This window comes from Kitasatospora sp. NPDC004669, assembly GCF_040609455.1.
GTDB lineage: Bacteria > Actinomycetota > Actinomycetes > Streptomycetales > Streptomycetaceae > Kitasatospora.
Genome location: NZ_JBEXKB010000053.1, coordinates 1 through 55,360, shown reverse-complemented (window position 1 = coordinate 55,360; position 55,360 = coordinate 1). Strand labels below are relative to the sequence as shown.

Below are 55,360 nucleotides of genomic sequence, written 5' to 3'. Positions count from 1 at the left end.
GGCGACTGAAGCAGATCCGCCTGGCGTACACCATGACCAAGAAGGTCGACACCAAGATCGGCCTGATCATCGCCGGCGTCGGCCTGCTGACCTTCGGCGTGTTCCTCGCCATCGGCTTCGCGATCGACCACCCCATCTACCTGGGCATCCTGGGCTTCATCGTGGCCGTGCTGGCCATGGCGATCGTCTTCGGGCGCCGGGCCGAGCGCGCCGCGTTCGGGCAGATGGAGGGACAGCCGGGCGCCGTGGCCGCGGTGTTGAACAACATCCGGCGCGGCTGGAGCTCCAGCTCGACCCCGGTCGCGGTCACCCGTAACCAGGACGCGGTCTACCGCGCCGTGGGCCGGGCGGGCATCGCGCTGATCGGCGAGGGCAACCCGAACCGGGTGCGCCAGCTGCTGGCCTCCGAGAAGAAGAAGATGGCCCGGGTGGTCGGCGACGTGCCGGTGCACGACATCGTGGTGGGCAACGGCGAGGGCGAGATCCCGCTGAAGAAGCTGCAGATCCACCTGATGCGCCTGCCCCGCGCCATCACCCCCGCCCAGGTCACCGAGACCAACGACCGCCTGCGCGCGCTGGGCGACCTGCTCTCCAAGGCGCCGATCCCCAAGGGCCCGATGCCCAAGGGCGCCCGGATGCCCAAGGGCGGCCAGGCTCGCTGACCCCCTCCCCCGACGACACGAGAACGGCCCCGCTGATCCTCAGCGGGGCCGTTTCGGCGTTCGGCCGTCGTGCGGCGCTCGTCGGATCCGGACCTCGCCTCAGATCCGGACCTCGACCGTGCCGACAGCCTTGTCGTGCAGGCCCCGGGTGTCGCGGTCCCAGACCAGCGCCGGCACCACCAGGCAGAGCAGGACGGTGCGCAGCAGGATCTGGGGGATGGTCGCGCGGCTGCCGTCCAGGCGGACCACCCGGAGGCCGAACAGCCGCTTGCCGACGGTCGTGCCGGTCGTGGCGAGCAGGACGGCCGTGACCAGGAAGTAGAGCGGGAGGGTCCACAGGTTGGCCTCGGCCTGGTCGCCCTTGGCGATCAGGCCGTAGGAGACCAGAGCGACCAGCCAGCCGTCCACGAACAGGGAGCCGATCCGCCGGCCGGGGCCGGCGATCGATCCGGAGCCCTCCCGGGGCAGACCGAGGCGCTCGCCGCGGTAGCCGAAGTCGGCGCCCATCTTCTCGGCGGCCGCCTTAGGGCCGTCGATCCACGATCCCAACGCTTCTCTGGTGTCCACGAATCCACACTAACCGGGCTCACCCCGAGCGCCCGCACCGGCTCCCCTCCGGGCGGGGCGTCGTACCGGACTCGTCCACGACCGGGTGAATCCCGATCGCCGGGCTTACCAAGTGGTCCAGACCACTGCCACAAGGGGTTCCAGGTCGGCGGGGTGATTTGCCCCGTACCGTACGCCTTTGCCGCCCGTTCGGCGGTCGCGGTTAACATCTAGGAAACGAGCGGGTCACCGACTGGAAACGACCCATTCCTAGGGTGAGCCCAATTCGCACGCCGAGGAGGATGGATGTTCAACAACGCCGCCGAAGTGAAGCAGTTCATCCAGGACAACGACGTGAAGTTCGTCGACGTCCGCTTCTGCGACCTGCCAGGCGTACTGCAGCACTTCTCCGTACCTGCGGCGACCTTCGACCCGTCCGAGACCCTGATGTTCGACGGTTCGTCGATCCGCGGCTTCCAGGCCATCCACGAGTCCGACATGGCCCTGGTGCCGGATCTCGCCACCGCCCGACTCGACCCCTTCCGGGCCGAGAAGCACCTCAACATCAACTTCTTCATCCAGGACCCGGTCACCGGCGAGGCCTACAGCCGCGACCCCCGCAACGTCGCCAAGAAGGCCGAGGCCTACCTCGCCTCCTCCGGCATCGCCGACACCGCCTTCTTCGGGCCCGAGGCCGAGTTCTACGTCTTCGACTCGGTGCGGTTCGAGACCAGCGCCAACGCGTCCTTCTACCACATCGACTCGGAGGCCGGCGCCTGGAACACCGGCGCCGCCGAGGGCGACGTACGCGGCTACAAGGTCAAGTACAAGGGCGGCTACTTCCCCGTCCCGCCGGTGGACCACTTCGCCGACCTGCGCGCCGAGATGTCGCTGGAGCTGGCCAAGGCGGGCCTGGAGGTCGAGCGCCAGCACCACGAGGTCGGCACGGCCGGCCAGGCGGAGATCAACTACAAGTTCAACACCCTGCTGCACGCGGCCGACGACCTGATGCTGTTCAAGTACATCATCAAGAACGTCGCCTGGCGGAACGGCAAGACCGCCACCTTCATGCCGAAGCCGATCTTCGGCGACAACGGCTCGGGCATGCACGTCCACCAGTCGCTGTGGAGCGAGGGATCGCCGCTCTTCTACGACGAGCAGGGCTACGCCGGCCTGTCCGACACCGCCCGCTACTACATCGGCGGCCTGCTCCGGCACGCCCCCTCGCTGCTGGCCTTCACCAACCCGTCGGTGAACTCCTACCACCGCCTGGTGCCGGGCTTCGAGGCGCCGGTCAACCTGGTCTACTCGCAGCGCAACCGCTCGGCCGCGATCCGCATCCCGATCACCGGCTCCAACGCCAAGGCCAAGCGCATCGAGTTCCGCGCGCCGGACCCGTCCTCCAACCCGTACCTGGCCTTCTCCGCCATGCTGATGGCCGGCCTCGACGGCATCCGCAACAAGATCGAGCCGCTGGAGCCCGTCGACAAGGACCTCTACGAGCTCGCCCCCGAGGAGCACGCCAACGTCCCGCAGGTCCCCTCCTCCCTCCCGGCCGTCCTGGAGGCCCTGGAGGCCGACCACGAGTACCTCCTCGCGGGCAACGTCTTCACCCCGGACCTGATCGAGACCTGGATCGACTTCAAGCGCACCAACGAGATCGCCCCGATCGCCCTCCGCCCCCACCCGCACGAGTTCGAGCTGTACTACGACCTGTAAGAAGCACCCACCCGGCGGGGGCGCGGACACCATGTCCGCGCCCCCGTCGGCGTTTCCTCCGGAGGTGCGCGGCTCCGCAGGGCGGCATTGAGCCGCCGCACACCCACCACTCGCTGGACGACACCCGGGAGCAGGCGGTGCTGTGCGCGGACCTGTGCGAGTGGGCGGGCCCCGAGAGCGCTACCCCGCCGGGCCCGGTTCCGGGGTGAGGGCGAGGACGGCGAGGTCGTCGGCGAGCAGGCCGGCGTACCGGGACCGCGCCGAGGCCCTTGCCGCGGACGTCGCCGAGCAGCGCCCGGACGCCGAAGCGGGTGTCGCACACCTCGTACAGGTCGCCGCCGACCAGCACCTCGGCCTGGGCCGGGCGGTAGAGCCCGGCCACCCGCAGGCCGCCGGCCCGCTCGGGGACCGGTCGCAGTACGGTGCGCTGGAGGGTCTCGGCGACCGTCCGGGCCTGGAGCAGGTTGCGGTTCTGCCGGGTGCGCCGCCAGGACAGGGCGGTGCCCATCGCCCCGGAGAGCAGGGTGGCGATGTAGACCCAGACGTGGTGCTGCTCGTTGATGTGGCCCGCGTGCAGGGCCAGCAGCACTTGCAGCGCCAGCGAACCGCCCGTGGTGGCGGCGGTCAGCACCGGGCCGTAGCTGAACGCGGCCACCACGGGCAGGGCGGTCAGCAGGAAGCCGGCGGCGACCGCGTCCGGGACGACGGCCTCGGCGATCAGGTCGAGGACCAGCAGCAGGACCGGCAGCCAGAGCACCCAGCGCGGCACCCGCGGTTGCGCGGCCACGAGCTGCGGCTTGCGGGGTGCTGACACGGCGGGGACCTCCTGGCCGACCGGTCCGGCCGGTCCGGCCGGTCCGGCCGGTCCGAAACGGAGAGGCCCGGAATCACCGGTTCGTCCTCCATGCTCCCCCACGGACGGCCCGGTCACGGACGGCCCGGTCACGAACGGTCCCGGTCACGAACGGCCGAACGGCGCGGCTTCCGGGGCCGGGGGCCGACGGGGCCCGGAGGCGACCCCGGAAGCAGAGGGTCGGCGCAGGTCAGCGAACCGTCACCGGCAGGGTCTCGAAGCCGCGCAGCACCAGCCGGTCGCGTCGGGTCGGGACCCCGCCCCGGGCGAGCCGGGGGAAGCGGTCCAGCAGGGCGGGCATCGCGACCTCGGCCTCCAGCCTGGCCAGCTGGTAGCCCAGGCAGAAGTGCTGGCCGCCGCCGAAGCTCAGCGGCTGGCTCTCGGTACGGGTCGGGTCGAACACCTCGGGGCGGTCGTACCGGTCCGGGTCGTGGTGGGCCGCGCCGATCAGCAAGGTCACCGTGCTGCCGGGCGGGACGGGCAGGCCCTCGATGGACAGGCCCTCCTCCAGCGCGACCCGCGCGGTGGCCTGGACCGGGGAGTCGAAGCGCAGCACCTCGTCGGTGAAGCCGGCCGGGGTGATCACGCCGCTGCGCAGCCCGGCGGCCACCTCGGGGTGGCGGAACAGCAGGGCGAGGCCGTTGCCGAGCAGGTTGGTGGTGGTCTCGAACCCGGCCACCAGCAGCAGCACCAGGTTGGCCAGCAGCTCCTCGGCGGAGAGCCGCTCGCCGTCCTCGGCGGCGATCCGGGCCAGGTCGCTGACCAGGTCGTCCTGCGGTCGGGCCAGGCGCTCGGCGGCCAGCTCGGTGAAGTACCGGGACAACTCGTCGGCGGCCCGGTCGGCGTCGCCCAGCTCGTCCAGGTCCTGGATGATCTCCAGCGCGACGGTCAGGTCGGAGGCGAGGCCGCGGAACCGGTAGCGGTCCTGCTCGGGGACGCCGAGCAGCTCGCAGATCACCCCGACCGGCAGCCGGAAGGCGAAGGCGTCCATGAAGTCCACCGGCGAGCCGTCGGCGCCCCGCTCGGCCATCCCGTCCAGCAGCCGGTCGACCGCCGCCTCCACGGCCGGGCGCAGCGCGGCGACCCGGCGGGCGGTGAACACCGAGGCGATCAGCGAGCGGACCCGGGGCTGGTCGGGCGCGTTGCGCTGGAGGATCGAGCGGCCGAACAGGGCGAGCGAGGAGTGCCCGGCGAACTCCGGGGCCAGGCCGGCCATCATGTCGGCGGTCGCGACGCCGAAGGCGGGGGTGCGCAGCACCTTGTTGACGGCCGCGTAGCCGCTCACCAGGTACATCCCGTCCCCGGCCGGGACCACCGGGCCGAGCTCGTGCGCCCTCGCGTACAGCGGGTACGGGTCGGCCCTGACCTCCGTGGTCATCAGCTGCTCGACGATCGCCGCGCCGTCCATCCGGTGCTCCCCTCCGATGACGATGATTCCTGGTTCGTGAACCGGCGGCGGGCGCCGCGGAGTTCCCGGTGCAGGTGGTCCGGCCGCGGGCCTCGATAGGGTTGCCGGCATGGAGATCTGGATCAACCCGCGCTGCAGCAAGTGCCGGACGGCGCTCGGCGAGCTGAACGCCGCCGGGGTGGAGTACACCGTGCGGCGCTACCTGGAGGAACCGCCGACGGCGGCCGAGCTGGAGCAGGTGCTGGAGCGCCTGGGCCTGGAGCCGTGGGACATCACCCGCACCGACGAGCAGGTCGCGAAGGACCTGGGGATGAAGGAGTGGCCCCGGGAGGCGGGCGAGCGAACGCGCTGGATCGCGGCGATGGCCGAGCACCCCGTGCTGATCCAGCGCCCGATCATCACCGCGGACGACGGGCACGCCGTGGTGGCCCGGACTCCCGAGGCACTCAAGTCCGTTCTGCCGTAGCCCGGTCGACCACCGGGGCCGGTCAGTGGAGCTGGGTCGTCTGTACCGGCCGGCCCGGGTGCCAGTTGTGGACCAGCAGGCGGTCGCCCTCCAGGGCGGTGTGCACCACCTGCTGGAGGTCCAGTCGGAACAGGTGGAACGGGGTGGGCGGCGGCTCGGGCAGCTCGGCCGAGAAGGCGGCGATCTCGTCCTCGTCGGTGACCTCCACCGCACGGCCGGAGATCTTGGAGTCCCCGCCGGCCATGGTCTCGTCGCCCGGGTGGGCGTGCAGCGCGAAGCGGGCGTCCCGCTGCAGGTCGCGCGCCTTGACCGCCTGGTACATCGACCCCAGCCAGGCGTCGGCGCCGACGAAGTCGACCTCCGACCCGCTCACCCGGGGTGAACCGTCCTTGCGCAGCGTCGCCAGGACGTGGTGCTTGTTCGCGTCGAACCGGGCCCGTACCAGGGCCGCGAGTTCGGGTGCCTCGTGCTCGAAATCCTGCCAGGTAGCCATGGCGCCAGTGTGGCACCCGGCACCGACAACCGCCGGGCACGAACGGCCGGGCGCCGCAGGCGGTTCGGACCGGTCGTTGTCGGCGGCCGGTGCCACACTGGCGGGGTGACCACCACGACCGACTACATCGCGTTCCTGCGGGCCGTCAACGTCGGCGGCCGGACGGTGAGGATGGAGCGGCTGCGGGCGCTCTTCGCCGAACTGGGGCTGGGGAACGTCCGCTCGTACATCCAGAGCGGCAACGTCTTCTTCAGCACCGGCGAACCGGACCGCGCCGCGCTGGCCCGGCGGATCGAGGAGCACCTGGAGCAGGCCCTCGGCTACCCGGTGCCGGTGCTGCTGCGGACGGTCGACGAGGTGGCCGAGCTGCTCGCCGCCGAGCCGTTCCGGGGGGTCGAGGTGACGCCGGACATCCGGCTGGTGGTCGCCTTCCTCTCCGAACCGCTGCCGGCCGAACTCGCTCTCCCGCACCGCTCGGCGAAGGGCGACTACGAGGTGCTCGGCGCCGACCCGGGGGCCGCGTACATCGTGGTGCACCTGCAGGACGGCAAGTGGGTCACCAAGGACATGTTCGGCAAGGGCTACCGGGGGTCGGTCACCTCCCGGTTCCTGCACACCACGGAGAAGATCCTCGCGGCCGCCCGGAAGGCCTGACGGTCCGTCCGACATCCTGGAACCGCGCAGGTGGGGGCAGCGTCTGTCGCTCAGTGACGTACGAACCCTGCGCCGGACCACGGCGCGATCTGGACAGTCCGAGCCGGTCGATCCGACAATCAGGCCATGACGCAGCCTGAGCTTCCCACCGGCCAAGCCCGGCCCTCCGACGCCGAACGGGAAGCGGCGCTCGGGGTGCTGCGCGAGGGCGCGGGCAGCGGTCGGCTGTCGCACGACACCTTCCTCGGCCGGATGGAGATCGTCCTCCAGGCCACCAGCCACGCCGAATTGGACGCGGCGGTGGACGGGCTGCCCACCGGCGGGCCGGTGGAGCGCTTCGTGCTGCGGACGGTCGGCCGGGTCTCCGCCTTCGGCGACCGGCTGAACCGGGCCTGGCGCACCGAGCGGCTGCCCGGGCTGAGCCTGCCGCAGACCGGGGCGGGGCAGTTGACGATCGGACGCATCCCCGGCTCGGGGCTGCGGCTGCACGACGCCTCGGTCTCCCGGCACCACGCGGAGCTGCGGCACGAGAACGGCGGCTGGGTGCTGTACGACCTCGGCTCGACCAACGGCACGCACGTGAACGGGCGGCGGATAGCGGGCGGGGTGCCGGTCCGGCCGGGCGACCAGGTGCGGTTCGGCAACCTGGAGTTCCGGCTCGCCACGCGGTGAGGAGGCGTTCAGCCTGTCCGCTCGTCCGGCGGCCGGGATGTCGCGTGGGGCGTTCACGTCGCGGTCGTGGACGACCCCGCACACCGGGCGGGTCCACTCGCGGACCGCAAAGGGCTCGGGGCCCGGGCATACGCCCGAATCAGTCGATCACCGGCGGGCGGTAGCGCACCGGCGGGGGGTGACGGGCGGAACTGTCAGTGGCGGGTGCGAGGATGCGGGCATGACCCAGGAGACGGCTCTCCCCCAGGGCGCAAAGGGAGTTGGGCGTGCCGTCGGTATCGGCATATGCCGGAGGCCCATGCCACGCGCGTAGATCGACGGCCTGCGAAAGGAGCCGCGGGTCAGTCGACGACGCTCCCCAGGCCACCGCCGAGGCCCTCGCCGAAGATGCTGAGGTTCCCGTCGACCGACCCTGCGCCGACCGCTCCCCCGCCCAGGTCGCCCGCCGGCCCCCACAGCGGCGCCGTGCAGCGCTGGTAGGTCGCCTGCCAGTGCGGCCAGTTGCGGGCCACGTCGTCGTCGCACTCGGCCAGCAGCCGTTCCACCGTCGCCGGCTCCACCCCGTCCAGCAGCCAGGCCAGCGCGTCCGCCGTACCCGGGCCGTCCGCCGAACGCAGCAGGTCGAGCAGCTCGCCCAGGCCGCCGAGCCGGGAGTTGTCGGTGACCACCCGCTCCATCCGGGGCAGCAACTGCCGCTCCTCGATCCGCAGATGGGTCTCCAGCCGGGCCGCCAGGTCCTCCATGGCGTACGCGACCGGCCAGGCGCTGCCGGTGTCCCGGCTGGCGATCCGGACCAGCGTGGTGACCCGGGTGAAGGAGTGGTCGAGGTTGTGGTGGTCGGCCTCCAGCCAGTTGAGCAGCAGCCGCAGCTCGGGCGCGAAGCGTCGCACGATCGGCCAGATCCGGGCGTCCTGCTGCTCGTGGTGGCAGGTCAGCATCGCGGTCATGAAGGTCCAGTGCCGCAGCAGCGCCTCGCCCTTGTCATCCTCGTCGGGCTGGAGCAGTCGCAGCGCGTTGGGCAGCCGGGCGAGGTCCCGGCGCAGTGCGGCGTGCACCAGCCGCAGCCCGGCGAACCGGACGGTGACCGGCTCCTCGTCCGCGGCCCGGCCGTACGCGTCCGTCCGCCGGGAGTCGGCGGCGGACTCCGCCTGCGCGGGCACGGAGGGAGCGGGCTGGGGCAGCAGGTGGATCGGCATGGCACTCTCTTCACGACGTGTGGCAGGACGGATGGGGCGGCCCGTGAAGGCCGCCCCATCCAAGGTGCTCGCAGTCGATCAGAAGCGAATCAATGTCCGATTGACGCGCAGGTCACGGGCCTGCGCACGGGCCGAAGCCCTCCCGTCGCGTCACCCCGGGCTCAGTCCGAGGCGGGGCCCGCCAGGTTCTTGGTGAGCCACTGCAGGGTGTCCGGGATCATCTTCTTGAAGTCCGAGGTGAGGTGCTTGCCGCCGGGCTGCTCGTAGTACTCGATGGACACCGGCGGGACGGCCTTGGCCACCCAGCTCTTGACGACGTCCTTCTCGTAGCCGTTGGCGCCGCCCGCGGTGACGAACATCTTGACGTCGGCCTTGCCCTGGGTGATCAGCTGGTTCGGGCTGTTGGCGGCCTTCTCGGCGTCGTGGCCCTTCCACAGCCCGGAGTCCGGGATGTAGTAGCCGTCGATCGGCACCGCGGCCTTGTAGACGTCCGGGTGCTGCAGGGCGAGCTTGGCGCTGCAGAAGCCGCCGGTGGAGGCGCCCATCACGCCCCAGCTGTCGCGGCCCTTCAGGGTGCGGAAGTTGGCGCGGACCCAGTCCGGGATGTCCTCGCCCATCCAGGTACCCATCTTGGGCTGGCCCGGGATGTCGGAGCAGTCCAGCGCGTTCTTCTCGTCGCCGTTGAAGTTCTGCACCGGCATGATCATGATGAACGGGTGGGCCTTGCCCTCCTTGACCAGCTGCTCGTCGTCCTCCTGGATCGGCAGCTGGTTGTCGGTCCAGGTGTTGTAGCCGTTGCTCTGGCCGCCCGCGTAGAGGGTGAGCACCGGGAAGCCGGTCTTGGCGTACTTGGGGTCGTTGTACTCGGGCGGCAGCCAGACCCAGACCTGGCCGGTGACGCCGGACTTGGGGCCGGTCACCTTGGTCATCATGATCGGACCGGCGGCGGTGTCCCGGGCCTTGCTCATGCTGGGGGCCGGGCCGGTCGGCATCTGCACCTTCCCGTTGCCGGGGGTGGGCTGTTCGGCGATGGGCGCGGCCGAGGCGGTGGCGGCGGTCGAGCTGCTCGCGCTGGTCGCGGCCGGGGTGCCGTCCGCGGAGGTGCTCCCCTTCCCGCCGCCGGAACTCCCGCAGGCCGCCAGCGAGGCGGCCAGGGTGAGGACGGCGGCGCCGGTCAGGACGGCACGGGAACGGGACGACTGCCTAAGCACGGTGAGGACTCTCCGACCGATGTCACGCCCGGTCCCTCTGACCGGGCGGCGGCCCCCCGGTGGGGCCGGACAGGTCCGGGGGCGCGACACTGGCGCGACCCCCGGAGTGGTGGGCGCGCCGTCCCTTACGGAAGCGCACCTTCCTGCGATCTTATGACGTGGGCCGGGGCGGGCCGGTTGCGAGGTGGCCACCGGAAATCCAATGTTTGTTCGCGATCAGGTAAAGCCCTTCACCGCTCCCGTCGGTCGGCGGGGGCCGGACGACGGGGGCCACAGCGGCCGACCTGCCGGACCGTCCGGTTTTTGGGTGCTTTGACCAGTGACGGCCGCCCACACATCCGGAACGATCTCATCAGCACGCCCGGAGAGTGACCGCACCCGCACCAGTCCACCGAGGAGAGCACCATGTCCGAGCAGATCACCGTCGGCACCGCCACCGCCGCAGCGGTCGCGGCCCCCGGAGTCGCCGTCGTCACCGGGGCCGGGAGCGGAATCGGCCGGGCGGTCGCGGTCGAGCTGGCCGCGGCCGGCTGGCGGGTGGTGCTGGCCGGGCGCCGGGCCGAGCCGCTGCACGGGACGGCCACGCTCTGCGCCACCCCGGCCGAGGTGGTGCCGACCGACGTCACCGACCCGGCCGCGGTGGACGCGCTGTTCGCGACGTCCGCCGAGCGCCACGGCCGGGTGGACCTGCTGTTCAACAACGCCGGCACCTTCGGTCCGGCCGTCCCGGTGGAGGAGCTGGCGGTCGAGGACTGGCGGGCGGTGGTCGACCTCAACCTGACCGGTGCCTTCCTCTGCGCCCGGGCCGCGTTCCGGCAGATGAGGGCCCAGGACCCGCAGGGCGGCCGGATCATCAACAACGGCTCGATCTCCGCGCACGTCCCGCGCCCGCACTCGATCGCCTACACCGCGACCAAGCACGCGGTCACCGGCCTGACCAAGTCGCTCTCGCTGGAGGGCCGTCCGTACCGGATCGCCTGCGGGCAGATCGACATCGGCAACGCGGCGACCGACATGACGGCCGCGATGAGCGCGGGGGTGCGGCAGGCGGACGGACGGGTCGCGCCCGAGCCGACCATGGACGTGGCCGATGTGGCGCGCACCGTCCGGCACATGGCCGCGCTGCCGTTGGAGGCCAATGTGCAGTTCGCCACCGTCATGGCGACGGCGATGCCGTACATCGGGCGGGGTTGAGGACGTCGGTCGGCGCCCTCCCCCGTCGTCACCCGTGGTGCGAGTGACATCGACGCGCTCCCCGATCCACAAACCGGGGAGGGACCCCCGTCGGTCCGGGCCGACGGGGGCCCTCAGAGGGCCCGGGGCTACGACTGCCAGGTGTCGTTCAGCGTGACGTTCCCCGAGGCGGGCGCGGTCGCCGTCCGGTTGGCGCCGGACTCCCAGGTCACCGCGCCGCTCGCGTCCTTGCGGACGTACTTGTACTGGAAGGACGTGCCGCCCGGCAGCGAGAGCGCCAGCGACCAGACCGGGTAGCCGGCCGAGGAGAGCGGCAGCGCCTTGGCCGGGTCCCAGCCGCCGAGCGCCGGGACGTCGCCGACCACGTAGATGTTCTGACCGTACGAGGTGGTCGCGTTGACGTTGAACGAGGCGCCGGAGACGTTCGTCCCCGGCTGGACGTACAGCGCGACCGCGTCGCCCGCGCCGACCGTCGCGGTGAACTGCCCGTTGGCGCCCACCTGGTACGTCGGGCCGGTGCAGCCGCCGCCCGGCTGGGGGTCACCGTGCTGGACGTCGCAGTACGTCCCGGCCGGCAGCCCTGTCTGGAAGGTCTGGGTGATCGCGCCGCTCTCGTGGTTGATCGCGACGTAGCCCCGGTTGCCGCGGCCGAAGGCGATCGCGTTGTTGCCGTTGGACCACCAGTCGGTCACCCCGGTGCCCGCGACCGCGTTGCGGAAGCCCACCATGTTGGCGATCTGCCGCCAGGCGTGGGTGCAGTTCCAGCCGTCCTGGTAGCAGGCGTTCACGGTGCCGCCGTTCGGCGGGCCGTCGTCCTTGTTGGTGAAGCTGTAGCCCGAGTAGATGTTGGGCGAGCCGTAGGTGGAGGCCAGCAGGAAGACGTTGGCCAGGGTGTAGGTGTTGCCGTAGGTGTAGTTGAGGGTGGAGCCGTTGCGCTCGGTGTCCCAGTTGTCGATGAAGCTGCGGGCCTGGTTGCTCGGCAGGTAGCCCCAGGAGGCGCCCCAGCCGCTGAGGTTGGCGAGCTTGTCGCTGGTGAAGATGCGCTTGAGGTCGGTGCCGACCCGGAACTCGTCGACGTCGCCGTTGCCGGTGTACTCGGTGGGCTGGATCGGCTCACCGGCGCCGTAGATGACCTCCTGGACCCAGTAGGCGTTGGGGTTGGCCATCTTGGCCTTGATCGCGGCGAGGTCGGTGGCGGCGATGTGCTTGGCGGCGTCGATCCGGTAGCCGTCGACGCCGAGCGCGCCCAGGTCGTCCAGGTAGTGCGCGATGGCGGTCTGGACGTAGGCGCTGCCGGTGTCCAGGTCGGCCAGGTTGACCAGCTCGCAGTCCTGCACGTTGGTGCGGTCCTGGTAGTCGGTGATCGGCTGGCGGCAGGTGTGGAAGTCCTGGTCCTGGTAGGTGCCGGGGTAGTTGTACTTGGTGTACGCCGTACCGCCAGTGCCCGTCCCGGAACCGGCCGACATGTGGTTGACCACCGCGTCGGCGATCACCTTGACCCCGGCCGCGTGGCAGGTGTCGACCATGTTCTTGAAGGAGGTGCGGTCGCCGAGCCGTCCGGCGATCTGGTAGCTGACCGGCTGGTACGAGGTCCACCACTGCGGGCCCTGGATGTGCTCCTGGGGCGGCGAGACCTCGACGAAGCCGTAGCCCTTGGGGCCGAGGGTGGAGGTGCAGGCCTGGGCGACCGAGTCGAAGCGCCACTCGAAAAGGGTGGCGGTGACGTCCTTGCCGTTGTTCGCGGGCGGGGTGGCCCGGGCGGCGGGGGCGCCGATGCTCGCGGTGAGCGAGAGCGCGAGCGCCGCCGAGGCGGTGAGCGCTCCGGCCACGCGGGCAGGCCGGCGCGTGGGGGCGGTGGTGACCACGTCGTCTCCATGGGGGGGTGGCTGGGGTGGGGCAGCCGATAGCTCTGCAGGAAGTTTCTGTAACTTGCCGGAAACTTGCAGAGAACTTAGAGCCGCCGGGAGACACCGTCAAGGCAAGGGACGAAACGTTTCCGCATCGTTCCCGGACCGCCCCATGGGGAACACGAGGAACACGACAAGGGCCCGGCAGCCGTAGCCGCCGGGCCCCTCACCTGTCCTGGTTCACCGGTCCCTCAGGAGCCGGTGCAGCGTCAGCCGGTCTGGATGGAGGTGTCGTCGATCACGAAGCTCGTCTGCAGCGAGGCGTCCTCGGTGCCGGTGAACTTCAGGGTGACGCTCTGGCCCGCGTAGGACGAGAGGTCGAAGGTGCGCTGCTGGTAGCCGGCCGCGGCGTCCACGTTGGAGTAGGTCTTCAGCGTGGCGCCGTTGACCTGCACGGTCAGCTTGTCGTACGCCGTGGTTCCGGTCTCGGCGGTGTCGATGTGCAGCCAGAAGCTCAGCGTCGCCTTGCAGCCCGCCGGGATGGTCACCGTCTGGGACAGCGTGTCGGTGTGGGTGGTGCCGTAGCCGTCCAGCCACGCCTTCCAGCTACCGCTGTGCGCCGCCTGCGAGGAGCTGCTGTCGATCACGCCGCTCGAAGCGGTCCACGGCGCCGCCGTACCCGTCTCGAAGCCCGGGTTGCCCAGCAGCTGCGCCGGGGTGCAGGTCCCGCCGCCACCACCGGAGACGGTCCAGGCGAAGCTGGTCGAACCGGTCTTGCCGGCCGAGTCCGTCGCCGTGACCGTCACGTTGAAGCCGCCGGCGGTGGAGGCGGTGCCGGAGATCACGCCGGTCGAGGAGTTGATCGACAGGCCGGCCGGCAGGCCGGTGGCCGAGTAGGACAGCGGGGCGGTGCCGCCCGAGGCCTTGATCTGCAGGTTCACCGAGCCGCCCACCGCGGTGGACTGGCTGCCCGGGTTGGTGACGGTGACGCCGCCCGGGTTCGGCAGCGAGCCGACGTTGACGGCGGCCCAGGCGGTGGCGACCGCGTTGTACTCGGCGCTGTTCGCGCCGTACAGGTCGGTGGCCGCGCTCAGCGTCGCGGTACGGGCGCCGGCGTAGTCGGTGGTGGAGGTCATGTAGGCGGTGAGCGCCTTGTACCAGATCTGCTTGGCCTTGTCCCGGCCGATGCCGGTGACGGTGATGCTGTTGACCGTCGGGCTGTCGTAGTTGAAGCCGTTGAGGCTCTTCGCGCCACTGCCCTCGGACAGCAGGTAGAAGAAGTGGTTGGCGACGCCGGACGAGTAGTGCACGTCCAGGTTGCCGACGCCCGAGTACCAGGAGTCGGCCGACTGGCCGTCCTTGGAGGGGTGGTCCATGTAGCGCAGCGGGGTGCCGTTGCCGTTGATGTTGAGCTGGATGCCGATCCAGTAGTTCGGCGGGGTGGACGCCAGGTTGGCGTTCCACTCGACCATCTTGCCCATAATGTCCGAGGTGGCCTCGTTCAGACCGCCGGACTCGCCCGAGTAGTTGAGGCCCGCGGTGGCGGCGGTGACGCCGTGGGTCATCTCGTGGCCGGCGACGTCCAGCGCGGTCAGCGGGGCGGTGTTGTTGCTGCCGTCACCGTAGGTCATGCAGAAGCAGCTGTCGTCCCAGAACGCGTTCACGTAGTTGTTGTCGTAGTGGACGCGGTTGTAGGCGCCGACCCCGTCGTTGCGGATGCCGTTGCGGTTGAAGGCGCTCTTGTAGAAGTCCCAGGTCGCGGCGGTGCCGAACTGGGCGTCCACGGCGGCGGATTCCGCGTTGGAGGCCTGGCCGTTGCCCCAGGTGTCGGTGGACTTGGCGAACAGCGTGCCGTTGCCGGACGTGCCGTTGCTCATGTTGGTGGTGTACTGGCCGCCGCGACTGGCGTCCTTCAGCTGGTACTGGCCACCGCTCTGAGTGGTGGTCAGCGGCACGTTGCCGACGTACACGCCGGTACCGGTGCCGGTCATGATGCCCTCGCTCGTGCTGAGCACCTCGCCGGTCGCGGCGTCGGTGACCACCCGCAGGCGGCTCGGGGTGCCGTCCGACTCCTTGCCGGTGACGACGGTCTCGTACGCCAGCTTCGGGGCGCCCTTGGCGGCCCAGATCACCAGGCGCGGGGCGGTGTCGAGGGCGGAGCCGGCCTCGGCGGCGAGCGCGGTGGCCTGGGCCTTCGGGGCGGCCAGCGCCGGCTTGGTGTCGATGCCGGTCAGCACGGCCTCGCTGGCCTTGGTGACGCCCTTGGTGGCGCCGTTCGCGGTCTGGTGGACGACCAGGTCGCCGCCGAGGACCGGCAGTCCGGCGTAGGTACGCTCGTAGCGCAGGTGACGGGTGCCGTCGGCGTCCTGGACGACGTCCTTGGTGACCAGCTTCTCCTGGTCGCCCAGGCCGATGCTCTGGGCGATGGTGGCGGCCTGCTGGTTCGCCGAGGAGATCAACTCGGCCCGGGCGGAGAGCTGTTGCGCGACGGCCGTCGGCGCGTCCGGGGCCGCCTGCGCGATCACCGGAATGCCGGTGACCAGCAGCGCCGTGGTGGCGGCCATGACGACTGCCGCCTTCCGGGTGTGAGCGTGACGTGACATGCGGACTCCTTTTCCGACCGGCGCCGGTTCGCGCACGGTGGAGAGAACCTGGGCCGCGGGGTTGCGGCGCAGTGGGGGCCCCCGGGGGGTGCGACGGGGGTGCGATTGCGGTGCTCACCGGGTGTTGCGGAGTTCGTTGCAGGGTCGGGACGCGCTGCACCTCAACTGGGACAGCCGCACCGGGGGGTGGGGCCCCCTCGTCTGCAGCCGGAGGAATCGTGGCAGCAAACGCGCCGTTAATGACAGATGCATGCCACTGATTGGCCGATTAATTACCGAAACCGTATGCACAACGGTTCGTCGGTTGTGTTACGGCTTGACCAAGTCTTGAACACGGTTTTCATGGTCCCGGCAAAGTTCGATCACCGCCGGAGGTGACTGACCAGCAATCAGGCCGCTGCCGCCCACCGCACGGTGGGCGGCAGCGGCGGACGAGCGCGGCACGTCACAGTTCCGGCCGTGCCACCGCCGGATTCCGGCCATTCCCCGCCAGAAACGGAACCGGGCCCCGCACCGGCAGTAACGGTGGTGCGGGGCCCGGGAGTTACCGGACAGTCGGAATCAGTCGTGTCAGTTCTGGACGAACACCGCCACGGTACGACCCGGCACGGTGAAGGTCCCGGTCGCGGCGTCGAAGCCGGACTGCTTCACCACCTGGTCCACCCCGCCCGCCTGGACGGGGTGCAGCGCCTGGCCGGTCCCCTTCAGCGCGGGCACGGCCTGGGTCTGCGCGGTGGGCGTGGCGTTGAAGACCACGGTGATGCCCTTCTCCGCGCCCGGCAGCCCGGTGCCGTCCAGGTGCAGGGTGATCACCCCGGGCGTCTCACCGGACGTACCGGAGAGCGGGTACGACAGCCGCTGCTGGACGTCGACCAGGGTGGGCAGCGAGAACAGCGGCGAGGACTGCTTGATCCGCAGGAAGTCCTGGAACTGCGCGGAGGTCGCCCGGATGTCGGCCGCGCCGACGGTCAACTTCGGGTTGGCCAACAGGGATCCGGCGGTCGGCCACATCTCCTGGTTGTCCTTCGCCATCGGCAGGCCGCGGCCCCAGCCGTTGCCCTGAGTCGCGTCCCAGTGGATGGCGTTGAACCAGTCGCCCGAGTCGTAGGCGTTGGAGTCCAGCGACTTGGAGCGCAGCAGGTCGCTGCCGGCCTGGGCGAAGCCCGCGCCCTGGGTGAGCGCGGTCAGCGACAGCCCGAGCGCCTGCATCCGGGCCCGGTCGGCGGGTGCGGTGCCGGTCGGCAGCTTGTACGCGAGCGCGTCGAACAGGTCGGTGTTGTCGTGGGCGTCCACGTACTCCACCGCCTCGCCCGGCTTGGCCGCGTATCCGGTCGGGGAGCCGTTGTAGTCGACCTGGGCGCCGGTGACGGTCTTCCCCGAGCTGTCGGTGAAGGAGTAGCCGGCCAGGTTGCCGGTCAGCCCGACCTTCAGCTGGTCCATCTGGTGCAGCAGCCTGGCCTTCTGCTCCTGTGGACCGCCGTTCGCGGACGAGCCGTTGGGGTCGGTGTACAGGCCCGAGGCGAAGCCCTGCTGCGGCGCGGAGTTCAGCATGAAGTTGCCGCCGCGGGCGGCGTCGCGGATCCGGTCGTCGAAGGTGGCGATGCCGGTGCCGGCCATGTTCCGCTGGGTGGCCTGCTCGAACCGGGCGTTGTCGGCGACGACACCGAAGTTCCAGCCCTCGCCGTAGAGGAAGATGTTCTTGCCGTCGACGCCGTCCGACTCGGACGTCATCTTCCGCAGCGCGGCCTGCACGTCCAGCATGGTGGACTTCGGGTCCAGGCCCATCAGGTCGAAGCGGAAGCCGTCGACCTGGTACTCCCGGGCCCACAGCGTCACCGAGTCGACCACCAGGCGGTTCATCATGGCGTGCTCGGGCGCGGTGTCGGCGCAGCAACTGTCCGCCGTCACCTTGCCGTTGGCGTCCAGCCGCTGGTAGTAGCCGGGCACCACCCTGTCCAGCACCGAGTGCTCGGCCTGGCCGCTGGCGGCGGTGTGGTTGTAGACCACGTCCAGCACCACCCGCAGCCCGGCCGCGTGCATCGCCTGCACCATCTGCCGGAACTGCACCGTGCGCGCCGTGCCGGTCCCGTCCGTCGCGTACGTCCCCTCCGGCACGTTGTAGTGCAGCGGGTCGTAGCCCCAGTTGTACGCGTCGTCGGCGGCGACGGCCGCCACGCACTCCTGCTGCTTCGGGCTGTCCGCCGGGAAGGACTTGAGGTCGCAGGGCGGCAGCTTCTGGTCGGCCTTGTTCTTCGGGATGGACGCGATGTCGAAGGTCGGCAGCAGGTGCACGGTCGTCACCCCGGCCTTGGCGAGGTCCCGAAGGTGCTGCATCCCGGCCGAGTCGGACTCGGTGAACGCCAGGTAGGTGCCGCGCTCGGCGGCCGGGACGGTGGTGTCCTCCACCGAGAAGTCCCGGACGTGCAGTTCCTGGATCTGCTGTCGCGCGGGCGGGACGGCCTGCGGGCGGGGGTGGTCGTCCCAGCCCTGCGGCTTGAGCTCCTTGGCGTCCAGGTCGGCGACCAGGCTGCGCTTGGAGTCGGTGGACAGTGCCACCGAGTACGGGTCGGTGACGGTGTTGACCACCAGCTGCTGCACCGAGGGGGCCCAGACCTTCACCTGGTACAGGTAGTACTTGCCGTCCAACTCCGGCTTGTCGCGGACGACTTCCCACACCCCGGTCTCGTCGTCCAGCTTCATCGGCAGCGTCCTCGGGGTGCCCCCGGTGGCGCTGTCGAAGACCTGGACGGAGACCTCCTGGGCGGTCGGCGCCCACAGCGAGAGGGCGACCTTGCCGTCGTAGTACGCCGGGCCGAAGTCCACCTTTCCGGTGCGGCGGGCGTACAAGTCGTCCAGCACACCCGGGGTTTGGACGCCGGTCCCGGCCAACACCGCGCCGCTCGGCAGGTGTTCGGTGAACAGCAGCTGGCTGCGCAGCGCGGCGGGGACGCGGGCGGCGTCCCGGGCGTCCACGGTGAAGGCGCGGTAGCCCGCCAGGTGCGGGTACTTGGCCTTCTGGGCGTCGGTCAGCCCACCGGCGACGGGGTTGAGCCGCAGCCACTTGCCGGGCTCGGTCAGCACGCCCTTGTCGGCGCGGATGCCGCCCTCGGGGTCGTAGACCAGCTGGGCGCTGGTGCCGCCGGCCAGGGCCTGGTCGGTGGCGCCGTAGTTCGCCGGGACGACGACGGTCCTGGCGTCGATCCACTGGGCCTTGGCGCTGGTGAGGTCCAACTGCGAGGAGGCGGCCGGGTTCTGCGGCAGCAGGTAGCCCTCACGGCCGCCGAGGATCCACACCTCCTTGCCGTTGACGGCGAAGTCCAGCGACTGGTCGGCGGGCAGGTCCTTGTCGTTGCCGTTGTGCAGGATGTAGCTGAGGCTGGTCGCCCCGGGGGCCAGCGGCACCTCGAAGACGGCGCCGAAGGCGTCCCGGCGCGCCGGCATCAGCGGCTTGCCCCAGTCGGTGGGGTTGGCGGCGCCGGTCCAGTCGTGCAGGCCCCAGCCGTCGTAGTTGCCGTCGGCCCGGTTGTAGTGGATGACGGCGGTGCCGGCGGGCTGACCGGAGCCGGTCGACCCGGTCGCCGGCCCCGGGTCGGCGGTGCGCACGGTCGGGTCGCCCTGCTTGACCCACACCTCGCCGGTGGCGCCGACGTCGATGTGCCGGTCGGCGTCCACGTCCTTGACGCCGTTCTTCTCGACGATGAAGCCGACGTCGGACGCGCCGGGCTTCAGCCGCACGTACGCGAAGGCGCCGTACGCGTCCCGGCCGATGAACGGGTGTCCGGCCGGCCACGGGGTGCCCTCGCCGTCGGCGAGGTCGCCCCAGGCGTAGAGGTTCCAGCCGTCGTAGTCGCCGTCCGGCCGGTTGTAGTGGACGACGGCGTACGGGCGGGCGCCGGCGGTGGGCACCGGCTTGGGCGCCGGGGTGCCGGTGGTGAAGCTCGCGGTGGCGGAGCGCAGATGGCCGCTGGAGTCCTGCACGACGGCCTTGTACCGCACCACCGTGCCGGGCGCGACCGCGCTCAGGTCCTGGGTGACGGCGAAGAGCCTCTGGCCGTCGGAGCCGGACTTCCCGGTGTCGGCCGTTCCCAGGGTCTGCCAGGGCCCGTTGCCGATCTGGGCGGCGAAGCTCACCCGGTTGAAGCCGCCGCCGTCCGCCGTGGCGCCGACCGTGACCGGGCCGGTGGAGCCGTCCGCCGGCGGCCGCACCGAGAGCTGGGGCGCGGCGTTCACCGCGGCCAGCCTGGCGCCCGCCTTGAGCACCACGGAGGACAGCGCCGGGACGGTCACGGTCACCTTGCGGTCCGCGCCGCTGGTGATCCGCGCTCCGGCCGCGGGGTAGACCGGGTCGAAGCCCATCCCCGCCGAGAAGGTGTCCAGGGTGACGGTCTTCGCCTCGGTGGCGTTGTTGACGGCCACCAGGTACTCGACCTGCTGGCCGGCGTCGATCCGGGAGAAGGCGTACACGCCCGCGCCGTCGGCGGCGTAGCGCTCGATCTGGGCGCCGTCGGCCAGCGCCGGGTTGTCGCGGCGCAGCTTGGCCAGGCCCGCGATGCCCTGGTAGAGCTCGCCGCCCTGCCCGTACCGGTCGGCCGGGCCGGAGGCGCCACCGAGCACCCGGTCGGCGTTGTAGGAGGGCGCCCTGGAGGCGAACATGTCCTGCCGGGCGTCCTTGTCGCCGCCCGCCCCGGTGAAGCCCTGCTCGTCGCCGTAGTAGACGACGGGCTGGCCGCGGGTGAGGAACTGCAGTTCGTTGCCGAGCCGGTCCTTCCTCAGCAGGGTCGCGTCGTCGGCGCCCGGGTTGTCGGCGAGCAGGAAGGAGCCGAACCGGCCCATGTCGTGGTTGCCGAGGAAGGTCGGCAGCTCGTACGCGTCGGTGTCGGCGCTGGTGTAGCGGTAGTCCTGGGCGTAGACGTCGGCCAGGTTCCTGGCCGAGCCGCCCTGGGAGACGTAGGAGCGGGCCGCGCCCTGGAACGGGAAGTCGAGGGTGGCCTGCAGCTTGCCCTTGGTGACGTAGGGCGAGGTGACCGCCGGGTCGCCGGAGTAGACCTCGCCGAACATGAAGAACTTCTTGTTGCCCTGTTTGGCGGCGAAGTCCTTGAGCGCGGGCGCCCACTGCTGCCAGAACGCCATGTCGACGTGCTTGACGGTGTCGATCCGGAAGCCGTCCACACCGGTGTCCTTGACCCACTGCTGGTAGACCTGCTCGAAGCCCTTCACCACCCGGGGGTTCTGGGTGTCCAGGTCGTCCAGGCCGTTGAAGTCGCCCTCGGTGGCGGACTCGCCGACGAAGGTCGAGTCGCCCCGGTTGTGGTAGAGCGCCGGGTCGTTGAGCCAGGACGGGGTCTTGGCCTTGGCGTCGGCCGGGCTGCGGAAGACCGGGGTGTAGGGGAAGGAGTCCTTGGTGATCTTCGGCCAGGGTGCGCCGGAGTCGGCGATCGCGGTCTCGTCGACCGGGTTGCCGTCCGCGTCGAGGGTCGGGTAGGCGCCGATCGAGCGGTAGGTGTGCTGCTGCTCGGCGTCGTCGATGACGTCGGCGGTGTGGTTGGTGATGACGTCGAAGAAGACCTTGATGCCGCGCGCGTGCGCCTTGGCTATCAGCTCCTTCAGCTGCTCGTTGGTGCCGAAGTGCGGGTCGACCTGGGTGAAGTCGGTGATCCAGTACCCGTGGTAGCCGGCCGAGGCGTCGGCGCCGGTGCCCTGTACCGGCTTGTTCTTGAAGATCGGGGCCATCCAGATCGCGGTGGTGCCGAGGTTCTGGATGTAGTCGAGCTTCTGGATCAGCCCGGCCAGGTCGCCGCCGTGGTAGAAGCCCTTGTCGGTGGGGTCGAAGCCGTTCTCCAGCCGCCCGCCGGTGATGCCGCCGCTGTCGTTGGCGGTGTCGCCGTTGGCGAAGCGGTCGGGCAGGACGAAGTAGAACTGCTCGCGGGTGAGGTCGTGCCGCCCGGCGGTGGCCGCCAGCGCGGCGTCCGAGGGCGGGGGCGGCGGGGCAGCTGCCAGGGCCGCGGGGGCGCTGCCGAGGGTGGCGGCGGTCAGCGCGACGGCGAGCAGCACGGCCGTGCGGCCGGGTCTGCGTAGTGGACTGCTCCGTCGGGGGCGGAGCGGCGTATCGGCCACTGAGGGGCTCCCTTAGGGGAAGGGTGAGCGATTTCCCAGGAAGCTAGCGGCCTGCAATATGTTTCAGCAAGATGCAGAAAGCGTTTCGTGCCGGGAAAATCCAGGCCGCGGGCGCTCCCGACCACCCCGGTTACGTGCTCACGGCGGCCGGCATGACAATGGGAGCTATGTCCGTCCCACCGGTAAGCACCAGACCCGATCGCACCCCCTACCCCGGTGGGATCCGCCCCCTAACCCTCAAGGGGGACAGCCGGTGAAGAATCCACTTCCAGAGGATGAGCAGACGGCTACGGGCGGTCTGGCAGACTTGCCCCCCATGGGGGAACCGACCGAGATTCAGCGAGGCGACGCCGAGCGCGCCGACGCGGCCCACGGTGGCGGTTCCGAAGCAGCGACGGCCGCCCCGGCCCGGCTGCCCGATGGAGCCACCCGTGCCGCCCAGTCCCGCACCGCCGCCCTGCGCAGCCGCATCCGCCAGCAGCGTCGCTCACCGGCCCGGCCTCGGATCTGGATCGAGCTGGCCCTGATCGGGATCAGCTACTGGATCTACTCGATCGTCCGCAACGCCGTCCCGGAACAGGAAGCGATAGCCCAGAAGCACGCGCGCTGGATCTGGGAGCTGGAGCAGAACCTCGGCATCGCGGTCGAGCGCTCGATCAACCACGCGATGGACAGCGTCGGGTGGCTCATCACCGGGATGAACTACTACTACGCGACGCTCCACTTCGTCATCACGATCGGCGTCCTGGTCTGGCTCTACCGCAGCCACCCCGGCCGTTACGTCGCGGCCCGTACCGTGCTGTTCGTCACCACCCTGATCGCCCTGGTCGGCTTCTACGCCTTCCCGCTGGCCCCGCCCCGGCTGATGACCGACGGCGGCTTCATCGACACCGTGAAGACCCACGGCACCTGGGGCTCGTTCGCCTCCGGGCCCGCCGCCCACGTCTCCAACATGTACGCCGCGATGCCCTCGATGCACATCGGCTGGTCGATGTGGTGCGGCCTGGCGATCTTCTTCCTGGCCCGCCGGACGTGGGTCAGGGCGCTCGGCCTGATGTACCCGGCCGCCACCCTGCTGATCATCGTCTCGACCGGCAACCACTTCTGGATGGACGCCGTCGGCGGCGAGATCTGCCTGTCCCTGGGCTTCCTGGCCACCCGCTGGCTGTACCACGAGTGGGTCTACAAGCTGCCTCGGGTACCCACCCGGGAGAAGGCGTCGACGGAGGAGCCGATCACCGTCCCGGAGCAGTGGAGCGAGCCGGCGGTCAGCACCGCACGGCGGTAGCGGAGCAGACGGGAAGGGGCCCCGACCAGGGGCCCCTTTCGCATGGCGCCCGAGTCCCGCGGCGCCCGGGACCTCAGCCCACCGACCCGTAGAACAGCCGATCCACCACCGCCCGGGCCCGCCGGGTGGTGCGCCGGTAGTCGTCCACCAGCTCCCCGCTGTGCCCGGCGCCGTAGCCCAGGTAGCGGGCCACCCCGGCCAGCTCCCGGGCCTCCCCCGGGAAGCTGTCCCCCGGCCGCCCGCGCACCAGCATCACCGCCGCTCGCACCCGGGAGGCCAGCACCCAGGCCGCGTCCAGCACCTCCGCGTCCGCCGGCTCGACCAGCCCGGCCGCCACGGCGGCGGCCAGCGCGTCCCTGGTCCGGGTGGTGCGCAGGGCCGGCAGCTCGTGCCCGTGCTGGAGCTGGAGCAGCTGCACCGTCCACTCCACGTCCGCCAGCCCGCCCCGGCCGATCTTGGTGTGGGTGGTCGGGTCGGCGCCGCGCGGCAGCCGCTCGGCCTCGACCCGCGCCTTGATCCGGCGGATCTCCACCAGGTCCCGCTCCGGCACCCCGGTGCCCGGGTAGCGCAGCGGGTCGATCAGCCGCCGGAACCGCGCGCCCAGCTCCTCGTCCCCGGCCACCGGCTCGGCCCGCAGCAGCGCCTGGCTCTCCCAGGCGTGCGACCAGCGCCGGTAGTACGCCGCGTACGAGGCCAGGGTGCGCACCAGGGGTCCGCTGCGCCCCTCCGGCCGCAGGTCGGCGTCGACCAGCAGCGGCGGCTCGGTGGACGGCGTGCCCAGCAGGGTGCGCAACTCGTTGCAGACCGACTGGGCCGCCTTCGCCGCCTCCTGCTCCAGCGAGCCGAGCAGCGGCTCGTGGACGAAGAGCACGTCGGCGTCCGAGCCGTAGCCCAGCTCGCGGCCGCCGAAGCGGCCCATCGCGATCACCGCGATCCGGGTCGGCAGGTCCCCGTGCTCGGCCTCCCAGCCGGCCACGCAGGCGCGCAGCGCGCCATGCAGAGTGGCCGCGTTGAGCGCGGTCAGCGCCTCCCCCGCGGCGTCCAGCGCCTCGGCGGGGTCCTCCCCGAGCCGGCCGAGCACGTCCGCGGCGGCCGTACGGAACAGCTCCCGGCGGCGCACCGAGCGGGCGGCGGCCACGGCGGCGGCGGTGGACCCGGCCCGACCGACGGCGGCCAGTATCTCCGACTGCAGCGCCGCCCGGCCGCGCGGCACCAGGCCCTGCGGGTCGCCCAGCATGGCCACCGCCTCGGGGGCGCGCAGCAGCAGGTCGGGGGCGAGCCGGCCGGCCGACAGCACCCGGGCCAGCTGCTCGGCGGCGGCGCTCTCGTCCCGCAGCAGCCGCAGGTACCAGGGGGTGCGGCCGAGCGCGTCGGAGACCTGGCGGAAGTTGAGCAGCCCGGCGTCCGGGTCGGCCGAGTCGGCGAACCAGCCGAGCAGCACCGGCAGCAGGGTGCGCTGGATCGCCGCCTTGCGGCTCACCCCGGAGGCCAGCGCGCTGATGTGCCGCAGCGCGGCGGCCGGGTCCGCGTAGCCGAGCGCCTCCAGCCGGGCCCGGGCCGCGTCCGGGGTCAACCCGGCCGCTCCCGGCGGCAGTTCGGCGACGGCATCGAGCAGCGGGCGGTAGAACAGCTTCTCGTGCAGCCGCCGGACCTCCACCGCGTGCCGCTTCCACTCGCGCTGCAGCGCGGCCACCGGGTCGGAGCGGGTGTCGTCGTTGATCAGCGCGGCGAGCGAGCGGGCGAGGCGGCGCAGGTCCTCCTCGGCGGTGGGCATCAGGTGGGTGCGGCGCAGCCGGTAGAGCTGGATGCGGTGCTCCAGCGAGCGCAGGAAGCGGTACGCGGCGTCCAACGAGGCGGCGTCCGCCCGGCCGACGTACCCGCCGCGGGAGAGCGCGGCCAGCGCCTCCAGGGTGTTGCCGCTGCGCAGCGCCGGGTCGGTGCGGCCGTGCACCAGCTGGAGCAGCTGGACGGAGAACTCGACGTCGCGCAGCCCGCCCGGGCCGAGCTTGAGCTGGCGGTCCAGCTCGGTGGCCGGAATGGAGTCGATCACCCGGCGGCGCATCTGCTGCACGTCGGTGACGAAGTTGTCCCGGGCGGCGGCCTGCCAGACCATCGGGGCGAGCGCCTCGACGTACGCGGCGCCGAGCTCGGCGTCCCCGGCGACCGGGCGGGCCTTGAGCAGCGCCTGGAACTCCCAGGTCTTGGCCCAGCGCTGGTAGTAGGCGAGGTGGCTGGCCAGGGTGCGCACCAGCGGGCCGTTGCGGCCCTCGGGGCGCAGATTGGCGTCCACCGGCCAGATGGTGCCCTCGCCGGTGGTGTCCGAGCAGAGCCGGGTGAGCGCCGCGGCCAGCCGGGTGGCGGCCTTGACCGCCTCGTGCTCCTCCACCCCCTCGCGCGGCTCGGCGACGAAGATGACGTCCACGTCCGAGACGTAGTTGAGCTCGCGGCCGCCGCACTTGCCCATGCCGATCACCGCGAGCCGGCAGGCCGCGGCGGCCTCCGGGTCCTGCTCGACGGCGAGGTCCAGGGCGGTCTGCAGGGTGGCGCCGGCCAGGTCGGCGAGTTCGGCGGCGGTCTGGGCCAGGTCGGTGGTGCCGGTGAGGTCGCGGGCGGCGATGGCCAGCAGGCAGCGGCGGTAGGCGGCCCGCAGCGCGTTCGCCGGGCTGAGGGCGCCTCTCTGGCCTTCGGCCCGCACCCCTCCGGCGAGGGCCCCGCGGAAGTCCTCCGGGCCGGGGTGCATGTCACGCAGCTCGAAGGTGACCAGCACGTGCCAGTCGTGCGGGTGCCGGGCCAGGTGGTCGCCGAGCGCGGTGGAGACGCCGAGCACGCCGAGCAGCCGGTCGCGCAGCGGCTTGGCGGTGGTGAGGGTGTCGCGCAGGGTGTGCCGCTCGGCCTCGTCGGCGGCCTCCAGCAGCCGGGCCAGGCCCAGCAGCGCCAGGTCGGGGTCGGCGGTCGCGCCGAGCGCGTCCAGCAGCACCGGGTCTTCGGCCAAGCCCTCCAGCCCGGGGCCCTCCAGCAGCCGCACCGCCTGCGCGGGGTCGCTGAACCCGCGCCGGACCAGCCTGATCTCCGGCCGGCTGACCCGGCTCCCGGCCCGCTGCTCCTCCACCGCCATCAGCCCCTCCATCCGCCTCCAGCAGATTACGCGCCCTGGCGCCGGCCCGCCGGGTGTGACCGGCGGGTGGACCAAGCCCGCTCCACGCCCCCGCCCCACCGCACAACGGGCCCGCCGTCACCCGGAAGGACGACGGCGGGCCCGAAGGGGTTTGAGCCGGTCTCAGAGCACCTGGAGGTTCTTGCGCAGCTCGAACGGGGTGACCTCGGAGCGGTACTCCTCCCACTCCTGGCGCTTGTTGCGCAGGAAGAAGTCGAAGACGTGCTCGCCCAGGGTCTCGGCGACCAGCTCGCTGCGCTGCATCAGGTCGATCGCCTCGCCGAGGTTCTGCGGCATCGGCTGGATGCCGAGGGCGCGGCGCTCGGAGTCGGACAGCGCCCACACGTCGTCGTCGGCGCCGGGCGGGAGCTCGTAGCCCTCCTCGATGCCCTTGAGGCCGGCCGCGAGGGTGACGGCGTAGGCGAGGTACGGGTTGCAACCGGTGTCCAGGGAGCGGACCTCGATCCGGGTGGAGCCCTGCTTGCCCGGCTTGTACATCGGCACCCGGATGAGCGCCGAGCGGTTGTTGTGGCCCCAGCAGATGTACGAGGGCGCCTCGCCGCCGGCGCCGGCGGTGCGCTGGGAGCCGCCCCAGATGCGCTTGTAGGAGTTCACCCACTGGTTGGTGACGGCGGCGGTCTCGGCGGCGTGCTTCAGCAGGCCGGCGATGAAGGATCTGCCGACCTTGGAGAGCTGGTACTCGGCGCCGGACTCGTGGAAGGCGTTGCGGTCGCCCTCGAACAGCGAGACGTGGGTGTGCATGCCGCTGCCGGGGTGCTCGGAGAACGGCTTCGGCATGAAGCTCGCGTGCACGCCCTGCTCCAGCGCGACCTCCTTCATGACCAGCCGGAAGGTCATGATGTTGTCGGCGGTGGACAGCGCGTCGGCGTAGCGCAGGTCGATCTCCTGCTGGCCGGGGGCGCCCTCGTGGTGCGAGAACTCGACCGAGATGCCCATCGACTCCAGCATGGTGATCGCCTGTCGGCGGAAGTCGTGGCCCACCCCGCGCGGGGTGTGGTCGAAGTAGCCGGACTGGTCGGCGGGGATCGGCGGGGTGCCGTCACCGGGCAGGTTCTTCAGCAGGAAGAACTCGATCTCGGGGTGGGTGTAGAAGGTGAAGCCCAGGTCGGAGGCCTTCTCCAGGGTGCGCTTGAGCACGAACCGGGGGTCGGCGTAGGAGGGCGAGCCGTCCGGCATCAGGATGTCGCAGAACATCCGGGCGGTCCCGGGGGTCTCCGAGCGCCACGGCAGGATCTGGAAGGTGGTCGGGTCCGGCTTGGCGATCATGTCGGACTCGTAGACCCGGGCGAAGCCCTCGATCGCCGAGCCGTCGAAGCCGATGCCCTCCTCGAAGGCCTGCTCCAACTCGGCCGGCGCCACCGCGACCGACTTCAGGAACCCGAGCACATCGGTGAACCACAGCCGGACGAACCGGATGTCACGCTCTTCGAGCGTCCGAAGCACGAACTGCTGCTGCTTGCCCATGGGGACAGTCTCACCTCTGCTCTTTACGCTCGTGTTACGCCCGGACGGCCCCGGGAGACCTCGCGCGGCGACTGCCCCCATCATGGCCGATCATCGCGCGACTCGGCAGTGCCGACCCCTGTCCGGCACCCCCGCGCGGGACATTGCGTCAGTTAGACGATTACACTCGGGGGCATGCCCAATCTCCGTCTCGCCCTGAGCCAGATCGACCCCTGGGTCGGTGACATCGCCCGCAACAGCGATGAGGTGGTGCGCTGGACCCGGCAGGCCGTCGAGGCCGGTGCCCAGCTGGTCGCGTTCCCCGAGATGGCCCTGACCGGGTACCCGGTCGAGGACCTCGCCCTGCGCCGCTCGTTCGTCGAGGCCTCCCGCGGTGCGCTGGTCGAGCTGGCGGGGCGGCTGGCCGCCGACGGGCTGGGCGAGGTGCCGGTGGTGGTCGGCTACCTCGGGCGCTCCGAGCACGCGTCGCCGCGGTTCGGCCGCCCGGCCGGGTCGCCACAGAACTGCGCCGCGGTGCTGCACCGGGGCGAGGTGGTCACCCGCTTCGCCAAGCACCACCTGCCCAACTACGGCGTCTTCGACGAGTACCGCTGGTTCGTCCCGGGCGACCAGCTGCCGGTACTGCGGGTGCACGGGGTGGACGTCGCGCTGGCGATCTGCGAGGACATCTGGCAGGACGGCGGCCGGGTCACCGCCGCCCGCGAGGCCGGGGCCGGGCTGCTGCTGGTGGTCAACGGCTCACCGTACGAGCGGAACAAGGACGACCAGCGGCTGGAGCTGGTCCAGCGGCGCGCGGCCGAGGCGGGCTGCACCCTGGCGTACGTCAACATGGTCGGCGGCCAGGACGAGCTGGTCTTCGACGGCGACTCGATCGTGGTCGGCGCGGACGGTGAGGTCCTCGCCCGCTCCCCGCAGTTCGAGGAGCACCTGCTGGTGCTGGACCTCGACCTGCCGGCCGCCAGCAGCGACCACACCGACGGCCTGCTGCTGAGCGACGGGCTGCACCTGGTCCGCACCGAGCTGAGCGGCGAACCGACCGGGGCGCCCGCGGAGAGGCTCGCCGCCAGCGTCGCGGAGCGGCTGTCCGACGAGGCCGAGATCTGGGCCGCGCTGGTCTCCGGCACCCGCGCGTACGTGGCCAAGAACGGCTTCAAGTCGGTGCTGATCGGCCTCTCCGGCGGCATCGACTCGGCGTTGGTGGCCTCGATCGCGGTGGACGCGATCGGCGCCGAGAACGTGTACTGCGTCTCGATGCCCAGCCGCTACTCCTCGCAGCACTCCCGGGACGACGCGGCCGAGCTGGCCCGCCGCACCGGGCTGCACTTCCGGACCGTCTCCATCGCCCCGATGTTCGACGCCTACCTGGGCGCCACCGAGCTGACCGGCCTGGCCGAGGAGAACCTGCAGTCCCGGCTGCGCGGCACCCTGCTGATGGCGATCTCCAACCAGGAGGGGCACATCGTGCTCGCGCCGGGCAACAAGAGCGAGCTGGCGGTGGGCTACTCGACCCTGTACGGCGACTCGGTCGGCGCGTTCGGGCCGATCAAGGACGTCTACAAGTCGCTGATCTTCCGCCTGGCGCGCTGGCGCAACGAGGAGGCCGAGCGGCGCGGCAAGGTGCCGCCGATCCCCGAGAACACGATCAGCAAGCCGCCGTCCGCCGAGCTGCGGCCGGACCAGGTGGACACCGACTCGCTGCCCGACTACGACCTGCTGGACAGCGTGCTGGACCGCTACATCGAGGGCGACGAGGGCCGGGACGCGATCGTCGCCGCCGGCTTCGACCCGGCCGTGGTGGACCGGGTGGTCCGGCTGGTCGACACCGCCGAGTACAAGCGGCGGCAGTACCCGCCGGGCCCGAAGATCTCGGTCAAGAACTTCGGCCGGGACCGCCGCCTGCCGATCACCAACCGCTGGCGGCGCGGCTAGGACTCAGCGCCCGCCTCGCTCCGCTCGGCAGCCGCTGCGCCGGATCGCACCTCCTGATGGTTCACTCGCTGCGCTCGCTCACTGGAACCGGTAGGTGGCGGCCACCGCGAGGTGGTCGCTGCCGTCCCGGGGCAGGGTGCGGGAGTCCACCGGCTTCAGCCCTCCCTTGCTCATGATCTGGTCGATCCGGGCCATCGGGAAGGCGGACGGCCAGCTGAAGCCGAAGCCGTCCCCGGCGGCGCCCTGGGCCGAGCGCATCTGCGAGGTGACCGGCGCCAGACTGCGGTCGTTCATGGTGCCGTTGAGGTCGCCGAGCAGCAGGACCTTCTTCACCCGCTCGCCCTGGATCGCGTCGCCGAGCGCCTGGGCGCTGACGTCCCGCTGGTCGACGGTGAAGCCGCCCTCGGCCTTGAGCCGGACCGACGGCAGGTGCGCGACGTACACCGCGACCGGGCCCTGCGGGGTGGCCACCTCGGCCCGGAACGCCCTGGTCCAGCCCATCTTCAGGTCCACCGGGGAGACCCCGCTGACCGGGTACTTCGACCAGAGCCCGACCGTCCCCTCCACGGAGTGGTACGGGTAGGCGTCGGCGAGGCCGGTCTCGTACGCCCGCAGCTGCTTGCCGGCCAGCTCTTGGAGGGCGACGATCTGGGCGCCCGAGGCGACCAGGCCGCGGATGGTGCCCGGCACGTCGGTGTTGTCGGCTTCGACGTTGTGGCTGACCACCGTCCAGTCGCCCTTGCCGCCGCTCTTGTCGGTCAGCAGCCCGCCGAACAGGTTGGCCCACAGCACGGCGGGCAGCAGCAGGGCGAGCAGCGCGGTGGCGGAGCGGCGCAGCAGCGCGGGCACCAGTAGCACCGGGACGGCCAGGCCCAGCCAGGGCAGGAAGGTCTCCAGCAGGCTGCCGAGGTTGCCGACGCCGTTGGGCACCTCGGCGTGGAAGGCCAGCAGCACGGCGGTGAGCAGGGCCAGCACGGCGATCACCAGTCCGCGCCGCCAGGTGCTGCTGCCGCGGGCGTCCCGGCCCCAGTTCCGCAGGCCGAGGAAGCCGCCGGTACGGCCGGCCGGGGCGGTGTCCGCACCCCCGGTCGTCGCGGCCCGGTCGGTGCTGTCCGCCTGCGTCATGCCGTGGCTCCCTCGCTCGTGCCGTCGCCGGTCCGGCGTCCGGTCCGTGGAGGTACGGGCGGGATGCCGGACTGGTGCCGGTTTGATCGGATACCCGGCTCAGCCTATGCCGGGACAGACGCGGGGTCCCCGGAGCGGGTTCCGGCGTGGCCCGGTTTGGTGAGGCAGGCCACGTCCGGACACGATCGAAGGCCTCAGCGCGGAGCGAGGCCGTCGAGCAGGGCGTCGACCATCTTGCGGGCGAGGTCCGGGTCCTCCAGGTCGGAGTCGTCCCAGAGGATGCTGCGGTAGAGGATCGGACCCATCAGCAGGTCGCCGAGCAGGTCCAGGTCGAGGTCGTCGCGGATCAGGCCCTCGGCGACGGCCTGGCGGATCAGGTGGAGCCCGGCCTCCCGGCGCGGCTTGATCACCCGCTCCTGGTAGGCGGCGTACAGCTCGGGGAGGGTCTGCATCTGGCCGAGGGCGGCCTTGAGCACCCAGCGGGTGCGTTTGGCGAGGCCGCGCCGGCGGACGTAGTCGATCATCTCGATCAGGTCGTCCCGGGCGCTCCCGCCGGACGACTCCGGCACCGGGACCTCCAGCCGGCCGACCACGTCGACCAGCAGGGCCTCCTTGTTGGGCCAGCGCCGGTAGATGGTGGCCTTGCCGACACCGGCGGCGGTGGCGATGCCCTCGATGGTGAGCTCGGAGAGTGTGGTGCCGGCGGCCATCATCTCCTCGACGGCACTGAAGATGGCCTGCTCGGCGGCTTCACTGCGGGGCCGGCCGCGGCGTACCGCCGCGCAGGGCTGCCCGGTGTCGGCGCTCGGCGTGTCCGTCCTCATCCCCGCTGTTTCTCCCTCGCTGTCCCCGGGCGCGCGGGCGCCGTGGCGTTTCCGTAGGCGGTCCGTCGGCGGGGTGGGCCCCCGCCCTGGACCGAGGCCCTGCCGGCCGGCGTACCGGTCGGCAGGGTCATTGTCGCTCAGCCGATCGCAGGTCAGGCGTCGGCGACCGCGCGTCAGGCGTCGGCGGCCGCGGCCTCCCGGGCCTGGCCCGGCTGCGCCGGGGCCTGGCCGGCCGGGCCGCCGGGGGCGGCGGTGCGGCGCGGCAGCAGGAACCAGGCGACCAGCGCGCCGACCAGCGAGATGCCCACCGAGAGCGAGGCCACCACGTGCATGGCGTGGATGAAGGAGTCGTTCGCCGGGGCGATCAGCGCCTTGCCCGCGCCGTTCGGGATCCGGTCGGCGATGGCCAGGGTGGCCTCCAGCGACTCGCCCGCCTTGTCGCGCAGCCCCTCGGGGAGGTGGCTGAGGGTGTCGGACATCCCGTCGCGGTAGACGGTGGAGAGCACCGCGCCGAGCACGGCGACCCCGAGCGAGCCGCCGACCTGGCGGAAGGTGTTGTTGACGGCCGAGCCGGCGCCGGCCTTCTCGCGGGGCAGCGAGCCCATGATCGCGACGGTGACCGGCGGCATGACGTGCGCCATGCCCGCGCCCATCACCAGGCCGAGCACGATCAGCACCCAGATCGGGGTGGTCGCGGTCAGCACGGTGTAGCCGACGAAGCCGAGCGCGACCAGCACCATGCCGCCGGCGGCGGTGGCGGCGACGCCGAGTCGCTCGACCACCAGGCGGGCCCGCGGCGCGAAGATCAGCTGGGCGACGGCCAGCGGCAGCATCAGCAGACCGGCCTGCAGGGCGCTGTAGCCGCGCACGCTCTGGGTGTAGAAGACACCGAAGAAGGAGACGCCCATCAGCGCGAAGAAGATCACGCCGACGACCACCACGGAGGCGCTGAACACCTTGTTGCGGAACCAGGTGACGTCGAGCGCGGGGAACGGGGTGCGGCGCTCGAACCAGACGAAGGCGGCCAGCGCCACCACGCCGATCAGGGTCGGGCCCCAGGCCTCGACGTCGGTGAAGTCGGCCAGCTGACCGCCCTTGATGATGCCGTAGATCAGCGCGACCAGGCCGACGATCGACAGCAGCACGCCGACCGGGTCCATCCGGCCCGGGTTGGGGTCCTTGGACTCGGGGACCAGGAGCGCCATCGCGATCACCGCGACGATCACGATCGGGACGTTGACCAGGAAGACCGAGCCCCACCAGAAGTGCTCGATCAGCAGGCCGCCGGTGATCGGGCCGATGGCGATGGCCAGGCCGACCGCGCCGGCCCAGATGCCGATCGCCTTGGGCTGCTCCTCGCGCTCGAAGACGTTCATGATGATGGCCAGCGTGGCGGGCATCGCGAGCGCGCCGCCGACGCCCATCAGGGCGCGGAAGCCGATGAGTTCACCGGGCGAGCCGGCCATCGCGGACAGCAGCGAGGCGATGCCGAAGACCACCATGCCGGCCAGCAGCGCACGCTTGCGTCCGAAGCGGTCGCCGAGCAGGCCCGAGGTGAAGAGCAGCCCGGCGAAGACCAGGGTGTAGGAGTTGATCGCCCATTCGAGGTCGCTCTGGGTGGCGCCCAGACCGACCGGGGCGGGGGTCGCGATGGTCTTCATCGCGACGTTGAGGATCGAGTTGTCGAGCACGACGACGAGCAGTGCGAGCACCAGGGTGCCCAGGATCGCCCAGCGGCGGCGGTGGATGGCTTCCGGCACACGGGGTGGCGCGGCGGCGGTGGTCATTGGTCTTCCCGTCCGTGTTGATGTGGCACTGGCGGGCATTTGCGAGTCGTGGACGTCTCGTAACCCCCCGCACCAGAGTAGCGGGCAATACGATACGAGACGAGTCCGTTTCGCAAAATGGAGGCAAAGCCCGGGGGCACTGAAGGGGCCGGTGTGGCGTGGATCGCACCCGGCTGCCCGCACCCCTCTTTGCGCTCACGCCGGGGCGTGCAAGCATGGAGGGGATCCGGGGACGCCGCACGGCGCCACGAGACGACAACCCTTCAGGAGTCCGTTCGATGAACGCTTCTTCGCCTTCGCCTGCCCAGAACCAGGCGTCGACCGCCACCCTCTACGGCGGGGTCACCAACCGCCGCGTCACCGTCCGCGACCTCGCCGCCGCCAAGCAGCGCAGCGAGAAGTGGGCGATGCTCACCGCCTACGACGCCCTCACCGCAGGGGTGTTCGACGAGGCCGGGATCCCCGTGCTGCTGGTCGGCGACTCCGCCGGCAACTGCCACCTCGGCTACGAGACCACCGTGCCGGTGACCATGGATCAGATGGTGATGCTCTCCGCCGCCGTCGTCCGCGGCACCAAGCGCGCCATGATCGTCGCCGACCTGCCGTTCGGCTCGTACCAGGAGTCGCCCGCGCAGGCCATGCACAACGCGGCCCGGCTGATGAAGGAGGCCGGGGTCGGCGCGGTCAAGCTGGAGGGCGGGGAGCGCAGCGCCCGCTCCATCGAGCTGCTGGTCGAGGCCGGCATCCCGGTGATGGCGCACATCGGCCTCACCCCGCAGTCGGTGCACGCCTTCGGCGGCTACCCGGTCCAGGGCCGCGGCGACGAGGCGGCGCACCAGCTGCTGCGCGACGCCAAGGCCGTCCAGCAGGCCGGCGCCTTCTCGGTGGTGCTGGAGGCCGTCCCGGCCGAGCTGGCCGCCCAGGTCACCGAACAGCTGGCGATCCCGACCGTCGGCATCGGCGGCGGGCCGGAGACGGACGCCCAGGTGCTGGTCTGGACCGACATGGCCGGCATGACGGCGGGCCGGGTGCCCAAGTTCGTCAAGAAGTACGCGAACCTGCGGGCCGTCCTCGGCGACGCCGCCCGTGAGTTCGCCGAGGAGGTCCGCACCGGCGCCTTCCCGGCGGAGGAGCACAGCTTCCACTGACGGCTGACCCTGCCCGCGACGGGGCCGATCGAAGAAGGCCGGGCCTGCACTTCCCGTACAGGCCCGGCCCCAGTTCGGTCCATTCATGGAACTCATGACGACAGCCCGCGCCCCAGCACGCCTGGGACGCGGGCCAATTGGGTGCTCTATGCGCAGGAAGTCGGCGGAGCCGACTTCCTGCGAGGTAACGCAGTCCCCTCCCGCGCGACAGAGGGGGAGCTGCGGGAAGATTAGACGAATTTCTAACCGCCACTGCTTCGGCGAGGCCGAAGCAGCGGCGTCGTCTCCCCGGCCCGGAAGGGGGCCGTATCGCCACAAGATGGGGCCAGGCCGGTCGTGGTGCGAAGTGTTGCACTGACAATCACCAGGCCAGTTGGTTGACCTGGCTCAGGATGAGCAGCCCTCTCGGAAGCGAGCCCATCGCTGAGCTGCCTGGTTCACTCCAGCAGTCCACGGGTCCGGGTGAGCTCCCGCGATGTCGGCCCACATGCGGGCCTGAGCCTGCGCGAAGACGTTCACCAGTGCGGGGTCGCCGAGCCCCCAAGCGGGAATCCGGGCAGCCCAGGCCTCTGCCGCGGCCGGGCTGTGGTCGCCCGCAGCGATCAACCAGATCACCCACAGGGCCGGGTCGATCCAGGGGGCCCCGCGGGTCGCCCACGCCCAGTCGACCAGAAGCGCACGGTCCCCCTGAATCAGGACGTTCTCGTTGTTCAGGTCGGTGTGCAGCAGGCAACTTCCGGCGAACCGCGACAGCATCTCCGAGTCGTCCACGTAGGCGGCCCATCGCTGCTCGGCCCGGCGAAGCTCGATCGGGGGCACGAGGTGTGGCCGAGTCGGCTGAGGGTCTCGACCATCAGCTCCAGGTCCCCGACCACCTTGTAGTCGGCGTGGCGGGCCTCGACATGCTCGAACGCAACGAGGCACCAGCCGCCAACCTCCAGATGCCACAGCAGAGCGGGAGCGAGGCCTGCCACGTAGTGGTTGATCTCGGCCTCGCGCCGCTGCGTCCACACGCGTGGGTGACTCAGCTGCATTCCCTTGACGAAGACAGTGCCACTGGAGGTGGTGAGCCTGGCGGCGATCTCGGAGTTGAAACCGGCCGAGACGGTCTCCGCGGCAAGGATCGGCGTGCCGAGCCGGGCGGTGACGCCCTGGTGCACGGATCCGGGAAGGTCTGCCCAGTGAATGCGGGTGGTGGTCACGGTGTCCAGGTTCCCAGAGTCAGCCCAGAGGCCGACGGCACCACAGCCGTCGGCCACCGGGGAGACGCGCCTTACCGGTACGGGTTGTCGTCGCTGCACCCGGGGAGGGCGTCAGCGCCGACTCCCTGGGAAGAAACTCCCGACTGGGAACGCCAGTCGGCTGCCGCCGTGTTCGGCCAGGTTCGAGACTTCGTCACCGTCAGCGGTGGCACGACCGCCAAGCTCACCCGGGAGCAGAAAGGACGCTTCGTCGCCCTGTGCTGGATCGGCCAGATCCACAAGCACATCCCGAATCCGAAGCCGAGTTACGTTGCCGACTGGGATGCCCTGCCGAACTGGCAGAAGGAGACGGACTCCGACATCTTCGAACACATCGAGCAGGCTGTCTGAATTTCCGCTCGTTGGCCCCAGTGCGCGGGGCCAAAGCCAAACCGCTGGGCAAGTTCGCCAACGCGCTTTAGTTGCGCTGCCCCCTTGGCTCACCAAGGGGGCACCGCCGTCGACTGGCTCATCTTCCGAATTTTTTGGCGCCGGCCTCCTCCTAAGAGGAGGCCCACACAGCGATGACAGCGGGGTGACAGCGGCGTGACAGCACGCCCGGCCGCGCAACAGGGGGCTGACAGCCGGGGCGGACAGCCTGGAGGCATGACAGGAATCGCCACCGCCCCGAACACGCGGGGAACTGCCGGGAACGCCGTCGAGGTGCACGGCATCGTCAAGCACTACGGCGCCACCAAGGCCCTCGACGGGGTCGACCTCGCCGTCCGCGAGGGCACCGTCCTCGCCCTGCTCGGCCCCAACGGCGCGGGCAAGACCACCCTGGTCCGTGTCCTCTCCACCCTGATCAAGCCCGACGCCGGCACCGCGTACGTCGGCGGCTACGACGTCCTGCGCCAGCCCAAGCAGCTGCGCCGCACCATCGGCCTGACCGGCCAGTACGCCTCGGTGGACGAGCTGCTCTCCGGCTACGAGAACCTCTACCTGATCGGCCGGCTCCTCGATCTCTCCAGCCGCGAGGCCAAGGCCCGGGCCGCCGAACTGCTGGAGCGCTTCTCGCTCACCGAGGCCGCCAAGCGGCCCGCCAAGACCTACTCCGGCGGCATGCGCCGCCGCCTCGACCTGGCCGCCAGCATGATCGGCCGCCCCCGGGTGCTCTACCTGGACGAGCCCACCACCGGCCTGGACCCGCGCACCCGCAACGAGGTCTGGGACGAGGTGCAGCGGATGGTCGCCGAGGGCAGCACCGTGCTGCTGACCACCCAGTACATGGAGGAGGCGGAGCAGCTCGCGAGCGAACTGACCGTCATCGACCGCGGCAAGGTGATCGCCAACGGCCGCGTCGCCGAGCTCAAGGCCAGGGTCGGCGGCCAGACCCTCCAGGTCCGCCCCGCGCACCCGGCCGAACTGTCCGAGATGGCCCGCTGCCTGCACGAGAGCGGCATCCTCAGCGCCACCGCCTCGCACGACGACGGCCTGCTCGCGGTGCCGATCACCGGCGAGGAGCACCTGACCGCCGTCATCTCGGTGCTCGGCACCCGCGGCTTCGCGATCGCCGGCATCGACACCAAGGTCCCCAGCCTGGACGAGGTCTTCCTCGCCATCACCGGCAAGCCCACCGCCGACGCGGCCACCGCCCCCGCCACCGACCTCGTCAAGGAGCCCGTCGCATGACCACCGCCACGCTCGCCCCCGCCCGGGTGGAGGACACCCGGATCGGCCTGGCCGGCACCCTGCGCCACGTCGGCGCGCTGACCAGGCGCAACCTGATGCGGATCAAGGCCGACCCGGAGTCGATGTTCGACGCCGTGCTGATGCCGATCGTCTTCACCGTGCTGTTCGTCTACGTCTTCGGCGGCGCCATCTTCGCCGGCAACCAGGACGAGTACAAGCAGTTCATGATCCCCGGTCTGCTCGGGCAGACCGGCATGACCCTGGCGCTGGCCGTCGGCACCGGCCTGAACAGCGACTTCCAGACCGGGGTGATGGACCGTTTCCGCACCCTGCCGATCGGCCGGGCCTCCGTTCTGCTGTCCAAGATCGTGGCGGAGACCCTGCGGGCGCTGCTGTCCTCCGCGATCCTGCTGACCTTCGCGTTCATCCTCGGCTTCGAACTGAAGACCGGTGTGCCGGAGCTGCTGGCCGCGGTCGGCCTGTCACTGGTGTTCGGCATGTCGATCGTCTGGATCTCGATGCTGCTGGGCATGTCGATGAAGAGCGCCCAGGCGGTGCAGGGCGTCTCCATGCTGGTCCTGATGCCGATGCAGTTCGGCAGCTCGATCTTCGCGCCGACCGACACCATGCCGGGCTGGCTCCAGGCCTTCACCAAGGTCAACCCGCTGTCCGCGCTGGCCGACGCCTCCCGCGCCCTGCTCAACGGCCAGGGGGCGGTGGCCCACCCGGTGATGATCGTGCTGATCTGGTCGGCCGCCGCCACCGCGATCTTCGCCCCGCTCGCGGTGGCCCGCTTCCGCAAGCGGACCTGAGCGAGCGGTGCGAGGACTTGCGGCGCGAGGACGCGCGCCGCAAGGAGCCGGCCGGCGGCCAGGGGACGGGCGCCGGCCGGCCACCGCTATCCGATCAACTCCTCCAGCAGCGCCTGGGTCTGCCGCTGGGTCAGCCCCTCGCCCTCGGCGCGGGCCTCCTCGAACCCGGCATCGCCCAGCAGCCCCCGCAGCAGGACGGTCATCCGCTCGCTCTCGACGCGCTCCAGGTAGCCGCCCTTCGGGCCGTGCAGCCCGCCCTGCGCCCCCATCATCACCGCCGCCAGCCGGGCCCGCCCCAGGTCCCCGTCGCGCACGGCGAAGGAGCACAGCACCCCGCACACCGCGGGCACCACCATCACGGTCATGTGCTCGGCGAAACCGCTGGCGGCCGTCATCGCCCGCAGCGACCGGCGGCCCTCGCGCAGCATGGCGAGCCCCCGCTCCGGGTCCCCGGCCCGGGCGGTGACCCAGCCCCGGGCGCTGTACAGCAGCCCGTTGACGATGCTCGGCGCGAAGCCGCCCACCTTGATCCCGTCGAGGACGTCCAGCTCGGCCAGCGCCTCCCGGTACTCCCCGCGTTGGGCCCGGATGCCGCAGAGCGTCAGGTACCCCATCATCAGGGCACCGGTGGTGGACTGGTCGGCGCCCGGGGAGCCGACGGACTCCACCGCCTCGCGGACCACCCGCTCGCCCTCCTCCAGATCGGCCTCCAGCAGGGCGCTGCCGAGGTGCACCTTGAGGATCGGCACCTCCTGCGGCGCGCCCAGCGCCTCGGCCAGCTCGATCGCCCGCCGGTACGCGGCGGCGGCGGCCGCGGAATCGCCCCGGTTGGCCAGCGCCTCGCCGCGGGCCGACATCGCCTGCGAGATCCCCCAGAGGTTGCCGACCCGCTCGTACAGCTCCAGGGAGCGCTCGCCGTCCCGGATGCTCTGTTCCAGGCCGCCCGGCCAGTCGTTCAGCATCCTGGCCCGGGCCTGCAGGATGAACGCCAGGTCGTTCGGCGTGCCGTGCACCTCGCAGCCGCGGACCGCGTCGTCCAGCAGTTCCCTCATCAGCTCCAGCCGGCCGGTCAGGAAGGCCCCGAACACCCGCATCAGCGCCGGGAACCGGTACGCCTGCGGCAGCTCCGGGGTGTAGGCGCCCATCAGGCGGTGGGCCACGGCGACCGCCTCCGGGTCGCCGAGCACGTCCAGGTTCCCCTCGAACAGCCCGATCAGCCGGAACATCGCGAGCAGCCGGCGGGCCTCGTGGAGCACGCCCTCGGGCATCGGCAGGCCGTACTCGAGCACATTGCGCTCCAGCGGCACCGGCGGCGGGACGTCCGGGCCGAACGGGTCCGCCGCCAGCGCCGCGACCGCGTTGTACCAGCCGCGGGCCTCCAGGCTGTAGCTGCGCAGCGACCAGTACCAGCTCATGCCCAGCGCGAGGACCAGCGCCGGCTGCTCGTCGCCGCGGTCGATCGCGCGGCGCAGCGCGGCCCGGACGTTGTCCTGCTCGCGATCCAGCACGGCCAGCCAGTGCAGCTGCCGGGAGCCGTGGATCTCCAGGTCCGCGGTGGCGACGACGGAGCAGAAGTGGGCCAGGTGGCGGGACTCGGTGGCGGCGCGCTCGGCGGCGGACTCGGCCAGGCGCTCGGTCGCGTACTCGTGGATGGTCTCCAGCATCCGGTAGCGCGGCAGGCTGCCGTCGTCCAGGTCGGCCACCAGCAGGGACTTGTCGACCAGGGAGAGCAGCAGATCGGCGACCTCGCCCCGGGGCACCACGGCGGCGTCCGCGCAGATCGCCTCGGCGTCCTCCAACCGCCAGCCGCCGGCGAACACCGACAGCCGGCGCAGCACCGCCCGCTCGCGTTTGCCCAGGAGGTCCCAGCTCCAGTCGACCACCGCGCGCAGGGTCTGCTGGCGCGGCAGCAGGGTGCGGCTGCCGGCGGTGAGCAGCGCGAAGCGGCCGTCCAGCCGGTCGGCGATCTGGCGGGCCGTCATCACCCGCAGCCGGGCGGCGGCCAGTTCGATGGCCAGCGGCAGGCCGTCCAGGCGGCGGCAGATCTCGGCGCAGGCCTCCGGGTCGCTCTGCGGGTCGAAGCCGGGACGGGCGGTGGCGGCGCGCTCGGCCAGCAGCCGCAGCGCCACCGGGTCGGGCAGCGGCTCGACCGGGAGCACCGTCTCGCCGGGCACGCCGAGCGGTTCGCGGCTGGTGGCGAGCACGGTCAGCCCGGGGCACTCGGCGAGCAGCACGTCGGCGAGGTCGGCGGCGGCCTGGATCAGGTGCTCGCAGTTGTCCAGGACCAGCAGCATCCGGCGGTGACCGCAGTGTTCTATCAGTCGGCGCACCGGGTCCTCGGCGCGCTTCTCCATCACCTCGGCGACCATGTTGGCGGCGTGCAGCTGGATCTCGCGCAGGCCGAGCGCGGAGACCACGGCGGCGGGGACGGCGTCCGGGCTCTCCAGCGGGGCGAGTTCGGCCACCCAGACGCCGTCCGGCCAGTGCCCGACGGACTGCTCGGCGCGGCCGGCCTCGATCGACAGCCTGGTCTTGCCGGAGCCGCCGGGGCCGGTCAGGGTGACGATCCGGCGCTCCGCCACCAGCGCGCGCAGGGTGGCGAGATCGGCCTCCCGGCCGACGAAGCTGGTCAGTCGACCGCGCAGATTGCCTCCGGCGCGCGGGAGTTGGGGCGCCGACTGTTTCCCGACCACCGGCGCCGGGTCCGAGGAGGCGAGCAACTCGGCGTGGAGGGACCGGAGTCCGCGACCGGGGTCGACGCCGAGCTCGTCCGCCAGGGCGCGCCTGGTCCGCTCGTAGTGGCGCAGCGCCTCGGCGGTGCGGCCGCTGTCGTGCAGCGCCCGGAGCATCAGCAGCTGCAACGGTTCGTCCAGCGGCTGCCGTTCGCACAGCTCGGCGAGTTCGGCGACCAGCTCGGCGGCCCGGCCGAGCCCGAGGTCGGCGGTGATCCGGTGGCGGCGGGCCTCCTCGCGCTGGGCCTCCAGCCGGGCGGCCGGGCCGGTGCGGTCGGGCAGGTCCGCGAGGGCCGGGCCGCGCCACAGGGCGAGCGCGGCGCGCAGCCGATCGGCGGCCAGCGCGTGGTCGCCGGCGTCCAGGGCGCGGCGGCCCTCGCCACTCAGCCGCTGGAAGTCGGCGAGGTCGGTGGCCGGCCCGGTCAGCCAGTACCCGGCGGGGCCGGAGCCGACCTGCTCGCGGCCGATGGTGCGGCGCAGCCGGCCGACCAGGGTCTGCAGCGCGGCGGAGGAGTCCTGCGGCGGTTCGGCGTCCCACACCTCGTCCACCAGCAGGTCGGCCGGGACCGGTCGGCCCTGGCGCAGGACCAGCGCGGTGAGCAGGGCCCGCAGCCGGGCGCCGCCCAGTGGGACCGGTGTGCCGTCGTCGTGGTGGGCCGTGGTGGTCCCGAGGATGCCGTAGTGCACCGGTCCATTCTGGTCGATGGGCGGCGGTGGGGCCGCACAATTGTGCCTACCCCCGCGACCGGGCCCGGACGGCGGCGGAACCGGGGGCGAGCCCTCGGACGTTCACCCGGCACGGCTTGTCCGTCCACCGGCCCGCCCGGCATGATCGGTCCCTGTCCGGTATCCCCCTTCCCTCTGCCCACGGAGCACCCCCACCATGACCTTCGCCGCCACGCCGCGATCCCGCAGCGAGGACCGCCGGATCAGCCCGGTGTTCTGGGTGCTCCTCGCCGTCCTCGGCACCTCCGCCTGGGCGGTGTACGCCGGCTACGGCAACGCCCGGTTCGGGGTGTTCCTGTTCGTGGTGTCGGGCTGGATGGTCTCGCTCTGCCTGCACGAGTACGCCCACGCGCGCACCGCGCTGCACGGCGGCGACATCACCGTCGGTGCCAAGGGCTACCTCACGCTCAACCCGCTGAAGTACGCCAACGTGCTGCTCAGCTTCGTGCTGCCGATCGTCTTCATGATCATCGCCGGCTTCGGCCTGCCCGGCGGCTCGGTGTGGATCGAGCGGCACCGGATCCAGGGCCGGCTCAAGCACAGCCTGATCTCGGCGGCCGGGCCGCTGGTGAACCTGGTGTTCGCAGCGGCGCTGCTGATCCCGGTCGGCGCCGGCTGGCTGGACGGCTCGGACGTGCACGCCTCCTACTACGGCTACGAGCTGACCGTCTCGCCCTTCGCCTGCGCCCTCGGCTTCCTCGGCCTGCTGCAGCTCACCGCGGCCCTGCTGAACCTGCTGCCGGTGCCCGGCCTGGACGGTTACGGGATCATCGAGCCGTGGCTCTCGGCCAAGACCCGGCGCACGGTCGAGCCGTTCGCGCCGTACGGCATGCTCGCGGTGTTCGCGCTGCTGTGGCAGCCCGAGGTGAACTCGTTCTTCTTCGGGATCGTCCACGACCTGATGAGCCTGTTCGGCGTGGACACCGACTACGCGACGGTCGGCCGGTACCTGTTCAGCTTCTGGAAGAACTAGAGCTGTTCGGCCGCCGCGGCGAGCTTCTCCTTGCGGCGGTTCATCCACAGCACGTTGCTGGCCACACCGGCCAGCGGGAGCCAGATCAGCCCGATCCAGAAGCCCGCGATCACCGAGACCACGGCGGCCGCCAGCGCGAGGACGGTGACGATCAGGGCGATGAGGGACGTGCGAGGCATGACGCGGGGCTCCTAGACGCGGGTGCGGGCGGCCGGGTTGCGACCGCCACCCATTGTCGCCGACCTCACCTCCGGAGAAGGTCCAGGGGTGAGGTCGACACGGCGTCCTCGATCACACGTCGGTGATCCGCAGGCCCGCATGGGCCTTGTAGCGGCGGTTGACCGAGATCAGGTTGGCCACCAGTGCCTCCACCTGGTGGGCGTTGCGCAGTCGGCCCGCGAAGACGCCCCGCATCCCGGGGATCAGGCCGGCCAGCGCGCGCACCACGTCGGTGGCGTCCCGGTCGTCGCCGAGCACCATCACGTCGGTGTCGATCCGCTCCACCGACTCGTCCTGCAGCAGCACCGCCGAGAGGTGGTGGAAGGCGGCGGTGACCCGGGAGTCCGGCAGCAGCGCGGCGGCCTGCTGGGCGGCGCTGCCCTCCTCCGGCTTCAGCGCGTACGCGCCCTGCTTGTCGAAGCCGAGCGGGTTGACGCAGTCGACGACGATCTTTCCGGCCAGTTCCCCGCGCAGCGCGGTGAGGGTGGCCGCGTGGCCGTCCCACGGGACGGCCACGATCACCACGTCGCTCTCCCGGGCGACGGTGGCGTTGTCGGCGCCGCGCACGCCGACGCCCAGCTCGGCCGCCGAGGCCTCGGCCCGGGCCGCGTCCCGGGAGCCGATGATCACCTGCTGGCCGGCCTTGGCCAGCCGCAGGGCCAGGCCCCGCCCCTGGTCGCCGGTGCCGCCGAGGACGCCGACCACCAGCTGCGAGACGTCCGGCACTTCGTGGGCCGGGTTTGTCGCTGAATCGAGGGAAGTCATGGGCCGATCCTGCCAAATCCCCGGCCGCGCACGACATCCTGGCCCGCATGGACGCGGTGAGAGTTTCAGCACTCCGGGAGCGGCTGACGGGCACCGGCTGGCTGGAGGCGGCCGGCGGCTTCGCCGGCTCGCTGCGGCGCTCGGTGGAACGGCGCGGGGCGGGCGAGTTGCTGCTGGTCGGCACCGAGGCGTACGAGCCCTGGCACCTGGCCGCCCACCTGGCGGACGAGGCCGCCTGGTCCGCCGTCCCCCGGCTGGCGCCCACCCTGCTGCGGCACCGCCCGCCCGCCGCCCCGGCCCACCTGGCGCACCACCTGTGCCGGCTCACCGAGGCCCGGCGCGGCGCCACCGTCCTGGTGGTGGCCCCCGAGGCGGCCGGCGCCCGGCTGTTGGAGCGGGTGTGGGACGCCCGCCGGCACGGCGCGACCGTCCTCGCGGTGGACGGCGCCGCCCCCACCGCACCGGGCGACCTGGGCGGGATCGCCCACGAGCGGCTGGCCGTCGGCACCGCCGCCGAGGAGCCCTTCGACCTCGCCCAGCACCTGGTCAGCGCCGCCGCCGGGCAACCGGCCGGCCGCCGCTCCGCCCTGGCCCGGCTGGCCGAGCTCGCCGGTCGGCTGACCTCGGCGCCCGCGCTCAACCGCTGGTGAAAAACCCGTTGCGGCGGCCGAAGTAGCCATCCGAGGATGGTGGTTCGTGAACGACGACGAACCACCGCATACCGGTCGGCTGCGTACTCTGCTGCGCTCGCTGACGCCCGACCTGGCGCCGTGGCGCGCCTCGCGCGATTTCCGCTACCTGTGGACCAGTGGCTGCGTCACCAGCTTCGGCAGCTTCCTGACCTACGTCGCCGTGCCGATGCAGATCAAGGAGCTCACCGACTCCTCCTTCGCGGTCGGCCTGATCGGCGCCGTCGAACTCGCCCCGCTGATCGTCTTCGGCCTCTGGGGCGGCGCCCTCGCCGACGCCCTGGACCGGCGCAGGCTGGTGCTGCACTCGGAGGCCGCGCTCGGCCTGCTGGCCGGGCTGCTGCTGCTCAACGCCCTGCTGCCGCACCCGTTGCTGTGGCCGATCTACCTGGTCGGCGCGCTGGTCTCGGCCTGCGACGGCCTGCAGCGCCCGGCGCTGGACTCGCTGCTGCCGCGGATCGTCGCGCACCAGCACCTGTCCGCCGCCTTCGCCCTCAAGTCCCTGTACCACAACGTCGCTTCGGTGGCCGGGCCGGCGCTGGCCGGTGTCGTGGTGGCCTTCTCCGGGGTGCAGACCGCGTACGCGCTGGACGTGCTCACCTTCGCCGTCTCGCTGCTGCTGCTGGTGCGGATCAAGGCGGTGCCGCCGCCCACCGGCGCCGAGCGCCCGTCCGTACGGGCGGTGCTCACCGGCGTGCGGTACGCGTGGAGCCGCAAGGACCTGCTGGGCACCTACGCGATCGACACCTGCGCCATGCTGTTCGCCTTCCCGGTGGCCGTCTTCCCGTTCCTGGCCTCAGAGTTGGGCGCGGACTGGGCGCTCGGCCCGATGTACGCGGCCTCCGCCGTCGGCGCCCTGCTGGTCGGCGCGACCAGCGGGTGGACGTCCCGGGTCCACCGGCACGGGCGGCTCCTGGTGGCCGCCGCGGTCGGCTGGGGCGCGGCCATGGCGTTGGCCGGGCTGTCCGGGAACATCTGGGTGGTGCTGCTCGGGCTGGCACTGGCCGGCGGCGCCGACCAGATCAGCGGGATCGCCCGCTCGACCATGTGGAACCAGTCCATCCCGGACGCGGTCCGCGGCCGGATGGCCGGTGTCGAGTTGCTCAGCTACTCCGTCGGCCCCCAGCTCGGCCAGGTCCGGGCCGGCACCATGGCCGGGCTGATCGGGGTGCGCGCCGCCGTCTGGAGCGGCGGCCTCGCCTGCGTGGTCGCCGTCCTCGCGGTCGCCGCCGCGCTGCCGAGGCTGCTCGCCTACGACGACCGCACCGACCCGCACACCGCGGCGGTCCGGGCCGAGCACGACCGGGCGGAACGCGAGGCGGCCGCGGCGGCGTGACGCTACTGCCCCTCGCCCTTCGGCTTGTCGCTCCAGCGCGGGTCGTTGCGCCACTCGCGGTTGCGTTCGTCCGCGATCTGCAGCGCTTGGGCCGCCTCCTCGGGGCTGCCGTACGGCCCGAGGCGGTCCTTGGCCGGGCACTCCGGGCCCTCCTCGACCTTGCCGTGCTTGATGCAGTAGAACCACTCGCCCGGCTGGCCGGTCGGCTTGCGGTGGAATCCCAGGGGCATGACGCTCTCCGTTCAGGCTGATGGGTCGGTACCGATCATTCCCCGGCCCGGGCCGCTCCGCACACCGCCCGGGTGGGACGGGTCCCGACGGCTAGACTCGCCGCCATGGCTCTCGTACCCGGCATCCAGTCCCCCACCCGCAAGGTCCCGGCGCACATCGCGCGCCCCGAGTACGTCGGACGGCCCGCTCCGACGCCGTACACCGGGCCCGAGGTGCAGACCGCCGAGACGATCGAGAAGATGCGGATCGCGGGCGCCATCGCCGCCCGGGCGATGGAGGAGGCGGCCAAGCTGATCGCCCCCGGCGTCACCACCGACGCGCTGGACGCCGTCGCCCACGAGTACATGTGCGACCACGGCGCCTACCCGTCCGACCTCGGCTACCGGGGCTTCCCCAAGTCGGTCTGCACCTCGATCAACGAGGTGATCTGCCACGGCATCCCGGACTCGACCGTGCTGCAGGACGGCGACATCGTCAACATCGACGCCACCGCGTACATCCACGGAGTGCACGGCGACCTCAACGCCACCTACCTGGTGGGCGACGTGGACGAGGAGTCCCGGCTGCTGGTCGAGCGCACCCGGGAGTCCCTCAACCGGGCGATCAAGGCGGTCAAGCCGGGCCGTCAGATCAACGTCATCGGACGGGTCATCGAGTCCTACGCCAAGCGCTTCGACTACGGCGTGGTGCGGGACTTCACCGGACACGGCATCAACACGTCGTTCCACTCCGGCCTGATCGTCCCGCACTACGACAGCGAGCGGGCCACCGAGGTGATCAAGCCGGGCATGACCTTCACCATCGAGCCGATGCTCACCCTGGGCACCTACGACTACGAGATCTGGCCGGACGGCTGGACGGTCGTCACCAAGGACCGCAAGCGCACCGCCCAGTTCGAGCACACCCTGGTGGTCACGGCGGACGGCGCGGAGATCCTCACCCTGTCGTGACCCGGCCCGCCCGAACCCCGGAGGCGAGCGGGCGAAGTAACAGCCGCCCCGAGCCGAAGGGGCGCGCCGGTGCCGAAAGGGAGAAGCGACCAGCGAGGTACGAGCGCCGGAGCGCCGACCGTCGGCACCGGGTCGAAGCGCCCCGGAGGCGAGCGGGCGGATAACAGCCTCAGCCGATGAGCCACTGCTCCTCGGCCACCGCGCCCACCTCGGTGCAGGCGTCGGTGAGCACGTCCAGGACGCGCAGCGGGTCCGGCAGTGGCTGCTCGGGCCCGCGCAGCCACCGCACCTGGGAGCCGTCCGGGAGGGCGGCCGGAGGGAGCAGGGTGTACGAGCCGCGGCAGTGCCAGCGCAGGCCGGGGTGCTCGGACATGGTGTCCGGGGTGGAGTCGAGCGCGCTCGGCCACCACTCGTCCTCGTCCTGCGGGGTGCCCCGGGTGGCGGTGAAGAACAGGTAGCGGTCCTCGCCGACGGCGGCGACCGGGCCCTCGACGCCCAGCGCGGTCAGCCGCTCCAGCGCCAGCCGTCCGGCCTCGGCCGGGACGTCCAGCACGTCGTGCACCCGGCCGGTGGCGGTGATGAAGTTGGCCTGCGGGTCGCGGGAGAGCCAGCGGGACAACTGCTCGGGCTCGGTGGTCGCCTGGGTCTGCCAGGCGAAGGAGACCGGGTGCTGGGCCGGGGCCGGACAGGCCACCCGGTCACAGGAACATCGGTAGCCGGCCGGATGGGCGGCGGGCGCGAGCGGGAATCCGGCGCGCACCGCGCCGAGCAGCTGGTCCAGTCTGGCGGCCTGGTCCGCTTCCCCCGGACGGGCCCGCTGTCGATCACGCTTCTGCCACCAGGTCGTCCACCTGCCGCCGGCTTCCATCGGGCCCCTTCCGCGCACTGCCGTGCCTGGTGCGACACAGCGTTCGACGTACCACTCCGACGCAACGCACGGCGCCCCCCGCTACTTCCCGAGGAGGTGCCCGGCCCTGCTGTCCGCGCCCTGCCGGCCGCGGCCCGGGGTCACCGGACGGCCGACGCCCGGGTCACGGTACGAAGTCGCGGCAGCACGCTGTCCGCGCCGGTTCCGACCGGAGGGCACGCGAACCGGCGCCTCACCCGGCCCGTACGGAGCCCGCTGACCCGGGTGAACCCCGAGGGCGTAACAGGAAGGATAAGGGTGCGCGGGGCCTCCGGATGACCGGGGGCGGTGCCTCTCCGGTCACACTCCGGGCACTCGGCCCTCACCGGGCCTCCCTCTCCGGGCGCCCTGGCCGTGGCCGCAGCGTGGAGGTGAGACCCTGGAGGGGTGAAGAGCGCGGACACCGAATTCGTCGGCGGCCCCCTGGACGGGAAGGTCCTCCCGATCCCGCTGGGGCCGATGCTCGGCGTGCCGAAGAAGTACAAGGTCCCGGTCCCCGCGCAGGGCGACAGTCCCGCGCGCACACTGGTGTACGTCCGGAGCAAGCAGGTTCGGGGCCTGAGCTGGTTCTGGCGCTACGAGTACGACGAGGCGGCCACCGCCAAGGCCTCCGGCTGACGGGCCGTCCGTTCCGTTCCCCTCATCGCCTCCCCGGGAGGTCGGCATGGCCAGGACGGTCCGGCACCACGTACGGCGCCCCAGGAGACGCTCGCAGGCGGTCGCCCACCACAACCGGCAGGTCGCCGGGGTCACCGGGGCGCTGCTACTGGCGGTGTCCCTCTACACCGTGACGATCGGCCCCGACGGCTGGCTCTGGTTCGGCTGGGCGGTGCTGCTGCTCACCTGTGCGGCCCTGTTCGTGGTCCGGCCCTGAGCCTCCAGGGCCGGAGAGCAGCGGCACCGCCCGTCACGCCGGTCCCCCCGCGCCGGTCAGTCATCCTCGGCGAGGATCAGGTAGAGCTTCTTGCGGGCCTCGGTCAGCACCGCCAGGCCCTTGGCGCGCTGCGCCTCGGTGCCCGTCCGCATGACCTGCTGCACGGCCTGGTCGACCGTGGCGAGCGCCTGACCCATCTCCTGGACGGCCTCCCAGTCGGCCTCCCGGCCGGCCTCCGCCCACGGCTCGGCCGACCCGGCCTCGGCCTCGGCGCGACCCGCCTCGGTGAGCGAGACCAGCCGCTTGCCGCCGACCTCCTCCGCGGTGATCAGGCCCTCCTCCTCCAGCAGCTGGAGGTTCGGGTAGATCGAGCCCGGGCTGGGCCGCCAGGCCCCGCCGGTCCGCTCGGTGATCTCGGCGATCATCTCGTAGCCGTGCATCGGCCGCTCCTTGAGCAGCGCCAGCAGCGAGGCGCGGACGTCCCCGCGCCGGGCCCGGCCGCCGCGCCGCCCGTGCGGGCCGCCGCGTCGGCCGCCGTGACCGGCGAAGCCGTGCCCGAACGGGCCGCCGCGCGGCGAGCCGAACCCGCCGAAGGCCGCCCGCCCCTCGAAGCCCTCCCCGGGCATCCCCCGGAACTCGGGGCCCGGCCCGCGGCGCATGCCGCCACCGCGCGGGCCCTCTCCACGAAACCGCTTTCCTGAGCGCATCGCGCCCACCTCCTTGTTCGCCGAAACAGTCGAGTCACTGTCTCGATAGTTCGACGATATATCGGCGACTGTCGCTCGTCAATGGATTCCGACACGCCCGCCCCGCAGGGCGCGCGGGCCCGTCGGCGGGCTACGGTGACGGGCATGGCCGGTGAACGAGACCTTGCGACCCTGCTGCGCGGCATGCGACCGCAGCTCAACCCGGGGCGGTACGTCTACTGCACCCTCCCCGCGAAGGTGCCCGCCGGAATGCGGCCGGTGGTGACCGTCGCCGAGCCCGAAGGCGTGACCGTGGTGGTCGCCCAGGACGAGGCGGACGCGCTCGGGCTGCGCTACGAGTACGTGGCGGCCTGGATCACCCTGCAGATCCACTCGGCGCTGGAGGCCGTCGGCCTGACCGCAGCCGTGGCCGTACGGCTCGCCGAGGAGGGCATCAGCTGCAACGTGGTGGCCGGCTTCCACCACGACCACCTGTTCGTCGCCGCCGACGACGCCGACCGCGCCGTCCGGGCCCTGGAGGAGCTCTCCACGCGCTCCGCCTGACGGTCCCGCCGGGTGGCCGCCGCCGACCGACCCTTCGACACTGGAAACAGCCGCCCCGCCAGGGCCGGCCCCACCGGAAGGAGACGGCCGCCATGGCCATCTGCGTCACCTGCGGCAACGACTACTGGCTCGCCTTCGAGATCAAGACGGTCACCGGCGACACCTACACCTTCGACAGCTTCGAGTGCGCGATGGAGAAGCTCGCCCCCCGCTGCGAACAGTGCGACGTCCGCATCGTCGGCCACGGCGTCGAAGTGGCCGGCATGTTCTTCTGCTGCGCCAACTGCGCCCGCGTCAACGGCGGCCTCGGCGAGCAGATCCGCGACGCCGTCGGCTCCCACCCCGCCTGAACCCCGTCCCCGCGACGCACGAAGGCCCTCCGCCCCGCGCTTCCCGCGCTGGTCGGAGGGCCTTCGGATGTTCAGGGGCGGAAGAGTCGGCCTGTACGCCGGGCATAGTCTCCTTAGGGGCACCGAGCTGGGCGAATGCCCCGGGGAGACTTCCGATCGCCACGCAATCACCGCACCCTCGGCGCCCCCACTCAGTTACCGAAGGGCCCCGCAGAGTGGAGGTCGTGGTCTTCAGTTCGCTGCAGTTCGACCGGCGCTTGTCAGGCCGTAATCGGCACTTCCCTGACAGTCGCGGTTTCCGGTGGCGGCCAGGTGCCTTGCGCGGTGTCGCTCAGACGGTGGCGGTACAGACGAATCCAAGGTCGGCCAGGCCCTCACTCTGGCACAGCCGGTCAGATGCGCCCCCGGCAGCTGTCTGCAGAAGCTGGTAGTCAGCGCCGTTCACCTTGCCCCAGTGCATCCCCGAGCGCCACAGGAGCCGCCCGAGGCCGAGGCCTCGGTATTCCGGCAGAACACCGAAGTACTGCGGGAGGAGTCGGCGCTTACCGACGGGGTCCGCCATGGTCTCCATGGGGCCGATTGCGCCTACTACGCGCTTGTCCTAGACAGCGACCAGCACGGGACCGACGCTGTCGATCCGGGAATGCAGGAACACGAAGCCCTCACCGGCCAGCTTCTCGGCGAACTCGGGGAAAGTGGTCCGAATAGCTTCGGGCTGTTGGCCGAGTGCCTCGATTCCCTCGACGGCAGGTGCTTCCTGGTCGAAGGTGCGGAGCTGTACGCGGGTAGACGCGGCCACTGGGTCGGCGGCGTCCTGGAACCACACCACACGGGCTTTGGATACGTCGTACTCGGCCGCGAGCTTGGCGGCCAGTTCCCCGGTCTCTCGGACGTGCTCGCGGGCACCGTAAAGATGGACACTCAGGATGCCTCGACCAGTGATCGTGGGGATCAGCGTGCGAGCCTGATCCTGGACGATGGCGTCCACCAGGACATGCTCGTCCTTGCGGCTGGACCACCGGCGGTCCTTGTCGTGCGGCAGGAACTCTCCGGTGCCAGCGACGGCGAACACCTGGGCCAGAAGCTCAGCGGAGACAGCTTCTGGATGGAGCGGCCCCAGCGTCGGGAGATAGGGGACGCACATCACGGGGCGCAGCAAGTCCCAGCGCAGATCCATACCCGCACCCTACTTGCCCGCCCCGCACGGCTCAGGCCCCAACGCGGAGAACGCCGGGGCCTGAGCGTTACTGATCAGGTGCGATCAGCGGGTGGTTCAGTGGGGGTTGTCGTCGCCCGCGTTGCACGAGCACTTCACGCTGTCCATGACGTCGTCCAGGTCGGCGACGCCGATGATCTCGGTGATCGGCTCGGTGGGGGCCAGGACCGGCCTCGTGAGGTACGGCAGGCGCTGGGCCGGGCCGTCGTCCGGGAGCGGACGCCTCGGGGAGAGTTCGACAGCTACAGCGGTCATGTCACCCTGCTTTCTTGATCCCGTGCTGGCAGTAACTTGCGAGTGGTGCCTTCGCCTCCTGGTAGTGCTTGGCCAGCGGCCGGCAGACAGTGCACGAGCCTGAGAGCTGGCAGCCGGAGCAGCCACCGGTGCGAAGCATGAGGCGGTCGGCGATGGCGCCGAGCCGGGCGAGGCCGTCGATCCCCTCGTCGGGAAGACTGATCTGGTCGTTACGGCCGATCTTGCAGATGGACACCAGCCCGTGTGGGTCGGCGTGGAAGAAGGTGTGTCCGGCGTTGCAGCCACCGAACGGCCTGCGCATCCGCAGGTGCTCCTTGGACTGCGCTGTCAGCGACTCCGCGCCGCCATAGATGGTCGGCGTCATGTTGGTGAAGACGTTGTACTCCAGGCCCCAACCCTCACACAGGTCGATCATCGCCTGTTCCTCGGTGGCGTTGTCCTCGGTGACGATGATGCTCATCCGCAGCGGGAGCCTGGCGCGGCGGGCGGCGTTCATGACCGGCGTCTGGCCGCAGGAAAAGGAGTGGTGGCTGCCGCCGTGCGTCGTATCCGTAAAGCACGACGGATGCGGCGTGCCGCTCCAACTCGCCTCGGTCCACCTGAGCTTCCGCTCGCCCGCCCGACGCCAGATCGAGGCCGGCAACATCGCCACCTGGCACCGGCGCGACCGGGCGGTGCTCCTCGGCGCGGACTTCAACTCCTACAGCGCCTCCGGCCAGGAGCAGCAGCCCTTCCCGGACTGGCCAACCATCCCCGACCGCACCCACCAGGAACACCGCACCCGCGGCGGGAACGAGAGCGACACCGAGCCCGACCGCGCCCTCACCCGCGTCGGCATCGACGACGTCGCCCTCCACGCGGCCACCCACCTCGGCCAGGCCGACGCCCTCGTGCCGACCGCCAGCCAGTACCCCGGCGTCGCCCTACGCCAAGGGCCTCCTCAGCGCATCGACTTCCAGCGTGCCTCCCGCGTCCTGCTACCGGCGCTCGTGGAGTTCAAGGTCATCCCGCTGCCCGGGCTGTCCGACCACCCTCTCCTCGTCTCCGTCTGGGACGAGGAGGCGTTCATGACCGGCCTCGCACGCCACCCCGACTTCGACTACCGGAGCGCCCGGACCGAGCTCGAATCCCGTACGAGCTAACGACCGCGACACGGCAGGGGCAGCACGAGAACCACGGAGGCACACCCGCGATATCGAGCACCCCCGGAACCGGATCACCGGCCTGGCGGATGCGTGAACGGCCCGCCTCCCGCCGAGCGCGGCGCGATTGTCAGCACCCCGTGGCACACTGCCCTGTTCGACCTACAACCGCCTTCCAAGTACGACGAGTTGAGGCCGTTCACCGGATCGTGTGGCATCTGCCGCGACACGCCGACGCGGCCCCGTCCGGCCACCTACGGTGGGACACCTGCCAACGCACTCACGTGCGACGAACGATCACCAGTTTGATCGCAGCTTCGCCATGCCCTGAACCGGCCGCACCCCCGCGCCGGATCCCTCCCGCCCCTGGAAGGAGACGTCCCGTGCCGCACACGCTGGTCGTCGGAGTCCACCTGGTCCTGATCGAGAACGGCCGGGTGCTACTCGGACAGCGCGACAACACCACGTTCGCCTCCCACCACTGGCACGCCCCAGCCGGCCATCTCGAAGCCGGAGAGTCCGTCCTGGCCGGCATGGCCCGCGAGGCCGATGAGGAACTCGGCATCACCATCCGGGAACAGGACCTCAACTTGGTACACACCCTCCACCACCTCGACGCCGACGACGGTGCCGGACGCCTCCAGCTGTTCTTCGCCCCGCGCGCGTACACCGGGAAGATCACCAACCGTGAACCGGACAAGTGCGCCGCCCTCCGCTTCTGGCCACTGGACGGGCTTCCGCAGCCGATCGTCGGCTACACCGCCGACGCGCTCGCGCAGATCACCGCCGGCCGCCCGCTGTCCGTCGTCGGATGGCCGGCATGAGCACCACGAGCCACCCGAGGCTCCCGGCCGCCGGGGCGCCCGCGGGGAGCGCGGAGACCCGGCTCGTGGTCGTCCGGGGAAACTCGGCGTCGGGCAAGTCGTCGGTGGCGGCGGGCATCCGGGACCGGTTCGGCCGGGGCCTGGCCGTGGTCGCCCAGGACAATCTCCGCCAGATCGTGCTGCGCGAGCGGGACCGGCCCGGCGGCGCGAACATCGGCCTGATCGACACGGTGGCCCGGTACGCATTGGGCGCCGGCTACCACGTCGTCATCGAGGGCATCCTGTACACCGATCACTACGGCGAGATGCTCCAACGCCTGGTGAACGACCACCGCGGCATCACCCACTGCTACTACCTCGACATCCCGATCGACGAAACGCTGGTCCGCCACGCCTCGAAAACCGATCCCGAGTACCTGGCGGCGGCCGTCACCGAACGGGAACTGCGCGACTGGTACCACGAGCACGACGTTCTTCCCGGCGGCATCGAGACCGTCATCGGCAGCGAGAGCACCCTCCGCGACACGGTCGACCGCATCATGCGCGAGACCGCGCTCTCGGAGTTGCCCCCGCGCGACACCTAGAAGCAGTCGCCCGACCGCCGTGTCCGCGCCATTGCCCCCTCCCATTTCAACCAGGAGCACCTCTGATGCACGAGACGAGCAGGCTGTCGGTCGGCGTCATCGCCCACGACCTGACGACCGACCGGATCGCCACCGTCCACTACGCCCAGCGCAGTTGGACCCCCGGCCCCGCGTGGACGATCCCCGGCGGGAAGGTCGACCCCGGGGAGGAAATCCCCGACGCTGCCGCCCGGGAACTGCGTGAGGAAACCGGGCTCATCGCCCGGCCATCCGACCTGCGCCTGGTGCACACCGTCCAGGCCAAGGAGGGCTGGGACGGGCGCGGCGGGTTCGTACTCTTCGTCTTCGCCACGAGCGAGTTCACGGGCGAGCTGGTCAACGTCGAGCCGGACAAGCACCTGGAGGTGCACTGGCACCCCGTCACCGACGTCCTGCCCAACCCCATGTTCCCGACCTCCAAAGCCGCGGTGGAGGCGTACCTCGCCGACGGCCCCGCATTCTCCACCCACGGATTCGACGCCGGCTCCGAACGGCGGCAGCTCGTCGAGACGTGACCGACGCCCGCCGGCACCGTGCCGGGCGGGTGCGCCCGTCGGGCGCGGTGCCGACCGGTTCGACCCTGCCCGGTCCGCACCGGTCGCCCCACGGCTACGCCGGTCCCTGACGGCACTCGACGACCGCAGTTCCCCCCTCTGTGAAAGGGAGTATGTGACTAGCGCACCCAGGACCTCGACGGACCCGGTGCCGGACAGCGAGCAGCTGCTGTTCGGCGGGCCGATGCGCTACGACTACGGCTGGGCCAAGCACGAGATGGCCAGCGGCAAGGTGACGTTCTGGGCGGTGGCGCGGCAGATGCCGCACTTCCTGCGCCTGGCCGCGCGGATGGCCTGGCACGCGGACCGCGCCGCGCTGCTGACCCTGGTCGGGGCCGAGGTACTGCGCGGCCTGGCCGCGGCCGTTGCGCTGATCGCCACCAACCACGCGCTGGCGGCGCTGGTCGCGCATGGCGATGTCTCCGCTGTGCTTCGGGCGGCGACGCCGGCGATCGTGGCCGTCGGGGTGGTGGCCAGCCTCTCGTCCGTGCTTTCCGCCGCCTCCGGCTGGGCCGGCGAGCGGCTGAAGCCGGCCGTCTTCCGCCGGGCCACGATCGAGTTCCTGGGCATCGTCAGCCGCTCCGAGCTGGAGGCAATCGAGGACCCAGCCTTCCTCGCGGAGGTGGACAGCGCCCGCTGGGGCGCGATGTCACTGCAGAGCATCATCGGCCAGGCCACCTC

49 protein-coding genes and 2 pseudogenes (1 of these 51 cut by a window edge) are annotated in these 55,360 nt (G+C 71.7%); 25 read left to right on the top strand and 26 right to left on the bottom strand.

Annotated features, from left to right (window positions below; translation table 11 throughout):
* Window positions 1-662 carry the 3' portion of a DUF4191 domain-containing protein gene (locus tag ABZW30_RS33690; RefSeq protein WP_355675033.1) on the top strand. The gene continues 28 nt to the left of window position 1, outside the view, so only the last 662 of its 690 coding nucleotides appear in the window; the start codon falls outside the window, past its left edge; its stop codon occupies window positions 660-662.
* A 99-nt stretch (window positions 663-761) separates the two neighbouring features.
* Here ABZW30_RS33690 and ABZW30_RS33685 read toward each other — a convergent pair whose 3' ends face one another.
* Window positions 762-1,229, bottom strand: a complete 468-nt coding sequence (locus tag ABZW30_RS33685) for an RDD family protein (RefSeq protein WP_355675032.1) — start codon at window positions 1,227-1,229, stop codon at window positions 762-764.
* Between the two features lie 285 nt (window positions 1,230-1,514).
* On the opposite strand from ABZW30_RS33685, the gene glnA (ABZW30_RS33680) reads away from it, so the two are divergent.
* On the top strand, window positions 1,515-2,927 hold the full coding sequence (gene glnA, locus ABZW30_RS33680) for a type I glutamate--ammonia ligase (protein ID WP_355675031.1): 1,413 nt from the start codon (window positions 1,515-1,517) through the stop codon (window positions 2,925-2,927).
* Here glnA (ABZW30_RS33680) and ABZW30_RS33675 read toward each other — a convergent pair.
* Window positions 2,851-3,741 carry a hypothetical protein gene (locus ABZW30_RS33675; RefSeq protein WP_355675030.1) on the bottom strand — a complete coding sequence of 297 codons (891 nt, stop codon included), beginning with the start codon at window positions 3,739-3,741 and terminating at the stop codon, window positions 2,851-2,853. The genes glnA (ABZW30_RS33680) and ABZW30_RS33675 overlap by 77 nt on opposite strands.
* A 229-nt stretch (window positions 3,742-3,970) precedes the next feature.
* Window positions 3,971-5,188, bottom strand: coding sequence for a cytochrome P450 (locus tag ABZW30_RS33670; protein ID WP_355675029.1), 1,218 nt, complete (start codon window positions 5,186-5,188; stop codon window positions 3,971-3,973).
* Window positions 5,189-5,297: 109 nt separating this feature from the next.
* Here ABZW30_RS33670 and ABZW30_RS33665 point away from each other — a divergent pair, with 109 nt between their 5' ends.
* Window positions 5,298-5,654 (top strand): arsenate reductase family protein, encoded by a 357-nt coding sequence (locus ABZW30_RS33665; protein ID WP_355675028.1) that lies wholly within the window; start codon window positions 5,298-5,300, stop codon window positions 5,652-5,654.
* Window positions 5,655-5,676: 22 nt separating this feature from the next.
* On the opposite strand, the gene ABZW30_RS33660 is transcribed toward ABZW30_RS33665, so the two are convergent.
* Complete coding sequence (locus ABZW30_RS33660; protein ID WP_355675027.1) at window positions 5,677-6,147, bottom strand: pyridoxamine 5'-phosphate oxidase family protein; 471 nt, start codon at window positions 6,145-6,147, stop codon at window positions 5,677-5,679.
* Window positions 6,148-6,252: 105 nt separating this feature from the next.
* Between ABZW30_RS33660 and ABZW30_RS33655 the strand changes: the two genes are divergently transcribed.
* A complete protein-coding gene (locus ABZW30_RS33655; protein WP_355675026.1) occupies window positions 6,253-6,801 on the top strand; it encodes a DUF1697 domain-containing protein in 549 nt (182 codons plus the stop codon).
* Window positions 6,802-6,927: 126 nt separating this feature from the next.
* Window positions 6,928-7,473: a DUF1707 and FHA domain-containing protein gene (locus tag ABZW30_RS33650; RefSeq protein WP_355675025.1), complete on the top strand. Its 546-nt coding sequence runs from the start codon at window positions 6,928-6,930 to the stop codon at window positions 7,471-7,473.
* 341 nt (window positions 7,474-7,814) lie between these two features.
* Here ABZW30_RS33650 and ABZW30_RS33645 read toward each other — a convergent pair whose 3' ends face one another.
* On the bottom strand, window positions 7,815-8,669 hold the full coding sequence (locus ABZW30_RS33645; protein WP_355675024.1) for a hemerythrin domain-containing protein: 855 nt from the start codon (window positions 8,667-8,669) through the stop codon (window positions 7,815-7,817).
* Between the two features lie 161 nt (window positions 8,670-8,830).
* On the bottom strand, window positions 8,831-9,880 hold the full coding sequence (locus ABZW30_RS33640) for an alpha/beta hydrolase-fold protein (protein ID WP_355675023.1): 1,050 nt from the start codon (window positions 9,878-9,880) through the stop codon (window positions 8,831-8,833).
* A gap of 405 nt (window positions 9,881-10,285) precedes the next feature.
* Between ABZW30_RS33640 and ABZW30_RS33635 the strand changes: the two genes are divergently transcribed.
* Entirely contained in the window at window positions 10,286-11,074 is a 789-nt protein-coding gene (locus ABZW30_RS33635) for an SDR family oxidoreductase (RefSeq protein ID WP_355675022.1), read from the top strand.
* Between the two features lie 128 nt (window positions 11,075-11,202).
* Here ABZW30_RS33635 and ABZW30_RS33630 read toward each other — a convergent pair whose 3' ends face one another.
* The 3 genes from ABZW30_RS33630 to pulA form a co-directional block, all read right to left on the bottom strand.
* Window positions 11,203-12,939, bottom strand: a complete 1,737-nt coding sequence (locus ABZW30_RS33630; protein WP_355675021.1) for a carbohydrate-binding module family 20 domain-containing protein — start codon at window positions 12,937-12,939, stop codon at window positions 11,203-11,205.
* 251 nt (window positions 12,940-13,190) lie between these two features.
* The gene (locus tag ABZW30_RS33625; protein WP_355675020.1) at window positions 13,191-15,524 is read right to left on the bottom strand and encodes a M4 family metallopeptidase; all 2,334 of its coding nucleotides are present in this window, start codon (window positions 15,522-15,524) and stop codon (window positions 13,191-13,193) included.
* Between the two features lie 570 nt (window positions 15,525-16,094).
* Window positions 16,095-21,638 (bottom strand): pullulanase-type alpha-1,6-glucosidase, encoded by a 5,544-nt coding sequence (gene pulA, locus ABZW30_RS33620; RefSeq protein ID WP_355675019.1) that lies wholly within the window; start codon window positions 21,636-21,638, stop codon window positions 16,095-16,097.
* Between the two features lie 316 nt (window positions 21,639-21,954).
* On the opposite strand from pulA, the gene ABZW30_RS33615 reads away from it, so the two are divergent.
* Window positions 21,955-22,926, top strand: coding sequence for a phosphatase PAP2 family protein (locus tag ABZW30_RS33615; protein WP_355675018.1), 972 nt, complete (start codon window positions 21,955-21,957; stop codon window positions 22,924-22,926).
* A 73-nt stretch (window positions 22,927-22,999) separates the two neighbouring features.
* Here ABZW30_RS33615 and ABZW30_RS33610 read toward each other — a convergent pair whose 3' ends face one another.
* Entirely contained in the window at window positions 23,000-26,041 is a 3,042-nt protein-coding gene (locus ABZW30_RS33610; RefSeq protein WP_355675017.1) for a bifunctional [glutamine synthetase] adenylyltransferase/[glutamine synthetase]-adenylyl-L-tyrosine phosphorylase, read from the bottom strand.
* A gap of 162 nt (window positions 26,042-26,203) precedes the next feature.
* Window positions 26,204-27,565, bottom strand: a complete 1,362-nt coding sequence (gene glnA / locus ABZW30_RS33605; RefSeq protein ID WP_355675016.1) for a type I glutamate--ammonia ligase — start codon at window positions 27,563-27,565, stop codon at window positions 26,204-26,206.
* 174 nt (window positions 27,566-27,739) lie between these two features.
* Between glnA (ABZW30_RS33605) and ABZW30_RS33600 the strand changes: the two genes are divergently transcribed.
* Window positions 27,740-29,494 (top strand): NAD+ synthase, encoded by a 1,755-nt coding sequence (locus ABZW30_RS33600; protein ID WP_355675015.1) that lies wholly within the window; start codon window positions 27,740-27,742, stop codon window positions 29,492-29,494.
* Between the two features lie 78 nt (window positions 29,495-29,572).
* Here the strand turns inward: ABZW30_RS33600 and ABZW30_RS33595 are convergent, their stop codons facing one another.
* From ABZW30_RS33595 to ABZW30_RS33585, 3 genes are all read right to left on the bottom strand, one after another.
* Window positions 29,573-30,619, bottom strand: a complete 1,047-nt coding sequence (locus tag ABZW30_RS33595) for an endonuclease/exonuclease/phosphatase family protein (RefSeq protein ID WP_355675014.1) — start codon at window positions 30,617-30,619, stop codon at window positions 29,573-29,575.
* A 194-nt stretch (window positions 30,620-30,813) separates the two neighbouring features.
* Window positions 30,814-31,443 carry a TetR/AcrR family transcriptional regulator gene (locus ABZW30_RS33590; protein WP_355675013.1) on the bottom strand — a complete coding sequence of 210 codons (630 nt, stop codon included), beginning with the start codon at window positions 31,441-31,443 and terminating at the stop codon, window positions 30,814-30,816.
* Window positions 31,444-31,616: 173 nt separating this feature from the next.
* On the bottom strand, window positions 31,617-33,230 hold the full coding sequence (locus ABZW30_RS33585; RefSeq protein WP_355675012.1) for a DHA2 family efflux MFS transporter permease subunit: 1,614 nt from the start codon (window positions 33,228-33,230) through the stop codon (window positions 31,617-31,619).
* Window positions 33,231-33,508: 278 nt separating this feature from the next.
* Between ABZW30_RS33585 and panB the strand changes: the two genes are divergently transcribed.
* Window positions 33,509-34,378 (top strand): 3-methyl-2-oxobutanoate hydroxymethyltransferase, encoded by an 870-nt coding sequence (panB, locus tag ABZW30_RS33580; RefSeq protein WP_355675011.1) that lies wholly within the window; start codon window positions 33,509-33,511, stop codon window positions 34,376-34,378.
* A 387-nt stretch (window positions 34,379-34,765) separates the two neighbouring features.
* Here panB and ABZW30_RS33575 read toward each other — a convergent pair whose 3' ends face one another.
* Window positions 34,766-35,134 carry a phosphotransferase gene (locus tag ABZW30_RS33575; RefSeq protein ID WP_355675010.1) on the bottom strand — a complete coding sequence of 123 codons (369 nt, stop codon included), beginning with the start codon at window positions 35,132-35,134 and terminating at the stop codon, window positions 34,766-34,768.
* Complete coding sequence (locus ABZW30_RS33570) at window positions 35,089-35,580, bottom strand: hypothetical protein (protein WP_355675009.1); 492 nt, start codon at window positions 35,578-35,580, stop codon at window positions 35,089-35,091. The genes ABZW30_RS33575 and ABZW30_RS33570 overlap by 46 nt, the downstream gene beginning before the upstream one ends.
* 84 nt (window positions 35,581-35,664) lie before the next feature.
* Here ABZW30_RS33570 and ABZW30_RS33565 point away from each other — a divergent pair, with 84 nt between their 5' ends.
* The 3 genes from ABZW30_RS33565 to ABZW30_RS33555 all read left to right on the top strand — a co-directional run bounded on the left by ABZW30_RS33565 (window position 35,665) and on the right by ABZW30_RS33555 (window position 38,063).
* Window positions 35,665-35,970: a hypothetical protein gene (locus ABZW30_RS33565; RefSeq protein WP_355675008.1), complete on the top strand. Its 306-nt coding sequence runs from the start codon at window positions 35,665-35,667 to the stop codon at window positions 35,968-35,970.
* Between the two features lie 255 nt (window positions 35,971-36,225).
* The gene (locus tag ABZW30_RS33560) at window positions 36,226-37,251 is read left to right on the top strand and encodes an ATP-binding cassette domain-containing protein (protein WP_355675007.1); all 1,026 of its coding nucleotides are present in this window, start codon (window positions 36,226-36,228) and stop codon (window positions 37,249-37,251) included.
* Entirely contained in the window at window positions 37,248-38,063 is an 816-nt protein-coding gene (locus ABZW30_RS33555; protein WP_355675006.1) for an ABC transporter permease, read from the top strand. The genes ABZW30_RS33560 and ABZW30_RS33555 overlap by 4 nt, the downstream gene beginning before the upstream one ends.
* Window positions 38,064-38,149: 86 nt before the next feature.
* On the opposite strand, the gene ABZW30_RS33550 is transcribed toward ABZW30_RS33555, so the two are convergent.
* A complete protein-coding gene (locus ABZW30_RS33550; RefSeq protein WP_355675005.1) occupies window positions 38,150-41,482 on the bottom strand; it encodes a BTAD domain-containing putative transcriptional regulator in 3,333 nt (1,110 codons plus the stop codon).
* A 196-nt stretch (window positions 41,483-41,678) separates the two neighbouring features.
* On the opposite strand from ABZW30_RS33550, the gene ABZW30_RS33545 reads away from it, so the two are divergent.
* Window positions 41,679-42,494 carry a site-2 protease family protein gene (locus ABZW30_RS33545; RefSeq protein ID WP_355675004.1) on the top strand — a complete coding sequence of 272 codons (816 nt, stop codon included), beginning with the start codon at window positions 41,679-41,681 and terminating at the stop codon, window positions 42,492-42,494.
* Here ABZW30_RS33545 and ABZW30_RS33540 read toward each other — a convergent pair.
* Together ABZW30_RS33540 and npdG are read right to left on the bottom strand one after the other, a co-directional pair.
* The gene (locus tag ABZW30_RS33540; RefSeq protein ID WP_355675003.1) at window positions 42,491-42,673 is read right to left on the bottom strand and encodes a hypothetical protein; all 183 of its coding nucleotides are present in this window, start codon (window positions 42,671-42,673) and stop codon (window positions 42,491-42,493) included. The genes ABZW30_RS33545 and ABZW30_RS33540 overlap by 4 nt on opposite strands.
* A gap of 112 nt (window positions 42,674-42,785) precedes the next feature.
* Window positions 42,786-43,478: an NADPH-dependent F420 reductase gene (gene npdG / locus ABZW30_RS33535; protein ID WP_355675002.1), complete on the bottom strand. Its 693-nt coding sequence runs from the start codon at window positions 43,476-43,478 to the stop codon at window positions 42,786-42,788.
* Window positions 43,479-43,525: 47 nt separating this feature from the next.
* Between npdG and ABZW30_RS33530 the strand changes: the two genes are divergently transcribed.
* Window positions 43,526-44,128, top strand: a complete 603-nt coding sequence (locus ABZW30_RS33530; protein WP_355675001.1) for a hypothetical protein — start codon at window positions 43,526-43,528, stop codon at window positions 44,126-44,128.
* Between the two features lie 46 nt (window positions 44,129-44,174).
* Complete coding sequence (locus ABZW30_RS33525; protein WP_355675000.1) at window positions 44,175-45,503, top strand: MFS transporter; 1,329 nt, start codon at window positions 44,175-44,177, stop codon at window positions 45,501-45,503.
* Window positions 45,504-45,505: 2 nt separating this feature from the next.
* Here ABZW30_RS33525 and ABZW30_RS33520 read toward each other — a convergent pair whose 3' ends face one another.
* Window positions 45,506-45,733, bottom strand: a complete 228-nt coding sequence (locus ABZW30_RS33520; protein ID WP_355674999.1) for a hypothetical protein — start codon at window positions 45,731-45,733, stop codon at window positions 45,506-45,508.
* Window positions 45,734-45,838: 105 nt separating this feature from the next.
* Between ABZW30_RS33520 and map the strand changes: the two genes are divergently transcribed.
* A complete protein-coding gene (map, locus tag ABZW30_RS33515; RefSeq protein ID WP_355674998.1) occupies window positions 45,839-46,684 on the top strand; it encodes a type I methionyl aminopeptidase in 846 nt (281 codons plus the stop codon).
* Window positions 46,685-46,853: 169 nt separating this feature from the next.
* Here map and ABZW30_RS33510 read toward each other — a convergent pair whose 3' ends face one another.
* A complete protein-coding gene (locus ABZW30_RS33510; protein WP_355674997.1) occupies window positions 46,854-47,552 on the bottom strand; it encodes a bifunctional DNA primase/polymerase in 699 nt (232 codons plus the stop codon).
* Window positions 47,553-47,978: 426 nt separating this feature from the next.
* On the opposite strand from ABZW30_RS33510, the gene ABZW30_RS33505 reads away from it, so the two are divergent.
* The gene (locus tag ABZW30_RS33505) at window positions 47,979-48,209 is read left to right on the top strand and encodes a hypothetical protein (RefSeq protein WP_355674996.1); all 231 of its coding nucleotides are present in this window, start codon (window positions 47,979-47,981) and stop codon (window positions 48,207-48,209) included.
* Window positions 48,210-48,255: 46 nt separating this feature from the next.
* Window positions 48,256-48,465 (top strand): hypothetical protein, encoded by a 210-nt coding sequence (locus tag ABZW30_RS33500; RefSeq protein WP_355674995.1) that lies wholly within the window; start codon window positions 48,256-48,258, stop codon window positions 48,463-48,465.
* 56 nt (window positions 48,466-48,521) lie between these two features.
* On the opposite strand, the gene ABZW30_RS33495 is transcribed toward ABZW30_RS33500, so the two are convergent.
* Window positions 48,522-49,124: a PadR family transcriptional regulator gene (locus ABZW30_RS33495; protein ID WP_355674994.1), complete on the bottom strand. Its 603-nt coding sequence runs from the start codon at window positions 49,122-49,124 to the stop codon at window positions 48,522-48,524.
* 192 nt (window positions 49,125-49,316) lie between these two features.
* Between ABZW30_RS33495 and ABZW30_RS33490 the strand changes: the two genes are divergently transcribed.
* Entirely contained in the window at window positions 49,317-49,715 is a 399-nt protein-coding gene (locus ABZW30_RS33490) for an ACT domain-containing protein (RefSeq protein ID WP_355674993.1), read from the top strand.
* A 92-nt stretch (window positions 49,716-49,807) separates the two neighbouring features.
* Window positions 49,808-50,065: a Prokaryotic metallothionein gene (locus tag ABZW30_RS33485; protein WP_355674992.1), complete on the top strand. Its 258-nt coding sequence runs from the start codon at window positions 49,808-49,810 to the stop codon at window positions 50,063-50,065.
* 331 nt (window positions 50,066-50,396) lie between these two features.
* Here ABZW30_RS33485 and ABZW30_RS33480 read toward each other — a convergent pair whose 3' ends face one another.
* The 4 genes and pseudogenes from ABZW30_RS33480 to ABZW30_RS33465 all read right to left on the bottom strand — a co-directional run.
* Complete coding sequence (locus ABZW30_RS33480) at window positions 50,397-50,636, bottom strand: GNAT family N-acetyltransferase (protein WP_355674991.1); 240 nt, start codon at window positions 50,634-50,636, stop codon at window positions 50,397-50,399.
* Window positions 50,637-50,666: 30 nt separating this feature from the next.
* On the bottom strand, window positions 50,667-51,242 hold the full coding sequence (locus ABZW30_RS33475) for a hypothetical protein (RefSeq protein ID WP_355674990.1): 576 nt from the start codon (window positions 51,240-51,242) through the stop codon (window positions 50,667-50,669).
* A 96-nt stretch (window positions 51,243-51,338) separates the two neighbouring features.
* On the bottom strand, window positions 51,339-51,536 hold the full coding sequence (locus tag ABZW30_RS33470) for a hypothetical protein (protein ID WP_355674989.1): 198 nt from the start codon (window positions 51,534-51,536) through the stop codon (window positions 51,339-51,341).
* A 1-nt stretch (window position 51,537) separates the two neighbouring features.
* Window positions 51,538-52,032, bottom strand: a pseudogene (locus ABZW30_RS33465) (radical SAM protein); the annotation flags it as partial.
* A 76-nt stretch (window positions 52,033-52,108) separates the two neighbouring features.
* Here ABZW30_RS33465 and ABZW30_RS33460 point away from each other — a divergent pair.
* The 5 genes and pseudogenes from ABZW30_RS33460 to ABZW30_RS33440 form a co-directional block, all read left to right on the top strand.
* Entirely contained in the window at window positions 52,109-52,678 is a 570-nt protein-coding gene (locus ABZW30_RS33460; RefSeq protein ID WP_355674988.1) for a hypothetical protein, read from the top strand.
* A 383-nt stretch (window positions 52,679-53,061) separates the two neighbouring features.
* Window positions 53,062-53,502, top strand: coding sequence for an NUDIX domain-containing protein (locus tag ABZW30_RS33455; protein ID WP_355674987.1), 441 nt, complete (start codon window positions 53,062-53,064; stop codon window positions 53,500-53,502).
* Complete coding sequence (locus ABZW30_RS33450; RefSeq protein WP_355674986.1) at window positions 53,499-54,086, top strand: AAA family ATPase; 588 nt, start codon at window positions 53,499-53,501, stop codon at window positions 54,084-54,086. Before ABZW30_RS33455 ends, ABZW30_RS33450 begins: the two co-directional genes overlap by 4 nt.
* Window positions 54,087-54,151: 65 nt before the next feature.
* Window positions 54,152-54,640 (top strand): NUDIX domain-containing protein, encoded by a 489-nt coding sequence (locus tag ABZW30_RS33445; RefSeq protein ID WP_355674985.1) that lies wholly within the window; start codon window positions 54,152-54,154, stop codon window positions 54,638-54,640.
* 154 nt (window positions 54,641-54,794) lie between these two features.
* Window positions 54,795-55,360: pseudogene (locus ABZW30_RS33440) on the top strand (ABC transporter ATP-binding protein); the annotation flags it as partial.

Excerpts from the sequence above, each read along its gene's own strand:
- panB (WP_355675011.1), top strand. The coding sequence starts at position 33,509 with ATGAACGCTTCTTCGCCTTCGCCTGCCCAGAACCAGGCGTCGACCGCC.
- ABZW30_RS33670 (WP_355675029.1), bottom strand. The coding sequence starts at position 5,188 with ATGGACGGCGCGGCGATCGTCGAGCAGCTGATGACCACGGAGGTCAGG.
- ABZW30_RS33510 (WP_355674997.1), bottom strand. The coding sequence starts at position 47,552 with ATGGAAGCCGGCGGCAGGTGGACGACCTGGTGGCAGAAGCGTGATCGA.
- npdG (WP_355675002.1), bottom strand. The coding sequence starts at position 43,478 with ATGACTTCCCTCGATTCAGCGACAAACCCGGCCCACGAAGTGCCGGAC.
- ABZW30_RS33650 (WP_355675025.1), top strand. The coding sequence starts at position 6,928 with ATGACGCAGCCTGAGCTTCCCACCGGCCAAGCCCGGCCCTCCGACGCC.
- ABZW30_RS33540 (WP_355675003.1), bottom strand. The coding sequence starts at position 42,673 with ATGCCTCGCACGTCCCTCATCGCCCTGATCGTCACCGTCCTCGCGCTG.
- ABZW30_RS33585 (WP_355675012.1), bottom strand. The coding sequence starts at position 33,230 with ATGACCACCGCCGCCGCGCCACCCCGTGTGCCGGAAGCCATCCACCGC.
- ABZW30_RS33450 (WP_355674986.1), top strand. The coding sequence starts at position 53,499 with ATGAGCACCACGAGCCACCCGAGGCTCCCGGCCGCCGGGGCGCCCGCG.
- ABZW30_RS33590 (WP_355675013.1), bottom strand. The coding sequence starts at position 31,443 with ATGAGGACGGACACGCCGAGCGCCGACACCGGGCAGCCCTGCGCGGCG.
- ABZW30_RS33575 (WP_355675010.1), bottom strand. The coding sequence starts at position 35,134 with ATGCTGTCGCGGTTCGCCGGAAGTTGCCTGCTGCACACCGACCTGAAC.
- ABZW30_RS33470 (WP_355674989.1), bottom strand. The coding sequence starts at position 51,536 with ATGACCGCTGTAGCTGTCGAACTCTCCCCGAGGCGTCCGCTCCCGGAC.
- glnA (WP_355675031.1), top strand. The coding sequence starts at position 1,515 with ATGTTCAACAACGCCGCCGAAGTGAAGCAGTTCATCCAGGACAACGAC.
- ABZW30_RS33560 (WP_355675007.1), top strand. The coding sequence starts at position 36,226 with ATGACAGGAATCGCCACCGCCCCGAACACGCGGGGAACTGCCGGGAAC.
- ABZW30_RS33600 (WP_355675015.1), top strand. The coding sequence starts at position 27,740 with ATGCCCAATCTCCGTCTCGCCCTGAGCCAGATCGACCCCTGGGTCGGT.
- ABZW30_RS33530 (WP_355675001.1), top strand. The coding sequence starts at position 43,526 with ATGGACGCGGTGAGAGTTTCAGCACTCCGGGAGCGGCTGACGGGCACC.
- ABZW30_RS33635 (WP_355675022.1), top strand. The coding sequence starts at position 10,286 with ATGTCCGAGCAGATCACCGTCGGCACCGCCACCGCCGCAGCGGTCGCG.
- ABZW30_RS33595 (WP_355675014.1), bottom strand. The coding sequence starts at position 30,619 with ATGACGCAGGCGGACAGCACCGACCGGGCCGCGACGACCGGGGGTGCG.
- ABZW30_RS33610 (WP_355675017.1), bottom strand. The coding sequence starts at position 26,041 with ATGGCGGTGGAGGAGCAGCGGGCCGGGAGCCGGGTCAGCCGGCCGGAG.
- ABZW30_RS33555 (WP_355675006.1), top strand. The coding sequence starts at position 37,248 with ATGACCACCGCCACGCTCGCCCCCGCCCGGGTGGAGGACACCCGGATC.
- ABZW30_RS33490 (WP_355674993.1), top strand. The coding sequence starts at position 49,317 with ATGGCCGGTGAACGAGACCTTGCGACCCTGCTGCGCGGCATGCGACCG.
- ABZW30_RS33520 (WP_355674999.1), bottom strand. The coding sequence starts at position 45,733 with ATGCCCCTGGGATTCCACCGCAAGCCGACCGGCCAGCCGGGCGAGTGG.
- ABZW30_RS33445 (WP_355674985.1), top strand. The coding sequence starts at position 54,152 with ATGCACGAGACGAGCAGGCTGTCGGTCGGCGTCATCGCCCACGACCTG.
- map (WP_355674998.1), top strand. The coding sequence starts at position 45,839 with ATGGCTCTCGTACCCGGCATCCAGTCCCCCACCCGCAAGGTCCCGGCG.
- ABZW30_RS33645 (WP_355675024.1), bottom strand. The coding sequence starts at position 8,669 with ATGCCGATCCACCTGCTGCCCCAGCCCGCTCCCTCCGTGCCCGCGCAG.
- ABZW30_RS33665 (WP_355675028.1), top strand. The coding sequence starts at position 5,298 with ATGGAGATCTGGATCAACCCGCGCTGCAGCAAGTGCCGGACGGCGCTC.
- ABZW30_RS33485 (WP_355674992.1), top strand. The coding sequence starts at position 49,808 with ATGGCCATCTGCGTCACCTGCGGCAACGACTACTGGCTCGCCTTCGAG.
- ABZW30_RS33480 (WP_355674991.1), bottom strand. The coding sequence starts at position 50,636 with ATGGAGACCATGGCGGACCCCGTCGGTAAGCGCCGACTCCTCCCGCAG.
- ABZW30_RS33625 (WP_355675020.1), bottom strand. The coding sequence starts at position 15,524 with ATGTCACGTCACGCTCACACCCGGAAGGCGGCAGTCGTCATGGCCGCC.
- ABZW30_RS33475 (WP_355674990.1), bottom strand. The coding sequence starts at position 51,242 with ATGGATCTGCGCTGGGACTTGCTGCGCCCCGTGATGTGCGTCCCCTAT.
- ABZW30_RS33545 (WP_355675004.1), top strand. The coding sequence starts at position 41,679 with ATGACCTTCGCCGCCACGCCGCGATCCCGCAGCGAGGACCGCCGGATC.
- glnA (WP_355675016.1), bottom strand. The coding sequence starts at position 27,565 with ATGGGCAAGCAGCAGCAGTTCGTGCTTCGGACGCTCGAAGAGCGTGAC.
- ABZW30_RS33500 (WP_355674995.1), top strand. The coding sequence starts at position 48,256 with ATGGCCAGGACGGTCCGGCACCACGTACGGCGCCCCAGGAGACGCTCG.
- ABZW30_RS33615 (WP_355675018.1), top strand. The coding sequence starts at position 21,955 with ATGGGGGAACCGACCGAGATTCAGCGAGGCGACGCCGAGCGCGCCGAC.
- ABZW30_RS33495 (WP_355674994.1), bottom strand. The coding sequence starts at position 49,124 with ATGCGCCGCGGGCCGGGCCCCGAGTTCCGGGGGATGCCCGGGGAGGGC.
- ABZW30_RS33660 (WP_355675027.1), bottom strand. The coding sequence starts at position 6,147 with ATGGCTACCTGGCAGGATTTCGAGCACGAGGCACCCGAACTCGCGGCC.